Origin of the sequence: Prosthecochloris sp. (genome assembly GCA_015482705.2) — a bacterium.
Lineage (GTDB): Bacteria > Bacteroidota > Chlorobiia > Chlorobiales > Chlorobiaceae > Prosthecochloris.
Genome location: JADMLA020000021.1, coordinates 1 through 56,734, shown reverse-complemented (window position 1 = coordinate 56,734; position 56,734 = coordinate 1). Strand labels below are relative to the sequence as shown.

General features: G+C 46.4%; 57 protein-coding genes and 2 pseudogenes (1 of these 59 cut by a window edge). 40 read left to right on the top strand and 19 right to left on the bottom strand.

Features of this window, described 5'->3' with window-relative positions; translation table 11 throughout:
* The 5 genes from QZ209_RS04550 to zwf all read left to right on the top strand — a co-directional run.
* Positions 1-313 carry the 3' portion of a transporter substrate-binding domain-containing protein gene (locus QZ209_RS04550; protein ID WP_294345090.1) on the top strand. The gene continues 833 nt to the left of window position 1, outside the view, so only the last 313 of its 1,146 coding nucleotides appear in the window; the start codon falls outside the window, past its left edge; the stop codon is at positions 311-313.
* Between the two features lie 198 nt (positions 314-511).
* Positions 512-1,717, top strand: a complete 1,206-nt coding sequence (locus tag QZ209_RS04545) for an FIST N-terminal domain-containing protein (RefSeq protein WP_294345089.1) — start codon at positions 512-514, stop codon at positions 1,715-1,717.
* Positions 1,718-1,733: 16 nt separating this feature from the next.
* The gene (locus QZ209_RS04540) at positions 1,734-4,694 is read left to right on the top strand and encodes an ATP-binding protein (protein ID WP_294345088.1); all 2,961 of its coding nucleotides are present in this window, start codon (positions 1,734-1,736) and stop codon (positions 4,692-4,694) included.
* A gap of 3 nt (positions 4,695-4,697) precedes the next feature.
* Positions 4,698-5,600, top strand: coding sequence for a phosphogluconate dehydrogenase (NAD(+)-dependent, decarboxylating) (gene gnd, locus QZ209_RS04535; RefSeq protein ID WP_294345086.1), 903 nt, complete (start codon positions 4,698-4,700; stop codon positions 5,598-5,600).
* A gap of 11 nt (positions 5,601-5,611) precedes the next feature.
* Positions 5,612-7,036: a glucose-6-phosphate dehydrogenase gene (gene zwf / locus QZ209_RS04530; protein ID WP_294345084.1), complete on the top strand. Its 1,425-nt coding sequence runs from the start codon at positions 5,612-5,614 to the stop codon at positions 7,034-7,036.
* A gap of 77 nt (positions 7,037-7,113) precedes the next feature.
* Here the strand turns inward: zwf and QZ209_RS04525 are convergent, their stop codons facing one another.
* Positions 7,114-8,094, bottom strand: coding sequence for a KpsF/GutQ family sugar-phosphate isomerase (locus QZ209_RS04525; RefSeq protein ID WP_294345082.1), 981 nt, complete (start codon positions 8,092-8,094; stop codon positions 7,114-7,116).
* Between the two features lie 189 nt (positions 8,095-8,283).
* On the opposite strand from QZ209_RS04525, the gene QZ209_RS04520 reads away from it, so the two are divergent.
* Complete coding sequence (locus QZ209_RS04520) at positions 8,284-8,631, top strand: hypothetical protein (RefSeq protein ID WP_294345080.1); 348 nt, start codon at positions 8,284-8,286, stop codon at positions 8,629-8,631.
* Positions 8,632-8,664: 33 nt separating this feature from the next.
* A complete protein-coding gene (locus QZ209_RS04515; RefSeq protein WP_294345079.1) occupies positions 8,665-10,173 on the top strand; it encodes an oligosaccharide flippase family protein in 1,509 nt (502 codons plus the stop codon).
* Positions 10,174-10,325: 152 nt separating this feature from the next.
* Here QZ209_RS04515 and QZ209_RS04510 read toward each other — a convergent pair whose 3' ends face one another.
* The 7 genes from QZ209_RS04510 to QZ209_RS04480 all read right to left on the bottom strand — a co-directional run bounded on the left by QZ209_RS04510 (position 10,326) and on the right by QZ209_RS04480 (position 15,779).
* A complete protein-coding gene (locus tag QZ209_RS04510) occupies positions 10,326-10,994 on the bottom strand; it encodes a DUF4405 domain-containing protein (RefSeq protein WP_294345078.1) in 669 nt (222 codons plus the stop codon).
* On the bottom strand, positions 10,991-11,587 hold the full coding sequence (locus QZ209_RS04505; protein WP_294345077.1) for a periplasmic heavy metal sensor: 597 nt from the start codon (positions 11,585-11,587) through the stop codon (positions 10,991-10,993). The genes QZ209_RS04510 and QZ209_RS04505 overlap by 4 nt, the downstream gene beginning before the upstream one ends.
* Before the next feature lie 83 nt (positions 11,588-11,670).
* Positions 11,671-12,030 carry a hypothetical protein gene (locus tag QZ209_RS04500; RefSeq protein ID WP_294345074.1) on the bottom strand — a complete coding sequence of 120 codons (360 nt, stop codon included), beginning with the start codon at positions 12,028-12,030 and terminating at the stop codon, positions 11,671-11,673.
* A gap of 143 nt (positions 12,031-12,173) precedes the next feature.
* Positions 12,174-12,728, bottom strand: coding sequence for an RNA polymerase sigma factor (locus tag QZ209_RS04495; protein WP_294345072.1), 555 nt, complete (start codon positions 12,726-12,728; stop codon positions 12,174-12,176).
* A 255-nt stretch (positions 12,729-12,983) separates the two neighbouring features.
* A complete protein-coding gene (locus QZ209_RS04490) occupies positions 12,984-13,742 on the bottom strand; it encodes a class I SAM-dependent methyltransferase (RefSeq protein ID WP_294345070.1) in 759 nt (252 codons plus the stop codon).
* Between the two features lie 64 nt (positions 13,743-13,806).
* Entirely contained in the window at positions 13,807-14,295 is a 489-nt protein-coding gene (locus QZ209_RS04485) for a thiol-disulfide oxidoreductase DCC family protein (protein WP_366515744.1), read from the bottom strand.
* A 101-nt stretch (positions 14,296-14,396) separates the two neighbouring features.
* Positions 14,397-15,779, bottom strand: coding sequence for a phosphoglucomutase/phosphomannomutase family protein (locus QZ209_RS04480; RefSeq protein ID WP_294345069.1), 1,383 nt, complete (start codon positions 15,777-15,779; stop codon positions 14,397-14,399).
* 212 nt (positions 15,780-15,991) lie between these two features.
* Between QZ209_RS04480 and lpxB the strand changes: the two genes are divergently transcribed.
* The 6 genes from lpxB (at position 15,992) to QZ209_RS04450 (ending at position 20,342) form a co-directional block, all read left to right on the top strand.
* Positions 15,992-17,137, top strand: a complete 1,146-nt coding sequence (gene lpxB / locus QZ209_RS04475; protein WP_294345067.1) for a lipid-A-disaccharide synthase — start codon at positions 15,992-15,994, stop codon at positions 17,135-17,137.
* 13 nt (positions 17,138-17,150) lie between these two features.
* A complete protein-coding gene (locus QZ209_RS04470) occupies positions 17,151-17,417 on the top strand; it encodes a hypothetical protein (RefSeq protein WP_294345065.1) in 267 nt (88 codons plus the stop codon).
* A 159-nt stretch (positions 17,418-17,576) separates the two neighbouring features.
* Positions 17,577-18,359, top strand: a complete 783-nt coding sequence (gene modA / locus QZ209_RS04465) for a molybdate ABC transporter substrate-binding protein (RefSeq protein WP_294345063.1) — start codon at positions 17,577-17,579, stop codon at positions 18,357-18,359.
* Entirely contained in the window at positions 18,356-18,757 is a 402-nt protein-coding gene (locus tag QZ209_RS04460; RefSeq protein WP_294345061.1) for a TOBE domain-containing protein, read from the top strand. The genes modA and QZ209_RS04460 overlap by 4 nt, the downstream gene beginning before the upstream one ends.
* A complete protein-coding gene (modB, locus tag QZ209_RS04455; RefSeq protein ID WP_294345058.1) occupies positions 18,754-19,431 on the top strand; it encodes a molybdate ABC transporter permease subunit in 678 nt (225 codons plus the stop codon). The genes QZ209_RS04460 and modB overlap by 4 nt, the downstream gene beginning before the upstream one ends.
* 5 nt (positions 19,432-19,436) lie before the next feature.
* Positions 19,437-20,342 carry an ATP-binding cassette domain-containing protein gene (locus tag QZ209_RS04450; protein WP_294345201.1) on the top strand — a complete coding sequence of 302 codons (906 nt, stop codon included), beginning with the start codon at positions 19,437-19,439 and terminating at the stop codon, positions 20,340-20,342.
* Between the two features lie 73 nt (positions 20,343-20,415).
* Here QZ209_RS04450 and QZ209_RS04445 read toward each other — a convergent pair whose 3' ends face one another.
* The 7 genes from QZ209_RS04445 to QZ209_RS04415 form a co-directional block, all read right to left on the bottom strand.
* Positions 20,416-20,568 (bottom strand): hypothetical protein, encoded by a 153-nt coding sequence (locus QZ209_RS04445; protein ID WP_294345056.1) that lies wholly within the window; start codon positions 20,566-20,568, stop codon positions 20,416-20,418.
* A gap of 99 nt (positions 20,569-20,667) precedes the next feature.
* Positions 20,668-22,629: an FAD-dependent oxidoreductase gene (locus QZ209_RS04440; protein ID WP_294345054.1), complete on the bottom strand. Its 1,962-nt coding sequence runs from the start codon at positions 22,627-22,629 to the stop codon at positions 20,668-20,670.
* A gap of 26 nt (positions 22,630-22,655) precedes the next feature.
* Entirely contained in the window at positions 22,656-23,633 is a 978-nt protein-coding gene (locus QZ209_RS04435; protein WP_294345052.1) for a 4-hydroxy-3-methylbut-2-enyl diphosphate reductase, read from the bottom strand.
* A 118-nt stretch (positions 23,634-23,751) separates the two neighbouring features.
* Positions 23,752-24,156: a hypothetical protein gene (locus QZ209_RS04430; protein ID WP_294345051.1), complete on the bottom strand. Its 405-nt coding sequence runs from the start codon at positions 24,154-24,156 to the stop codon at positions 23,752-23,754.
* Positions 24,140-24,532, bottom strand: coding sequence for a phage holin family protein (locus QZ209_RS04425; protein WP_294345048.1), 393 nt, complete (start codon positions 24,530-24,532; stop codon positions 24,140-24,142). Before QZ209_RS04425 ends, QZ209_RS04430 begins: the two co-directional genes overlap by 17 nt.
* A gap of 24 nt (positions 24,533-24,556) precedes the next feature.
* Complete coding sequence (locus QZ209_RS04420; protein WP_294345047.1) at positions 24,557-24,826, bottom strand: hypothetical protein; 270 nt, start codon at positions 24,824-24,826, stop codon at positions 24,557-24,559.
* 109 nt (positions 24,827-24,935) lie between these two features.
* On the bottom strand, positions 24,936-25,673 hold the full coding sequence (locus QZ209_RS04415; RefSeq protein ID WP_294345045.1) for an SDR family oxidoreductase: 738 nt from the start codon (positions 25,671-25,673) through the stop codon (positions 24,936-24,938).
* Positions 25,674-26,049: 376 nt separating this feature from the next.
* On the opposite strand from QZ209_RS04415, the gene QZ209_RS04410 reads away from it, so the two are divergent.
* Genes QZ209_RS04410 through QZ209_RS04395 form a run of 4 tightly spaced genes read left to right on the top strand, consistent with a single transcriptional unit; the run spans position 26,050 to position 31,072 of the window.
* The gene (locus QZ209_RS04410; protein WP_294345199.1) at positions 26,050-26,754 is read left to right on the top strand and encodes an ABC transporter ATP-binding protein; all 705 of its coding nucleotides are present in this window, start codon (positions 26,050-26,052) and stop codon (positions 26,752-26,754) included.
* Between the two features lie 23 nt (positions 26,755-26,777).
* On the top strand, positions 26,778-28,319 hold the full coding sequence (locus QZ209_RS04405) for a hypothetical protein (protein ID WP_294345044.1): 1,542 nt from the start codon (positions 26,778-26,780) through the stop codon (positions 28,317-28,319).
* Positions 28,320-28,332: 13 nt separating this feature from the next.
* Positions 28,333-30,423 (top strand): NAD-dependent DNA ligase LigA, encoded by a 2,091-nt coding sequence (gene ligA, locus QZ209_RS04400; RefSeq protein WP_294345042.1) that lies wholly within the window; start codon positions 28,333-28,335, stop codon positions 30,421-30,423.
* Entirely contained in the window at positions 30,377-31,072 is a 696-nt protein-coding gene (locus QZ209_RS04395; RefSeq protein WP_366515743.1) for a TIGR00730 family Rossman fold protein, read from the top strand. Before ligA ends, QZ209_RS04395 begins: the two co-directional genes overlap by 47 nt.
* Positions 31,073-31,094: 22 nt before the next feature.
* Here the strand turns inward: QZ209_RS04395 and ubiE are convergent, their stop codons facing one another.
* Both ubiE and hisI read right to left on the bottom strand, forming a co-directional pair.
* Complete coding sequence (gene ubiE, locus QZ209_RS04390) at positions 31,095-31,847, bottom strand: bifunctional demethylmenaquinone methyltransferase/2-methoxy-6-polyprenyl-1,4-benzoquinol methylase UbiE (protein ID WP_294345039.1); 753 nt, start codon at positions 31,845-31,847, stop codon at positions 31,095-31,097.
* Positions 31,831-32,244 carry a phosphoribosyl-AMP cyclohydrolase gene (gene hisI / locus QZ209_RS04385; protein ID WP_294345038.1) on the bottom strand — a complete coding sequence of 138 codons (414 nt, stop codon included), beginning with the start codon at positions 32,242-32,244 and terminating at the stop codon, positions 31,831-31,833. Before hisI ends, ubiE begins: the two co-directional genes overlap by 17 nt.
* A 260-nt stretch (positions 32,245-32,504) precedes the next feature.
* Between hisI and QZ209_RS04380 the strand changes: the two genes are divergently transcribed.
* From QZ209_RS04380 to QZ209_RS04305, 16 genes are all read left to right on the top strand, one after another.
* Positions 32,505-33,587 (top strand): efflux RND transporter periplasmic adaptor subunit, encoded by a 1,083-nt coding sequence (locus tag QZ209_RS04380; RefSeq protein WP_294345037.1) that lies wholly within the window; start codon positions 32,505-32,507, stop codon positions 33,585-33,587.
* Positions 33,588-33,662: 75 nt separating this feature from the next.
* A complete protein-coding gene (locus QZ209_RS04375) occupies positions 33,663-34,673 on the top strand; it encodes a ferrochelatase (protein WP_294345034.1) in 1,011 nt (336 codons plus the stop codon).
* Positions 34,674-34,719: 46 nt separating this feature from the next.
* Positions 34,720-34,938 (top strand): hypothetical protein, encoded by a 219-nt coding sequence (locus tag QZ209_RS04370; protein WP_294345033.1) that lies wholly within the window; start codon positions 34,720-34,722, stop codon positions 34,936-34,938.
* A gap of 30 nt (positions 34,939-34,968) precedes the next feature.
* The gene (locus QZ209_RS04365; RefSeq protein WP_294345030.1) at positions 34,969-35,244 is read left to right on the top strand and encodes a hypothetical protein; all 276 of its coding nucleotides are present in this window, start codon (positions 34,969-34,971) and stop codon (positions 35,242-35,244) included.
* A 61-nt stretch (positions 35,245-35,305) separates the two neighbouring features.
* On the top strand, positions 35,306-36,202 hold the full coding sequence (locus QZ209_RS04360; protein ID WP_294345029.1) for an AEC family transporter: 897 nt from the start codon (positions 35,306-35,308) through the stop codon (positions 36,200-36,202).
* 137 nt (positions 36,203-36,339) lie between these two features.
* On the top strand, positions 36,340-36,783 hold the full coding sequence (locus tag QZ209_RS04355) for a DUF1499 domain-containing protein (protein ID WP_294345027.1): 444 nt from the start codon (positions 36,340-36,342) through the stop codon (positions 36,781-36,783).
* A 243-nt stretch (positions 36,784-37,026) separates the two neighbouring features.
* Positions 37,027-37,614 carry an NAD(P)H-dependent oxidoreductase subunit E gene (locus tag QZ209_RS04350; RefSeq protein WP_294345025.1) on the top strand — a complete coding sequence of 196 codons (588 nt, stop codon included), beginning with the start codon at positions 37,027-37,029 and terminating at the stop codon, positions 37,612-37,614.
* Positions 37,611-39,395, top strand: coding sequence for an NADH-quinone oxidoreductase subunit NuoF (nuoF, locus tag QZ209_RS04345; protein WP_294345023.1), 1,785 nt, complete (start codon positions 37,611-37,613; stop codon positions 39,393-39,395). The genes QZ209_RS04350 and nuoF overlap by 4 nt, the downstream gene beginning before the upstream one ends.
* 61 nt (positions 39,396-39,456) lie before the next feature.
* Positions 39,457-42,444 carry an NAD(P)-binding protein gene (locus QZ209_RS04340; protein WP_294345021.1) on the top strand — a complete coding sequence of 996 codons (2,988 nt, stop codon included), beginning with the start codon at positions 39,457-39,459 and terminating at the stop codon, positions 42,442-42,444.
* 81 nt (positions 42,445-42,525) lie between these two features.
* Entirely contained in the window at positions 42,526-43,131 is a 606-nt protein-coding gene (hisH, locus tag QZ209_RS04335) for an imidazole glycerol phosphate synthase subunit HisH (RefSeq protein ID WP_294345019.1), read from the top strand.
* Between the two features lie 99 nt (positions 43,132-43,230).
* Complete coding sequence (gene hisA, locus QZ209_RS04330; RefSeq protein WP_294345018.1) at positions 43,231-44,013, top strand: 1-(5-phosphoribosyl)-5-[(5-phosphoribosylamino)methylideneamino]imidazole-4-carboxamide isomerase; 783 nt, start codon at positions 43,231-43,233, stop codon at positions 44,011-44,013.
* A 50-nt stretch (positions 44,014-44,063) separates the two neighbouring features.
* Positions 44,064-44,663, top strand: coding sequence for an SMC-Scp complex subunit ScpB (gene scpB / locus QZ209_RS04325; RefSeq protein ID WP_294345016.1), 600 nt, complete (start codon positions 44,064-44,066; stop codon positions 44,661-44,663).
* Positions 44,650-45,414 (top strand): pseudouridine synthase, encoded by a 765-nt coding sequence (locus tag QZ209_RS04320; protein ID WP_294345014.1) that lies wholly within the window; start codon positions 44,650-44,652, stop codon positions 45,412-45,414. The genes scpB and QZ209_RS04320 overlap by 14 nt, the downstream gene beginning before the upstream one ends.
* A 32-nt stretch (positions 45,415-45,446) precedes the next feature.
* Positions 45,447-47,450, top strand: a complete 2,004-nt coding sequence (locus QZ209_RS04315; protein WP_294345012.1) for a helix-hairpin-helix domain-containing protein — start codon at positions 45,447-45,449, stop codon at positions 47,448-47,450.
* 210 nt (positions 47,451-47,660) lie between these two features.
* Complete coding sequence (locus QZ209_RS04310) at positions 47,661-47,885, top strand: addiction module protein (RefSeq protein ID WP_287373871.1); 225 nt, start codon at positions 47,661-47,663, stop codon at positions 47,883-47,885.
* On the top strand, positions 47,882-48,175 hold the full coding sequence (locus QZ209_RS04305) for a type II toxin-antitoxin system RelE/ParE family toxin (protein WP_294345007.1): 294 nt from the start codon (positions 47,882-47,884) through the stop codon (positions 48,173-48,175). The genes QZ209_RS04310 and QZ209_RS04305 overlap by 4 nt, the downstream gene beginning before the upstream one ends.
* A gap of 53 nt (positions 48,176-48,228) precedes the next feature.
* Here the strand turns inward: QZ209_RS04305 and QZ209_RS04300 are convergent.
* Together QZ209_RS04300 and QZ209_RS04295 are read right to left on the bottom strand one after the other, a co-directional pair.
* Positions 48,229-48,468: pseudogene (locus QZ209_RS04300) on the bottom strand (type II toxin-antitoxin system RelE/ParE family toxin); the annotation flags it as partial.
* 114 nt (positions 48,469-48,582) lie between these two features.
* Positions 48,583-48,837: a type II toxin-antitoxin system Phd/YefM family antitoxin gene (locus tag QZ209_RS04295; protein WP_294345005.1), complete on the bottom strand. Its 255-nt coding sequence runs from the start codon at positions 48,835-48,837 to the stop codon at positions 48,583-48,585.
* A gap of 448 nt (positions 48,838-49,285) precedes the next feature.
* On the opposite strand from QZ209_RS04295, the gene QZ209_RS04290 reads away from it, so the two are divergent.
* From QZ209_RS04290 to QZ209_RS04265, 7 genes and pseudogenes are all read left to right on the top strand, one after another.
* Positions 49,286-50,257, top strand: a complete 972-nt coding sequence (locus QZ209_RS04290; protein WP_294345003.1) for a transcriptional regulator — start codon at positions 49,286-49,288, stop codon at positions 50,255-50,257.
* Between the two features lie 63 nt (positions 50,258-50,320).
* A pseudogene (gene cas6 / locus QZ209_RS04285) lies at positions 50,321-50,878 on the top strand (CRISPR-associated endoribonuclease Cas6); the annotation flags it as partial.
* 167 nt (positions 50,879-51,045) lie between these two features.
* Positions 51,046-51,123, top strand: coding sequence for a CRISPR-associated endoribonuclease Cas6 (locus QZ209_RS12610; RefSeq protein WP_366515747.1), 78 nt, complete (start codon positions 51,046-51,048; stop codon positions 51,121-51,123).
* A gap of 182 nt (positions 51,124-51,305) precedes the next feature.
* Positions 51,306-51,902 (top strand): hypothetical protein, encoded by a 597-nt coding sequence (locus QZ209_RS04280; protein ID WP_265354161.1) that lies wholly within the window; start codon positions 51,306-51,308, stop codon positions 51,900-51,902.
* 1 nt (position 51,903) lies between these two features.
* Entirely contained in the window at positions 51,904-54,075 is a 2,172-nt protein-coding gene (cas3, locus tag QZ209_RS04275) for a CRISPR-associated helicase Cas3' (RefSeq protein WP_110024353.1), read from the top strand.
* 6 nt (positions 54,076-54,081) lie between these two features.
* On the top strand, positions 54,082-55,482 hold the full coding sequence (locus tag QZ209_RS04270) for a hypothetical protein (RefSeq protein WP_294344993.1): 1,401 nt from the start codon (positions 54,082-54,084) through the stop codon (positions 55,480-55,482).
* Positions 55,483-55,493: 11 nt separating this feature from the next.
* On the top strand, positions 55,494-56,564 hold the full coding sequence (locus tag QZ209_RS04265; RefSeq protein WP_110024351.1) for a CRISPR-associated protein Cas7: 1,071 nt from the start codon (positions 55,494-55,496) through the stop codon (positions 56,562-56,564).
* Positions 56,565-56,734: the final 170 nt, after the last annotated feature.

The following is a 56,734-nucleotide window of genomic DNA, read 5'->3' as shown; positions in this document are numbered from 1 at the left end:
AAGTATACAGTTTCTTACAGAAGAATACATCTCGTTTCAGGAATTCGGAACAATTGAGGAAGCGTTGCAGTCACTTCAAGGTGGCCGTATCGATGCCGTTGTATACGATGAACCGATTATGCGGTACATGACAGCTTCCGGTGGTTTCGAAGACATCAGAGTTCTGGAACACTCTTTCAAGCATGAATATTATGCAATTGCACTTCCGCCAGGTAGTCCTCTTGCCGAAAAAATCAATCGTTCTCTGTTGGACTATACGGCATCGAAACGATGGCGTTTGATTCTTTTCAAATATCTCAACTATGCATTTTGATTCTTATCTTCGACTTTTTTTGAACGTGACGACGGTAGGAATAATGCATAAAATAAGTATTTTATTGGAGCTAAAATTTCCCCCGGTGTCTCCAGGTATTGTAAGCAACCGTTATTCATGCGAGTTTTTTCGTTAATGAAGAGGGGGCAGGTTATCCCATGCGGGTAGCTTGAAATGCTCAACTGAAGTATCAAATACATGTCTGCTTTAACCGTTGGAGTTGGGACGAGTCATCTTGAAAACTCTCATGATGCGGGTGCAGAGGCGTGCAAGATCGCCTTTGATAAAACAGATGGAAAAGCGGATGTTTTACTTGTTTTCGCAGCGATGCGGTTCGAGCATAAAGCGTTGTTGTCAGGGATCAATGCCGTGGCTGGTGAAGTGCCGATGGTTGGTGGAACGACTGCCGGAGAAATTTCGCCAGAAGGTTTTTCCGAAGGATCGGTTGTGGTTATGGCGATAACCTCCTCCATGTTATCATTTGATTCGGGAATCGGATTACATATGAGCAATGACGAGGATGCCTGTGCCAGATCGTTGATTGCCGATATCTTCACCGATGCCGTAATTGAAGAAGCGTCTTCTCTCCTGGTGTTTCCAAACGGGATGGGTGGTGATGGTTTGAGAGTGCTTAAAGGTCTTCAGGACGTTCTTGGAAAAAACTTTGAAATTGTCGGAGGGTATCTCGGTGATGATATGCGTTTCAAGCATACATTTCAATATTTCAATGGTAAGGTTTATCGGGATGCAATTGTCGGTCTTCTTGTTTCTTTGAAAGGAGATGTTCGAACCAGTATTGGTGTGAGAAGTGGCTTTGAATCCATCGGCAATAGTTTCTATTGTACCTCTTCGGAAGGAAACGTTGTCAAAGAATTCGACAATGTCAGTGCTTTGGGGTTGTATCGTGAATTTCTCGGTGAAGAGCGTTTTAGAAGACTGCCGGGGATCTGTATGGAGTACCCGTTCGGGCTGATCGATGAAAATGCCGGTTCCTCCGGGGAAAGATATTTTCAGCTTCGTTGTGGTTTGAACGTGGATAAGAAGAAAGGGACCATTACTTTCGCTGCTTCCATACCTGAAGGCAGTGCCGTAACGCTTACCTCGGCATCGAGGGGAGATGTTATCAACGGTGCACGTGAGGCTGCTCAACAGGCAATGAAACGTCTTCGAGGTGTGAAGCCGGAACTGATCGTCATGTTCAGCTGTGTTGGACGAAAGCTTGTACTTGGCAGAAGAACTTCTGAAGAAGTCGAGGTTGTCCGGAAGTGTCTTGGGTACGACGTACCGATTATAGGTTTTTATACCTATGGAGAGATAGGGCCAATCGATAGTTCTGTTGAAAAGCTTGCAGAAGCTAAATTTCATAATGAAACCGTGGTTCTATGGTTGCTTGGATCGGCATAATCCTTTCTCAAACCCAATGGATAACAGGAAAACCACAAAGCCTTCATATGAAGAACTTGAGCTGCAGTTGAATATTTTGCAGTATCAGGCTCTCGAGAGTAAAAAGATAGAGCAGGAACTGCTTGAAAAACAGAATGCACTCAGGGACCAGAATATAAACTTGATTAGAAAGTCCATCGAGCTATCTGATTTGAGAAGGCAGCTCGAAGACAAGAACTATGAACTCGAGCTGTCGACTGAAAAGCTCGATGCGACCCTTATCTCGCTCCGCAAAAGTGAGAATACGTTAGGGTCGATACTTTCTAACAGTCCTGATACAATCGTCGCTGTCGATGCTTCCCACAAGATCATCTACCTTAACCGCGGCATGCCGGGTCATGGTGAGGGTATGGCGGTAGGAGAGCATTTCTGCGAGCATATTGTCGGGGGTCAGCATGAAATTTACCATACGACGATCGATAGAGTTTTCAGGACCGGTAAACAGGCGAAACTGGAAAGCAGAATCGAGCTGCAGGGCGGCAGGGCTGTTGATGTCGAGTCACGGTTCGGGCCTTGTGTTCAAGACGGGAACGTGACCTCTGTTGTGATGATATCGACTGATATTTCCGAACGGAAGAGGATTGAGAAAGAGCTTAAACGCTCGCTCGATGATCTCGAGCGTTTCAATCGGTTTATGGTTGGAAGAGAACAGAGGAATCTCGAGCTTAAAGAGGAGATCAACAGACTTTGTGCCAAGCTCGGTGAACCCCCACTTTACGCCGTGAGCAGACAAGCCGGGAATGATAAACGTGGTTATTCCGAAAAAAAGCAGTATGAAAAGACTGTGGATCCCGAGATTCTCAAGCGACAGCAGAGGGATGCGCTCATAAATCTTGTCGAGGATGCCAATAGGGCGAGGAACGAACTGATGACGGCGAACCGGAAGCTGGAGGAATCGATCTCTCGTGCAAACCGTATGGCGACAGAAGCAGATGCGGCAAATCGGGCTAAAAGCGAGTTTTTGGCGAATATGAGCCATGAAATTCGTACACCGATGAACGGTGTAATCGGTATGTCGGAGCTCCTACTCGAATCCGGGCTCAATGTTGAACAGAGAAAATTTGCCGAGACGATCAACGCCAGTGGGAAAAACCTGCTTTACCTGGTAAACGACATTCTTGATTTTTCAAAAATCGAGGCTGACAAGCTTGAAATCGAGCAGATAGATTTCGACCTTCTGGACCTGCTCGAGGAGATCATGGAGATGTTCGCATATAGAGCCAGGAAAAAAGGGCTCAATTATACCTTTCTGCCTGATTACAATATACCTTTTCGTTTAAAAGGCGACCCAAGCCGAGTCAAGCAGATTCTTGTCAACCTTATCAGCAATGCTGTCAAGTTTACTCATGAAGGTGAAATTCTGGTGAACGTAGAACTTGAAGAGGAAGCAGGAGATCATGTACGGATAAGGTTTACGGTGTCCGACACCGGTATAGGTATCGATGAAAGCCGTATAGAAGCAATTTTTGAACCTTTTGTGCAGGCCGATGGTTCAACTATCAGAAAGTATGGCGGGACAGGACTGGGTCTTTCCATTTCAAACAAGCTCGCCAAAAAGATGGGTGGAAGAATACATCTAAGAAGCACTCTTGGAAAGGGGTCGATGTTCTGGTTTTCAATCGATCTTGTCAAGCAATGTCGTTCTGAGATGTATAGGAACGAGAAAAACGCCCAGCTTACCGGCGTGAGGGTTTTTCTGATAGACCCCTGCATGGCTTCCAGAAAATTGATAAAAATATTTTTTTCGCTCTGGAACTGTTCTTTTGATGAGGCTGTGGATTGTGGTTCCGGCCTGAAAAAGATACGGCAGGCTGCAGAAAAAGCCGTCCCATGGGATATTGTTTTGATTGCAGTATCGAACTATGATCGTAAAATAAAGGAAACCGTTCAAACAATAGGAAGGTCGCTTAAAGAAAGCTCTCTTGTTGTCTTGACCTCCGCGGAATCGACTACAGACCTGCAATGGATCCCGTGGAAATATGTCAGTGCGCGCTTGCAGAAGCCTATACGGGGAAAGGAGCTCTATGCATCTGTTCTCGAGATTATGAAGTGCAGGGGTTCGGTTCCTGAGTTCTCGGAGCGAGTTGTCAGCGGAGTTTCCGGTATTCCAAGAAAGAAAAGGCAGAAGTTCAGGATACTGTTGGTTGAAGACAGCCAGGTAAACCAGCTGGTACTGCTTTCAATGCTTCAGAAAGAAGGATATAATGCAGACGTTGTACAAAATGGGGTCGAGGCTCTTGAGGCTATGGGTGAGGTTCGTTACGATCTTGTTTTGATGGATTGTCAGATGCCGGAAATGGATGGATATGAAACGGCGAAATTTACCAGGCAGGGAAAGTACAATGTAAAAAATCCTCAGGTGCCTATCATCGCGATAACAGCGAATGCAATGAAAGGTGATCGCGAAAAATGCCTTGAAGCCGGAATGGATGACTACATGGCAAAACCGGTAAGAAAATCCGAGTTTACGCTGCTGCTCGAGAAATATCTCGCAGAAAAGCCCTCATTAATGCGTTCTCTCACTGCAGCACGTGAGAATAACAACCCCAATGATAGTATGATTGACGACAGCGCTATCTTTCAGGAAAAAGAGATGCTTGGAAGACTAAAAGAGGACAAGGATGTTGCAAGCGTTATTATTGAAAGTTTTCTCGGAGATGTTCCCCGGCAGATAACGGTATTGAAAGCTGCCATAACAAAGAGTGATGCTGAAAAAGCCTATTTGACTGCCCACGCTATAAAAGGTGCGGCACTTCTTGTTGGTGGCCAGCTGTTTTCGAAAGCTGCGGCTGCAATAGAAAGCGCAGCGAGGTCGAGGGATCTTGCTGAAGCCGATCGGTTATTTCCGTGTCTTGAAGAGCAGTTTATTGTTTTAAAAGGGGAAATTGAATCTGCGGGATGGATGAAGAAGGGGAAAATCGAAAGAGGAGGAACGTAGCTGATGAAACTGGGATTTGTCGGTCTTGGGAAAATGGGTGAGAATATGGTAGAAAACATTCTTGCTCACCATCATGAGGTGGTTGTGTTCGATCTCTCCAGAGAAGCTGTTGAAAAACTTGCAGGAAAGGGGGCTTCTCCTGCTGTTTCACTGGAACAAATGGTTGCTCGACTTCCTGTTCCAAGGATTTGCTGGCTCATGGTGCCGTCAGGCGATCCAGTTGATAAAACGCTGGAATCTCTCTTACCGTTACTTGACGGCGGTGATATTGTCGTAGACGGTGGAAACTCCAATTATCACGACACGGTAAGAAGGAGTGAGATGCTTGCCGAAAAAGGGATCGGTTTTATGGATGTCGGTACAAGTGGCGGTCTTGAAGGAGCGAGAAACGGGGCTTGTATGATGGTTGGCGGTGACCGTAAGGTTTTTATGTCACTTGTTCCTCTTTTTGAAGATATGTGTGTGTCCGGCGGTTATGGATACATGGGGGAAAGTGGGGCAGGGCATTTTGCGAAAATGGTTCATAACGGTGTTGAATATGGTATGATGCAAGCTATTGGAGAGGGTTTCGATGTTCTCGAGAACAGCAGATTTGTATTCGACCATCAGGAAGTGGCACGAGTATGGGCAAACGGTTCGGTTATAAGAGGATGGCTTATGGACCTTGTTGCAAGAGCCTTCGAAAAAGACGAGGATCTCGGTTACCTTTCCGGAGAAATTGCCGATTCCGGAGAGGGAAAATGGATGGTTGAGACCGCTCTTGAGCAGGGGGTCGCCATTCCTGTTATTGCAGACGCTTTGTTCAGGAGGTACCGTTCGCGATCGAGAGACAATTTTTCCGACAAAGTTGTAGCGGCTCTTCGTCATGAATTCGGTGGGCATGGATTTATTCCAAAAGAAAAATAGTGCTGAAGCTCATGGACCAGCAGCTTGACAATTTCACCTTTGTTTTGTTTGGTGCCGAAAGCGATCTCTCATCGAGAAAGCTTTTGCCTTCACTGTATCAGCTTGCCCGTTGGAAGCAGCTTCCCGAAAGGTACAGGGTTATAGGGGTAGCCCGTTCCGCGATCGATCATTTAGGGTTCCGGGACTATGCGAGACAGAGCGTTCAGGCTCATGCCTCCGATTCACTTATAAATACCGACACTCTTGACTTGTTTTGCAACAACCTTTTCTATGTTCGTGCCGATTTGACTGAAAACGAAGGGTACATGCTCTTGCGGCATGAAATAGACAAGATGGTTACGAGCGACTCTTCATGCAGTAATTTGCTTTTTTATCTCGCTACTCCGCCCAGCCTGGCACCATACATTATCGATAATCTTGAAAAAGCGGATCTCGGAGGAAAAAGTGAGGCTTGCCGGGGATGGCGTAAAATAGTGGTTGAAAAACCATACGGGTTTGACCTCGAAAGCGCTCGTGAACTGAATGCCATAGTGGGAAGGGTTTTTCATGAGGAACAGGTATACCGTATCGACCACTATCTTGGTAAGGAGCCGGTACAGAACATTCTTGTGTTCCGTTTTTCCAACGGTATGTTCGAACCGTTGTGGAACAGACAATATATAGAGAATGTCAGTATTACAATTGCCGAGGATTTCGGTATCAGATCCAGAGGGGCGTATTATGAAAAATCGGGCCTGCTTCGAGACATCATACAAAATCACGGCCTTCAACTACTTGCGGCAATTGCAATGGAGCCCCCTGTCGATCTGAGTGCGGAAGCGGTTCGTGATGAAAAAGGAAAAGTCTTACGCTCGCTGAGGCCGTTGACAAAAGACAATGTCCGGGATAACGTTGTTCTTGGACAATATGACGGCTATAGGGATGAAAAGAACGTAGCGCCTGATTCGGCAGTTGAAACATTTGCAGCCATTCGATGGTATGTCGATAACTGGCGCTGGAAAGACGTCCCTTTCGTCATGAAGGCTGGCAAGAATCTTGAAAAACAGGTGACTGAAATAGTTATGACATTCAAGTGTCCTCCTCAAAACTTTTTCGGTCCTCCTCAAAGTTGCAGTTATACGGCAAACCAGATTATCATACAAATCCAGCCGGAAGAAACGATCGCAATTCGGTTTGGTTCCAAAAGACCCGGTAAAGAGCTGGTGACCGATCCGGTTTTTATGAAATTCGATTATAAAACATCGTTCGAGCTCGAGCAGATGACGCCTTATCAGCATCTTCTCCTCGATGCGATGGCCGGAGACCAGATGCACTTTATCCGCCAGGATGCAGTGGAAAGCAGTTGGGGAGTCATTGACAGTATTCGGGACTCATTCAAACATGTCGAGCCCGAATCCTATCCGGTTCATTCATGGGGGCCATATACCGAGTGGTGACAAACCAACGTATAGAATCATGGAGATCGGCTAATGCAACTTCCATGTTCAGCTGCTTTTTTTCTCGATCGTGACGGTTACAATCCTAACGTGATGAGGTCATGAATGTGAATGATCCCTACAGGGTGGTTGTTCTCGTCACAGACGAGCAGCTGTGTTATCCTGTGCGATTCGAGAATTCTCAAGCATTTTTCCGCAAGGGTGTCTGCAGTGACTGTCTTGGGAGCTTTAGTCATGACGTCTTTTGCCTGTAATGAAAGAATGTCCTTTTTGCTTTGAATGAGTCTTCGAAGGTCTCCGTCGGTAAAAACTCCCGTAAGTTTTCCTGCGTTGTCTGTTATTCCACTCATTCCGAAACGCTTCGATGTCATTTCAAGAATAATATCGGTAAGCAGGGCTGTTTCTTCGACAAGCGGTAACGCCTCGGCGGTGGCCATGATATCAGATACTTTCATGGTTAATCTTTTACCGAGAGATCCTTTTGGATGGGTCACGGCAAAATCATGATGTGTGAACTGTTTCATTTTCATCAGGCACATTGCAAGTGCGTCTCCCATGGCAAGCATGGCTGTTGTCGAAGTTGTCGGTGCCAGGTCGAATGGGCAGGCTTCCTGCTCTACGCTTACATCGAGAACGATATCTGCTTTTTCAGCAAGGTATGACCGTTTGTTGCCGGTAAATGCCAGGATGGAAACACCGATTTTTCTCAACGCAGGGAGAATGAAGTTCAATTCTTCGGTCATACCGCTTTTCGAAAGGCAGATGACGCAGTCATCTTTCGAAACGACACCAAGGTCACCATGCGCTGCTTCAGCAGGATGCATGAAGAGGGCGGTGGTTCCAGTCGAAGAAAGCGTTGCCGCGATTTTCTGACCTATGATGCCGGATTTTCCCATTCCGGAAATAATGATTTTCCCCTTGCATTGGCTCAGAAGCACTGTGGCATCATAAAAATTATGATCGAGCAGTTCAGCGATACGGGAAAGTGCGTTCGCTTCGTGACGGATGGTTTGTTTGCCTGTGTCGATAACTTCAATTTTCTCTTGAGAAAAGTCCATGATCGGTATCTGAATTTATAGGCCTCTCCATCAACCAGCTTGCTTGCCGTGAAGAGCTGGATACAGTAATGGTTGATAGCGGGCTTTGCATGTGAAATATTTATAAAAACTACTTAATATTGATATTTTATTGCAATCAGGCTGATTGTAACTGATTTTGCGTTTTTTTCAAAAAAAACATCAGGATTTATGAGTTGGCTCATCATCTTATCTTTCGCCTTACCGATTTTTTTCGGTCTTCTTTTTGTTATGTCCAAGTTTGTCAAGCATATGAAGGAAGAGCAGAATATGGAAATCGAATCGATCAGGGACACGCTGATCGATGAAGATAACCCGGTTGGTTTGTCCGGCGAGGAGCTTGAAAAATTGAAACAGCAGCAGACCGAGGCTCAAAAGCATTTAAGAGATGTTATTTCAAAGATTCCCGTTGAGGAAAAAGATGGCAGGTTACGGCCGGCCTTCGACAAGATGAAGAAACTTCAGGATGAACCTTCGGAGAAAGCCGCCGGCAACGGTAAAGGGACTGGTAAGCACTGAGCGAAAGGGGAGACAATAAAGCTGAAGTTCTCTATGCTTGACAAGCTGAAACTTCTGGCAAAAGATACCGTTATTTATGGTACAAGCACGATTCTGGCTCGGGGTCTGAACTATGTGCTCGTTCCTTTGTATGCGAATCTTCTCGATACCTTCGATAATGGGGTGCATGCACTGATATACGCGAACATCGCCCTTGCGAATGTTCTGTTCGCTTACGGCATGGAGACTTCCTATCTTAAAGTTGCATCAGACGATGCGCGGTCAGGAGGCGACAGCGCCCGGTGTTTTTCAACGGCAGTTATTTCACTTCTTCTGACTTCCACTGCATTTACCGCCTGTATTCAGTTTTTTGCTCCTGGAATTGCCGAGCTGATAGGCTTGTCGGCTAATCAGCAGGAGTTTATACGCTATGCAGCGATAATTCTCTGGCTCGATGCGATGCTGGTTATTCCTTTCGCTGAACTACGGCTGAAACGAAAGGCCGTTCAGTTTGCAATCGCGAGGGTTTTCGGAGTCGTGGCTGTGGTTGTCACGGCGTTTGTATTGATCGTGCATTTCAATAACGGTTTGAAAGGAGCTTTTATTGCCAATATTGTGGGGTCATCGATCAGCCTGCTGATTGTTGTACCGGTGTTCAGACAGTTCAGGCGTTTTTTTTCTTCCGACACGCTCCGTGAAATGCTGAGAATAGGGTTGCCCTATGTTCCTACAGGGATTGCCGGGTTGCTGGTTCATCTTATCGATCGGAACGTTCTTATACGAATGAGGCTTGAAGACATTGAAAGAATTTACGGATCAGGTTACGCCCAGTCCGATATTGTAGGGATTTACGGCCGTGTTGCAGCATTCGGTATTCTGCTTCAACTTTTCATTCAGGTATTCAGATTCGCATGGCAGCCTTTTTTCCTGCAACATGCAGAAGATCCCGAGGCCAAAACCCTTTTTCGTTACGTGCTGAGCATTTCAACCGTATTTGCCATGGTTATCGCTCTTGCCGGAACTTTTTATGTTCCGGACCTGATACGCTACCATTATTTTGATCAATTGTATATGTTGCCTCCTGAATACTGGATAGGTCTTTCAATTCTGCCCTGGATATTTTTCAGTTACGTTTTCGACATGATCTCGACAAATCTTACAGCCGGTATTCTGATCACCGGGAGTACCAGATATCTGCCGGCCGTTACTTTCGCTGGCGCAGGTGTTACAACGGTGGTTTGTCTTTGGCTTGTGCCGTTGATGGGAATGGAGGGGGCCGCGGTCGCTATACTTGCCGGAACGGTTGTGATGAGTGCTTGTATGGGGTATTTCTCGTTAAAAGTGTATCCCAACAGGTACGAGTGGAGGAAACTGCTGCTTTTATTCGTGACCGGTATTGCTTTGACTCGTCTTCCGGTTACTGCAGGAATCCAGAGTATATGGTTTGAAACCGTTCTGACGATCTGTTACCTCGGGATTATTCTTGTTGTGTTCAGCAATGAAGTGACGTTTGTTTTCAAGCTGCTCGGTTCGAAAACGAAAAGCGATGTCGACAGTGAATAACTTGTCGCAGAAGGTTGTGCACAACAGCAACTTTTTACACTACGGGCTACCGTTGTTTGTTTGTTATAGCTACAGGCTGTAATGGGCTTTCAGAATTCAAGCTCGAAGAGAACCGATAGAACGGAAGGTAGACATTTTCGGGAGTCGATACATCACCGTCTGTTTTTTCCCTTTCCTTTTCCCATGCCGGATTTCGGGACGGCGTCGATGCCTAACAGTTTGTATACTTCTTGTGCCGACGTATTGTTTTCACGTGCAATGCTTTCAAGCGTCTGATCCAGAGACGGGGCGGTAATACCAGCTTCCTCGAGTTGTTTTTGCAGTGATTCAGGGCTTTGGCCTCTGGTGAATCTTTCGGCGATTTCTCTCAAGGTCATCCTTTCCATGTGAGGTATCGGAGGACTTTGCTGCGGCTCTTCCCAAGATTCAGAAAGAGCGTCGCCGAAATCGATTACTGTCGAGAATGGCTGAATTTTCAAATGCGTCCCGATTCCGAAAAGCAGTGCAAGGAAAAGAATGCTGAAAATCTCGATAGGCCTGCCCGGTCCTGCATGGGCTTTAGCTACGATATAGGACCAGAAAGCTTTCCAGTTGATGGAAAAAAGATGAAAGATGGAGAGGATGGCAAAAGCAAGGCTGAATAATGTGTGCTGGTTTTGCCAATCCTGCTTGCTGAGCCCGAGGATTTGCCAGTTTGTCCAGTTTGCGACTCTTCCGGGAGGGGCCAAATAGAGGATAATTCCAGAAACGAACAACATGAGAAATGCAATAAAAAGACCAAGGCTGATGAAAGCTCTCCAGCTGAATCGTTTCTTTTTCATTGTGGTGTTGCCTCTGATTGTTTGTCCCGATTTTTATCATTGGTTGTGTCTTGCTCTGCGACGTTATTTTCCTTGATAGGGGTGAGCCGTATTCGTTTGAGAAACAACCTGCTCTTCAATTTATACGGCTTTGCCGTTACTTTTTCAAGGACGCTTTGCAGCGAATCCCGCTGTTCGGGCGAGCATACGTTTGAAAGGCCGTTGAAATGCCATGCGAGTCTGTATTCAATGACTGCCTGTAGCGAGCCGATTCGTTCGGCAAGGACTTTGATTTCGAGCGTATCCGGATCGGTTTTGATCGCTTCCTGAATCAGTTTGCGTTTGAGGCTCGAGATCGTTACGAGAGCCGGTAACGTTCCCTGAAAATGCTGCTGTCTCAGTGCGTTGAATTCTTTGCTTTGTTCATCGGTCAGGTTCAGTTCTTTTTCGAAAAACGATCGTTTTTTTGTGTCTTTGATGGTCTTGACCACTGTTTCGTTTTTCGTTGGAGTTTTGACGTTTTGCCACCAGAGCGTTCCGAGCAGAGCAAGATTTAAAACGATCAGTATAGCGAGCGTAATCGAGATGAAACGTTTGGATGAAAGAAAATCCATACGAAGATTGTTTGGTTCAAACAAGTATGTGCATGTGACGCCTGCTTCTCACTGCAGAGAGCGTATCGGTTGAAGTCATATGTTTATTCATCGGGATCTTCAACGCTGTTGTCGTTATCCAGATAATATGAAAGGGCGGGGCTGCTGTATTCGTTCGTCAGGCTTTCAAGGGGGTCTTGCTTACTGAAAGTTTGCTCTGTATCGTTCGAAAGCATGAGAACAAGTGCGGATCCGATATTGATAATCAGCAGAAAAGCCATCAACGCAAATTTTACACTTCGCATGGCGGGGTTGGCTTGCTGAGCATGTACCAGAGTTTCCTGTGTAATTCGTTCCATTACCTTTGCCCTGAAAAGGTAGTGTGCCTTCAACTCGGGAAGGTTGTCAAGCGCTTCCATGGTTTTCTGGACTTGGGTATCTATGTGAGCTTTTTGGTTCATCATAGTCATAGTTTGTTCCATTTACTTAGACGTTCCTGAGTTGCAATCCTTGCACTGCAGGATGAAAAAAGTAGTTATCCTTTTATCTGTAGTTACAGAACATGAACGATGTGCAGAGAAAATGTTAAAGATACCATGAATAGCCATTATTTCTTATAATGTTTTTGGAGCTTCTTCTGGAGATTTTTTTTTGCTCTGTGAACAAGAGATTCGACCGCAGACACCGTGGTATGCAGTACCTCTGCAATTTCCTGGTTGGAGTAACCGTCGTATTTACTGAGAAGAAAAGCGGTTTTCTGGTTTTCAGGAAGAGTGTCCAAGGCATATTCTAGAACCTGTGTTCTCTCACTCTCGGTAAGTACCTCTACAGGGCTTTCCTGAGAAGATATTGGAAGCTCTTCCACAGGATCGTTGACTCCAATGACTCGTTTCAAAGAGGAAAATCTTTTTTTACGTTTTTTTTTCCGGAGATGGTCGAGTGACTTTGTTACAGCGATGCGGTAAATCCAGGTGGAAAGCTTGGATTCCTGTCTGAAACTTCCGAGTGAACGATAGGCTTCAAGGAAAACCTCTTGTGCGATATCTTCGGCATCCTCTCTGTTCATTACGAAACGGTAACAGGTATTGAGCACCATATCTTGGTGCTCGGCGACGATAGTACTGAATTCATCTTCCTGTATTGAATGCCCGTTTTGCTCCAAGCTTTGCTCTCTTGTGTGTAAGGAATAAATGCCGTATCGTTTTTGTTACGTCACAAGCAAAAGTATAACGACCTTTTATCTATAGTCCTAACGTGATTGTACCCAAATGGTTGTTTCTGGTTTTCCTGAGACGAGGTGTCTTTTCGGTAATTACTTCGCAGGGTAACGATTTTCCGCACTGTAGCGTATAATGCTCCGGGGGTTGGACGCTTTTTTCGAGAAAATCTTGTGCATGCGGCTCTTTTTTTTGAATGATCATCGAGCATGAAGGTTTTTACCGATTGTAAGAATGATCGGCCAGGTCATCCTTTTTGATGATGAGGGGCGTCCCCATGTCGAAAGCAGTTTTGGTACAATACGTTCAACGGGATCGTTGCCATGTCGCTCCCTGTAAAGGTCCAATGCAGACCATGTTTGAAGGTAGCCGATCAACTGGTATAAAGACCAGCTCGTTATCATGCTGAAAGACGGAGAGGGTAGTATGGTGAAAGGAAACTGTAGTTCTCGGTATTCCGAAAGAATGTGCGAGATTTCTTTTTCCCAGAACCGGCCCAGGATGTCGAAATAGAGTGTCTGAACGATGGCATCTATTTCAGGCTCTATTGTCGGGAGATGATATGCCCATGCTGCAAGAATTCCATCTTTTTTGAGAACCCTGCGGATTTCGCGATAAAAACGGTCGGTGTCAAACCAGTGGATTGCCTGCGCTACGGTTACCAGGTCAACCGAGTTGTCAGGTAATGGTGCTGAGTGAGCCGGAGACACTGAGTACATAATGTTGGGCTTCTGAATTGCATGGGTGATTTGTTGACGGCTTGCGTCAGTCGCATAGATTTGTATGAAGAATTTGGAGAGATGTATTGCAGACTGGCCGTTTCCCGTTGCGCAGTCCCAAGCGCATTCCCGTGTCGGTGCCAGTGAAGCGAGGTGCTCGAAAAGCGCGGCAGGGTAGAGCGGGCGATAAAGACGGTATGCCGAGGCGTGGTTCGAAAACCTGTCTTTGAAACTGCTCATTGTCCGGCTGCTTTTTTTCATAGGTCCTGAAAAAGAGTGTAACTCCGTTACAAGGGGGCGTTGATCATGATTCCGGTGGCAGTTGTTCGAGAAATCTTGACTTTATTTCCCCTGTCGGTATCATACAGCTGTCCTTTTTACCGAACCATTTATATCTGTTTCTTGCAATGAAAGCATAGAGCCGGTCACGCATTGATGAAGGTATCAAAGAGAGTAACTGAAGGCTATTCCAGGGGGGATCGAGTTCGGATGCTATTTTCAGTGCAGCTGTGCTCCGTGAATACACCTTGTTGTTTGTAACCAAAACAACCGTATCGAGATTGTCAGGGTTTATCCGATGCTGCTGCAATAGCGTTTTGCCGAGAGGTGACTGCGAGGGTGTAAAGGTGAATTTTCCGGTTCGGTCTCTTTCGTAGATGAAGTTGACCGAGAACTCACAAAGATTGCATACACCATCAAAAATAACGATTCTTTCCGGTAAGGAGTGTTGTGTCATGATGTCATCTGCTTCGAATTGAACGTTACGATTCCCAATGGCGGGTTGATCGATCATGATGTTCACTGCTTTGTCACCTGTAGAACCTGACTATCCTGCTATTTTGTACAGTTAAAGCATCTGTTTTACAGGGCTGGTCAGAAACCGGCAGAAAAATATCAGGCGAGATTGGCGGCAACATGCAGAACGGTTGCCACTTTTTCCGGAGAATCGGCTTCACAATACAATCGCAGAACCGGTTCTGTACCGGACGGTCGTATCAAGACCCACCCGCCTTCAAAATGGTATTTATAGCCGTCGAGATTATTGAAACCGTCAACCTTGTAACCGGCAATGGTTTTTAGATCACCTTTCGAGGCTCGGGAGATGATTGATTTTTTTTGTTCCCCGCCGATATGAAGGTCGATTCGATTATAATAAAAGCTGCCATATTCATTAAAGAGTTCCTGAACCAGTTCGGAAAGGCTCTGGTTTTTCATGGCCATGATTTCCACGATGAAAAGGCCGATGAATATACCGTCTCTTTCCGGCAGATACGACGTGATTCCAATACCGCCCGATTCTTCACCTCCCATAAGGATATCATGGGTTGTCATGAGTTTGCTCACATGTTTGAACCCCACGGGAAGGAGGTGCAGTGGCAGGTTGTTTTTCCTGCAAATCCTGTCTATGATGTCGGTGAGGGCAAATGTCTTGGCTACCTCGCCGGTTTTCTTTTTTTCTTCAGCAAGGTATTTGAGGATGATGGAGAAGAGCTTGTGTGAATCTATGAACGAGCCGTATTCATCCAGCATTCCTATTCGGTCGGCATCACCATCGTTAATGATGGCGACATCGGCGCTGATTGTTTTGAAGAAGTTGATAAAATCACCGATGTAGCGAGGCATCGGTTCCGGATTGATCCCTTCGAAGCTCGGGTTGCGGCTGCAGTGGTAACAGTTGACAGCCGATTCATCGAAAAGCCGGGTAAGAATGTTTTGCCCTGCCCCGAACATTGGATTGTGAGCGATTGCACGCTTTGATTTGCTGATGGCGTCGAGGTTGATATGTTTTTGTATATGATTGAGATAGGTGCTTATGATATCAGCTTTTTCAATCAGCTTCTTTTCAGGCTTGGCCGGTTTTCGGGGATTCACCACAGTGAGATTGTTCTCGATGAGAGCGATGGTTTCCGGCAAGGCAGAACCTCCATAGGATGCTTTTACCTTGAAGCCATTATAAACAGGGGGGTTGTGAGATGCGGTAATCATAATGCCCCCGGCAAGCTGTTTTTCCCTGCAATAGAGTGAAACGGCAGGAGACGGTACGAAGCTGTCCGATAGAAAAACATGAAGTCCACAGGAAGAAAGAATCTCTGCCGTGTAGGTTGCAAACTCAGAAGACATGAAGCGGGTATCGTAGCCTACGCAAACACCATTTTTACAATTGGGATGATCGAGAAAATAGGCTGCGGTTGCCAGTGTTGCGAGCCTGAGGTTATCGAACGTGAAATCCTTTGCTATAATGGCTCTCCACCCGTCAGTGCCGAATTTGACTTGCATTCTCTCTGTAATTTGATATAATTTGAGCTGAACAGGATTGTTGTCTTGACATAGTGTTACAAGAACAAATGACCAGTGTAATTCACCATCAATCGAAATACTGCGAAACGCTTGTACAAGGTCAGGGGAACTGATTGTTACACATGAAATTACGGAGGTATCCCTCTTTCTAAGATACAGTTTGCCGTTTGATGTTCCAATCGAGTCGACTTATGCGAGGTAAGAAACTGTTTGTTCTTGCTGGAGAGGTTTCAGGCGATCTTCACGCTTCGGAAGTGGTGGAGGTTGTTTGTGAAGAGTGTTCAGCAGTGAAGGTTTTCGGCACAGGAGGTAAACGATTGCGTGCGCTCGGTGCCGATTTGCTTTATGACGTCGATGACCTCAGCGTTATGGGCTTTGTCGAGGTTCTCAAACAGGGTTTTTTTCTTCGAAAGGTAATGAGTGATTTGAAGCGGAAGATTTCGGTGGAAAAACCTGATGCGGCGCTGCTTGTGGATTATCCGGGAATGAACCTCGTCATGGCCGAGTATCTTCATCGTCTCGATATTCCCGTTATCTACTATATTTCTCCGAAGGTCTGGGCATGGAAAGAAAAGCGGGTCAGGAAAATCAAGAAGTATGTCGATCACCTGATGGTGATCTTCGGTTTTGAGATCGAGTTCTATCGGCGGCACGGTTTCGAAGCGGAGTTTGTCGGTAATCCTGTTGTCGAGGAAGTCGATAAGCATCATCTCCCACCGAAAGAAGATTTTCTTCGTAAGCGAGGTATACAAGAAGAACAAAGGCTCATCGGTCTTTTGCCCGGTAGCAGAAAACAGGAGATAGCGTTTGTTTTTCCAGAGATGCTCAGAACGGCGGAGATGCTGCAGAATAAATACAATGTGGTATTTATTCTCGGCAGGGCCTCCCATGTCAATGGAAGTCTCTATGATGATTATTGCAGGGATTCGCAGGTTCGGCTTGTCGATTGTTCGGCATATGAGGTAATGAAATACAGTGATCTATTGCTGGTTACATCCGGAACCGCAACACTCGAGGCTCTTTGTTTCGGAGTGCCGATGATCGTTCTCTATAAAACAGGCTGGTTGAATTATGCCATCGGAAAGCGTCTTGTCCGTTTACACAGCATTTCTCTTGCGAATCTTGTGACGAAAGGGTTGTATCTGAGGGAACAAGTTGTTCCCGAGTTGCTGCAAGATGATATGGCCGCTGAAAAAATTTTCGAAAAAGCGTCGTATCTCCTCGACAACGACAATGCAGCCAAGGAGATGCATCAGGAACTGCTTGCAGCAAAGGAGAGGCTGGGAGCGGCATCTCCTTCGAAAAAGGTTGCGGCTGCGATCTGCAAGTATTTATAACATCCTTTACTCGATGTCTATGGAACAGATTGTCTCGTTACTGGTTGAAAATCCACTGTATCTTGTCATCGCGGTTATCCTTTCTATCGTGGTATTGTTGCTGTTTTTGAGAAAAATTCTGAAACTGCTTGTCATCATCGCAGCTGTCGGTATTCTTTACATCGCATATTTGTACTGGTCGGGTGAAAATATTCCGGAAGTTGTTACAGGCATTGAACAGGTTCTTGATCGAGCGCTTCAGAAAGGCGTCGAGTTTTTAAAACAGTTTGTCGATCCGTAATGATTTTTTAGGTTTATAATTTATTTTTCCTGAATAAATGAGGTTATTTATTTTTCTTTTCTCTTTTTTTTTATTTATTCGTTATGTTCTTTTGGGAATAACGAATAAGCGGATTATAAATTTTTCACGGTCACCGTTATGGAGAAGAAAAACGGTTTCATGCTGTTCACATTTTTGCTTGCATTCGTGCTGACGCTTTCATGTACAGGCGAAGAGCGGAAAAAGGTGAAGCAGGATGTTCTGCATATCGCTGCAGCGGCAAATCTCAGCTATGTCATCCCCGAAATTGTCGAGGTATTCGAGAGAGAGTATGGGGAAGGTGCAGTTATGGATATCCGGGTGACGAAAGCATCGAGCGGTAGTCTGACGGCGCAGATTCGAAACAGTGCACCGTTCGATCTGTTTCTCGCGGCAGATACCGGTTACCCTCGGGCACTCTACAGAGATTCACTCACAGTTGGCGAGCCTGTAGTCTATGCGGCAGGGATTCCCGTAATGGTGTATCGGCCGGAGGTCGAGGGTGATGCCGGTGTCGCATGCCTGACAGATCCGTCGGTTGAAAAAATTGCAGTTGCACAACCCGATCTTGCTCCTTACGGGAAAGCGGCAATCGAGATTCTTTCAGGTTCAGGTGTTTTGCAACAGGTGGAAGGCAAGCTTGTATATGGAATATCGATAACCCAGACTTTTCAGCATGTCATTACAGCGGCCGATGCAGGTTTCATTGCCGCTTCCCTACTGCATGGAGAAGGTGGCCGGGAGTTGAAAAAAGCCGGTATGGAATGGATCGAATTTCCACTGGATGCATACGATCCGGAAGGATTGCAGCAGGCAATGGTTCTTCTGGATCCTTCCAATGCGACTGCAGTTGCTTTTTTCAAATTTATGCAGGGAGAGAAGGCGGAGGAGATACTGAAAAAAAACGGATACCGGATCGAATGAACAGTATACGGGCGAAAGTGGTCGGGATAGAGTCCAGTGAAAATCTGCACAGGGTGATGCTGTCGGCGGGAAACCAGATTTTTACCGTAATAACCCTTGAGCTGGCAGATGACTATACGGTCGGCGCAATGGTCGATATTCGTTTCAAGTCGGCACATGTTGCGCTCGCAAAAAACATTGCGGGTGAGGTGAGCATTGCAAACCGTCTGCAGGCAACGGTGCAGGATTTGCAGAAAGGAAAGATACTTGTCGATATGCAACTCGAGAGTGACGCGGGAAACATTTCCGCTCTTACGACAACTGAAGCGGTTGAGCGGATGCGCATTGTGCCTGGAGATGTTGTGACTGCTCTCATGAAAGCAAGCGATCTTTATCTTTCAAGGGTGGAGGGTGCATGAATTCGGGGTTTGACATACAACCTTTTCTGCTTTCGTTCAGGCTGGCAGCCATAACTACGGTAATGTTGTTCATCATTTCCGTTCCACTTGCCTGGAAACTCTCTCAAACCAGATCCAGGTCAAAGCCTTTTGTCGAGGCACTTGTCAGCATGCCCATTGTGCTGCCTCCCACTGTGCTTGGTTTTTATCTTCTTGTTTTTCTGTCCGATAGATCGCCTCTTGGTGGATTCATCAAAGAGGTACTCGGGCTCGATCTTGTTTTTACTTTCGAAGGAGTTCTTGTCGCTTCCTGCATTTACTCGTTTCCGTTTATGCTGCAGCCTCTCCAGTCGGGAATGGAGCAGGTGCCGGTGAAACTTCTGGAGGCATCATATACGCTGGGAAAGTCGAAGTTCAACACGTTGTTTCATGTGATATTACCGAATATCAAACCATCGCTGTTAACCGGACTTATTATAACGTTTGCTCATACCGTAGGGGAATTCGGGGTAGTACTTATGGTTGGCGGCAGTATACAGGGAGAGACAAGGGTTGCCTCGATAGCGATCTATGAACTCGTGGAACTGTTGGATTACCGGACGGCGCATATCTATTCTCTTATTCTGATCGCGTTCAGTTTCATTGTACTCGTGAGTGTCTATATCCTCAATCACCGAAAAAGGGGCACTGGTTGACGCGTATGATCGTCGCTTCATTGAAAAAACAACTCGAAGGTGCAGGCGGGACGTTTATGCTGGAAACCGATGTTACCATCGAACGGGGGGGAATAACCGCCATTGCAGGTCCTTCGGGAAGCGGAAAAACCACATTTTTAAGAATGCTTGCAGGGCTTACTTCTCCAGACGAGGGGCTGTTGGAAGTAGGCGGCGAGGTTTGGTTTCGAAAGGATACCGGGAAAAAAAAGCAGGTGAACCTGAAACCGCAACAGCGAAGAGTCGGGGTGGTTTTTCAAGGGTATGCCCTCTTTCCGCACATGACCGTTCTTGGAAATCTGCTCTATGCATCCAGGGACAGGGAAATGGCTGAAAAGCTTCTGAACTTGGTCGGTTTACTGCAACTCAAACATGCAAGGCCGGCCAATCTGTCGGGTGGTCAAAAACAACGGGTGGCCCTTGCCCGTGCGCTAATGCAGCGGCCTCGCATTCTTCTGCTCGACGAGCCGCTGTCCGCGCTCGATGAGTCCATGAAAACACTTTTGCAGGATGAACTGCTGAAGGTGAATAAGGAGCTTGGCGTGACGATACTTATCGTCACGCACGATTCAAGCGAAATGTACAAGCTTTGTGATCGTGTTCTTCTGTTCGAGATGGGGCGTATCGCTGCCGATACTTCCCCCCGCAAGCTCTTTGTCGAAAGACAGACAACCCAGAAATTTGCATTCAAGGGCGAGATTCTCGAAATAAGAGCGGTCGATGCCGTGTATATCGCTGTTGTAGCGATAGGTAACAACCTCGTCGAGGTCGTGATCGACTCGGATGAAAAAGAAGGGCTTCAGTCAGGAGACAGTGTCATTGTCGGTACGAAGGCGTTCAATCCGACTGTGAGAAAGTTTGCCCCAAAGGATTTTGACATTTCAAGACTTTGAGGTGAAAAATAAAAGGACGTCTCAACAGCCACTATGAGACGTCCTTTTTGTTACCATACTAAACAAAACCTTTTCAGCACCATATCAAATACAGAAAATATTTTACGTATTCAATGATATAGTAAAGCAAACCATAACCATTGGCTGATGGAGTCATCGCAAATGTTGCAGTAGCTGAAAGATTGCTGATAATAAAGGCTGCGAGAGTTGCAATTGCTGCTTTCATGATAATGTCTCCTTATGAGTTATTGTTTTGGGGATTGATGGGGGAATCCATAAGGAATAAAAAAAAGCAATATCAAAGAGCGTGGCAGAAGATTGTCGATCAGCTCAGCGCTCCGGTCGGGCAACGTTCGACAAGGAGCTGCATCGTTGTCGTTTTCTCCGCATCGGTTTCTTCAAGTGTTCGTACACAAATGCCGCAATCGACACATTTTTCCCGTTCAAACCTTACGTCTGCTCCCCGGTCGACCGAAAAGTCCTCATGCTCTTCTTCTCCGCATTCCTGCGAGATATCATAGGTCGAGGCAAGCATTCGCAAACGGCAATCGTTTTTGCTAATGCAACTGCAACGCAAGCATCGTTGAGCTTCTTCTCTTGCCTGTTCTTCCGAAAAACCGGTAGAAACTTCGTCGAATCCACTGATTCTGAGATGCATTGGGAGCTCAACTGCTTTCGCCCTCGGTGAAGGAGTTGCCCGCCGGTAGAATCCTTCCGGCGCCCGGTCTCTGGCGCCGTAACTTGAATGGAAGGTCATTGGCGGTGTTCCCAGCGTTTTTTTGTCGAGAAACGCATCGATCGTCTTTGCGGCCAGCTTGCCTTGCCTGACGGCGTTGACGGCTGTATCGGCACCGGTTACGCAATCCCCACCGGCAAAGACCCACGGTATCGATGTTCGCAACGTTGCCGGTTCTACAAGTACCGTTCCATTCATCGCTGAGGTTATTCCCTGCGTTTCATGGACTGATTTGTCGACATTCTGTCCGATGGCGGTAATGACCAGATCTGCCGAAAAGGTGCTCTCCGAATTTTCAAGTGGAACAGGACGGCGCCTTCCGGTTCCATCTGGTTCACCCAGAGTCATTTTTACTGTAGTGAGCAGAAGACCGTTCGCCACTTTTTTTATACCTGTCGGTGCGGTAAGAACGTCGATCGAAATACCTTCATGCAGTGCTTCCTCAATTTCTGTACGATTTGCCGGCATTTCCTCCATGGTTCGGCGGTAAAGAATACGTACCGATTTCGCACCTAACCGGAGGGCCGTTCTTGCAGCATCTATGGCGGTGTTACCGCCACCTATCACGAGCACTCTGTTACCTGGAGTGACAGTGCTGCCGGAAGCAAAACTGTTGAGAAAATCAATGCCGGACAATACTCCTTCGGTTTCTTCGCCTTCAATGCCAAGGCTGCCGGCCCTTTGTGCGCCAACAGCGAGAAACAATGCATCAACTCCATCTTGTTTCAGGCTATCAAGAGTGATGTCCGTTCCGAATACAGTGTTGCAGATAAAATCTGCGCCCATGGATCGGATGGGTTCGAGATCCGCCTCGATGATTGCAACAGGTAACCTGAAGGGTGGGATGCCATAACGCATCATTCCACCCGGGGCTTCATGAGAATCATATACGATAACGTCATGGCCGTCTCTCAACAGATAGTATGCTGCAGTGAGGCCAGCCGGCCCGGAACCTATTATCGCAACTTTTTTTCCGGTTTTCGGTTTACAGGAAGGGAGGTGGCGATTTCCGGATTCGATGTCCTTGTCGGCGGCGAAACGCTTCAAGCTACATATGGACAAGGGCTCGTCGATGCCGTGACGTCTGCATTCATCCTCGCAGGGGGCGTGGCATACCCTGCCGAGGATGCCAGGGAGAGGAATGTCGTTCTTGATGATTGCTATGGCTTCGCTGTCGTTGCCTTTTGCTATAGCCGATACGAAAGCCGGAATGTCACAGCCGGCCGGACACGAGATCTCACATGGACCGCTGCAATCGCCACAGTGATGCTCGAGAAGACGTTCGAGATTTTTCTTGCGGATCGCATAGAGTTCGGGGGTATCGGTTTCGATGGCGATGCCCGGAGTGATATCGGTGCTGCATGCAGGGACAAAACGATGTTTTCCCTTGATTTCAACAATGCACATCCAGCAGGATCCGAGAGCATGGAGTGATTCGTGATGACACAAGGTGGGAATGGTGGTGCCGTTTTGCCTTGCTGCTTCAAGAATGGAAACCCCGGCTTTTGCGGAAACTTCTTTGCCGTTCAGAGTGAAAGTGACAGTATTCATGATGATAGACAAATATCGTGAGGCATTCAGGAAGCGTAGTGTTTTTCAATGAACCGTGCAACTTTTTCCAAAAGCCACATCGGTGTTGATGTCGCTCCACAAACCCCTACATTTTCAACAGTGTTTCCGTTATCAAAAAACCATTCGTCCTGTAGGTCGGTTTCATTTTCTATGAAATAACTGCGGGGATTGGACTGTTTACAAATGTTGAAAAGGACCTGTCCGTTGGAGCTTTTTTTCCCGGCGACGAAAATAATCATGTCGTTTGCCGCTGCAAAATCATGGAGCTTGCTGTTTCTGCTCGAAACCTGGCGGCAGATGGTATCTTTAAAAACAAGGCGGGGCATTGGACGGACACCGGTCATTTCCGCCGTAAGATCGATATCCCTGATATCTTTCCATGAAGGAGGATCGCTTTTGCCGGATGAACCCATCTTTTCCGTGAACAGATGTTCAAGGTTTTTTTTGAGTGTGTAAAACCCTGGTACATCCATTGTTGTCTGTGAGATCAGCGCTGTTCGACGGGTGAAATCAATGGACGCTGTTTCTTCGGGAACAGAGAGGTCCGCATGCTTGATGATGATTGCCTGATTGTCACACTGGCCGTTGATGCCGATAACCTCCGGATGTGCTTTTTTTCCATAAATGATGATCTGAAACTCCAGTTCGTGCAGTAGCCTTGCCGTACGCTGTAATTTCGATACGACCGGGCAGGTAGAGTCCGTAATCGAGAGTTCGTTGATTTCCGCTGTTGTATAGGTGGACGGGGGCTCTCCATGTGCTCTTATAAGCACAGGAGCATTTCTGAGGCGGTTGTATTCATCGTTGTCTATGGTTATCAGGCCAAGATCTTCAAGACGTTTTACCTCGACTTCATTGTGGACAATGTCTCCGAGGCAGTAAAGTTTGCCATCGAGTTCCTGGAGTTTTTCTTCGGCAAGGTGTATGGTTCCCTGTACTCCTATGCAGAAGCCCGACGATGTTCTGTCCAGATTTACTTTCACAGTCAGCTTTGTATTAATGATGTGCTCTTGAGTGATTCGAATATAGCAAGAGCAACATCAACTGCCAACTGTTGGCAGACTGCCGTTTTCAGTTTGTTGCCGGGCTTGATAACTGAGTTCACGTATCTTTACCGGACTTCATCTTGTTGTCGAGGTAATGTTTCAGGTAGTTGAACGCCAGATCTTTACTTGAACGCAAAACATCGACACCGATCGATGCGACGGCGCTTTTCAGTTCCGATGGCTCGCTTTTGGGTTGGGCAGCCGGTTTGGTACTGGCAGGAGAAGGGTGGGATACAATGGAGCGAATAATTTTTCCGGAGAAAAAGCCAAGCAACAACGACGCTCCAGTTGTTTGCAGAGGATACTTTCTTACAAACTCGGTGGGGGAGAGTTCAGCCTGAAGCTCTTTTTTAAACTGTCCCGCTCTTTCTTTGAGTTGTCGTTCTCGTTCATGAATGCTGTCTTCAAGTTCGTGAATTCGTTTTTCTATGTTTTTCAGTGGTTCAGCTTTTTTTTCCATGAGAGGAGAGGAGAATGTTGTGAATTACATTTTTCAAGAGTTCAGGCCGTATTTTTGCAAACAGCAGAAATGTGAAAAGGAAAATGGAACTGACAATGAGATAACCGAGATAATAATGGCCGAGGAGTTCTCCGATAAACAACGCGAACGTTGCAATCAAATAAACAAGTCCGGCGATAAAAAGGACTGCAATGATGACAAGCGCAGCGACCATGGCGAGTTTCTCGGTGATTTCGATCTTGATGAGTTCCATCCTGGCTTCGATAATTGCCAGAAGATCTTCGTAGCTCGATGTTACAGTACTATCGATCAGTTTTGTGATGCCTTTTCCTGCCTGATCTGGCTGTTCGCCGGTTCTGTTTTGTTCTCTGGACATAGGGGTTCGGTGGTTGACCGGTTATTATCGTTTTCTGTGGAATAACAAACCGAGGATGATGCCGGTTCCAAGAGAGATCAATACAGAGGGTACCGGGTTTTCCTTAATGTATTCCTTGACCTTTGACGCTTTATCCTGAATCTCCTCGTATTGTTCACTTTCTTTGAACTGATTGTACATCTTGGAGATATTGTCACTGATAACTTCAACCTGTTCGGGGATATGTGATTTAACGGAGCTGTTTGGTTCGGATTCTCCGTTTATGTTTTGATTACCCGGTATTTCCTGCATCATGATACTCGCGTTGTAGAGCACCTCGCATCGATAGAACCGATACAGCGGTGTTCAAGTGTTAAGGTGATGTTATTGGTAAAATATATGCAAATCAGTTCTCATGGTTAAATCAGTTTAACAATCGGCCCCCTTCGACATTGATAACCTGTCCGGTTACATAGCTGCTTGCTGTCAGGAACAGTATTGCTTCCATGATGTCCGAGGGCTGTCCGATGCGCCGCAGCGGAATGTTTTTTGTCAGTTCTTCTTCAGGGCCGTTATTCCATTCAGGGTTGATTGTTACCGTTCCGGGAGCGATGGAATTGACCAGAATGTCCGGTGCAAAAGCTTTCGCGAAAACTTTTGTGAGATGCTGAACAGCTGTTTTCGATGCGGTATAGGGTGCGAAACCTTGCCAGACAAGGTCTGCAGAAATATCGGTCATGGTAATGATTCGTGAGACGAAAGATTGTTTTTTCATGATCCTCGCTCCAGTCTGCATCGTAAAGAACGTCCCTTTCAGATTTGTGTCGACGAGGCTTTCCCACTCTGATTCGGTGATATCGGGAAGTGTTGCGCTGTAAAAGTTCGATGCGCTCGCAATCAGAAGGTCGAGTCTTTTGAACTTACCGGTGAATGTTCTGAACGCCTTCTCGATATCGGCGACTTTTGAAACGTTGCATTGTGCCATTGCCGATTCAGGGGCGAATGCGCGTACGATGTCAAGAACTTCCTCCGCTTTTCCCCGTGACATGTTGTATGTGAAAAATATGGAGTAACCCTTTTGGGCCAGTGAAATCGCGATCTCACTACCAAGGCGTCCCGATCCGCCGGTTATGAAGCACACTTTTTTTTCTGAGGCAGCCATCAGTCGGATAAGAGGTTTTCTGGAATCACTGCAATATTGTACGAGTCTTCGTTTTTTCGTAGTTCTTGATAGAACAGGTAAGGTCTCATATTTTTTATGGTTGTGCAATTCAAAAAACAATATTCAAACGTTCTGTCAAGAGTGTTTTATTGAACGATGTCAAGACATAAAAAGTTGTTGTCGGCCTTAAAATGCATTTTTGAAGCAGATCCTTATAGAAATCGTTTTCGTGGTACGCATAAGTTTTTTTGCTTATTATAAGAGCTGGTCAGAGCTGGTCAATCGGCTTTTCCGAAAGCGACAATCCCTGATTTTTTACGGCCTGGCGGATTCAGGCTCTGTCAATGTCAATCAGCACTTTCGATACCCCTTGGTAATGAACAATACTGCCATTCTCAAACTTGTTTCTGTCCGAAGGGAACTCGAACTGTCACGTGATATCCGTCAAACCATCATTCCCGGACTTTCTCTTGAGATTGAAGAAGGAGAATTCATGTCGATTACCGGTCCGTCCGGTTCAGGAAAATCGACACTCCTTTATATTATGGGTGGACTGGACAAACCGACGTTCGGAGAGGTTTGGCTCGACGGTATGAACGTTACCGATAAAAGCGAGAATGAGATGTCGATAATCCGGAATAGAAAAATCGGTTTCATCTATCAGTTTCATTTTCTGCTTCCGGAATTCACCGCTCTCGAGAATGTCAGTATGCCGATGATGATCGACAACAGCAAGACACGGGCACAAATACGTGAGAGAGCTGGAATGCTGCTTGAAAAAGTGGGTTTGAAAGATCGCCGCGATTACAAGCCAAGCCAGCTTTCAGGCGGTCAACAGCAGCGGGTTGCCGTTGCCCGCTCTCTTGCCAACAACCCGAAAATCGTTCTTGGCGACGAGCCGACCGGTAACCTCGACTCAAAAGCGGGGAACCAGGTGTATGAGCTGTTTGAGCAGTTGAACCGGGAGTTCGATCAGACGGTTATTTTTGTTACCCACGATGAAGAGTTCGCCCGCAGGGCCAGACGGCGCATTCATCTCGTTGATGGAAAGATAGAAAGTGATACCCGAAAAGAAGGGTAGTATGTAATCGAGGAGCAGCGACAATGTTTGACAGAATAAGAACTTCTCATCCTTTGGTGTACAGGTATTTCTCCGAACTCGAGGACGGTGATAGACACTTGAAGCGAGTTATCGAGCTCGATCGCTACTGGGAGAATATTCAGGAAAAGTCCCCAAACGAGGTTGTTTTTCCCGGTAGCGAGCTTCCGGACGGAATGACCGTGAATGGTGAGTGCGACATTTTTTACGTTGGCGGTACGCTTGGCTTGCTGCATGCCGCGGTCATGGCGGAACGCTATGGATACAGGATCATGCTGATAGATCGGCACGTTTCTGGAAAATCAACCAGAGACTGGAACATATCACGCAGTGAGCTGGACAAACTCGAAGAGACCGGGGTATTTTCTGCAAAAGAAATTGAAGCGTTTATCGTCCGCAAATACAGAACCGGCTGGGTTGAATTTAATGTCGAAGAAAGACGCCGGAAAAAGCTCTATATGGATGACGTGCTGGACTGTGCTGTCGATACCGACCGGCTTCTGGGGGCAGCCAAACAAAAAATACTCGCTAAGGATGGTTGCACTGTTGCAGACCGGTCAACCTTCAGACGCTGTTACCAGTTTCCCGACCATATCGTCATAGAATTCAAAGGAGCGGACGGAGAAACCCTTTTTTTCAAGGCTAACGTGCTGGTGGATGTGATGGGGATTCTTTCCCCGATAGCCATGCAGCTTAATAACGGACGTCCTCAAACCCATGTCTGTCCGACCGTGGGTACCGTTGCGAGCGGTTTTCGGGATGCCGATTACGATGTGGGTGAAATACTTGCAAGTACCGAAAATGCCGAAACTTCTGCCGGGAGTAGCAGGCAGCTTATCTGGGAAGGTTTCCCTGGTTCCGGAAAGGAGTATATTACATACCTTTTCTTCTATGATGCAATTGATTCTGACAATGACAAGAGCCTTCTCGGCCTTTTTGAAACCTATTTTCAAAAACTCCCCCACTATAAGGCCCTTTCGAATGATTTTCACATTCATCGGCCTGTTTTCGGAATCATTCCGGCCTATTCACACAGAGGATTCACGCGAGAGCGGGAGATCGCCGATGACCATATTCTTCTTTTCGGTGATGCGGCGAGTCTCGGTTCACCGCTTACCTTTTGCGGCTTCGGCTCGATGGTGCGTAATCTGCCGCATCTTACAGAGGCGCTGGACAAGGCACTGGCTTCGGGTTCACTGTTACGAGCCGATCTCGAAAAGATCAGCGCTTACGAGCCAAATGTGGCATCGATGGCAAACCTCATGAAGTATATGTGTTACGATGCACGAACCGATGCTCCCGATTTCGTCAATGAGCTGATGAACGAGGTGATGATCGTGCTTGACGGTTTACCGCAGCGTTATAGACAGACAATGTTTCGCGACGAGATGCGCCTGGATGATTTCGTGACCGTTCTTCTCAAAGTTGCATGGCGATACCCGAAGGTATTGAAAGCGACTTACGATAAACTTGGAGTTGGCGGTTCTGTTTCATTTATCAGCAATCTTGCTGGTTGGGCTTTGTCTGCAGCCAAAAGCAGGGGGTAGGAGGAAAAAATATATGTACAAAGAAAATGCGGTTGCAGAAGCGGAACGTTTGCGTAAAGAACTCGACCGTCATAACTATCTTTACTATGTGCTTGCAAAACCGGAGATTTCGGATTTCGAGTTTGACAAGATGCTTGAAAAGCTTATTGCGCTTGAAAAAGAGTTTCCGGATCTGAAAACTTCCGATAGCCCCACCCTGAGGGTAGGAGGGTGGATTACCAAAGTATTTCCCACTGTCAGGCACCGTGAGCGTATGCTCAGTCTTTCCAATACCTATTCGGTAGAGGAAGTTGGTGATTTTTACAAAAGAGTACTCAAGCTTTTACCCGACAGTTCAGCGTATCAAAATGGACCTGCATATGTCGCTGAACTGAAGTTCGATGGTGTTGCCGTCAGTCTGATATATCGTGATGGCAAACTGGTACAGGCTGCAACGAGAGGGGATGGGGTTCAAGGTGACGATATCACTCCGAACATCAGGACGCTTCGCTCCGTACCTCTTCACCTCGGTTCGTTTACCGGAGGAGCGCTGACTTCCGCCGAAAGCGATGCAGAGATAGAGGTTCGAGGGGAAGTGTTTATGCGTAAGGATGATTTTAAGGCTCTCAACGAGACTCGCCAGGAGGACGAACAGTTTGCCAACCCGAGAAATGCCACAGCCGGAACACTCAAGCTGCAGGATTCGGCTGAAGTTTCTCGTAGAAAGTTATTTTTTGTAGGCTACTATCTGCAAGGGGTTCCTTTTGACGATCTGATGCATCATGAACGATTGGAAAAGCTGGAGACACTGGGTTTTTATACCGGCAAGCACTATCGGTTATGTTACAATCTCGAAGATATCTACAAGTTCATCGACAATTGGCACGAACAACGCTGGAACCTTCCTTACGAGATAGACGGTGTCGTGCTCAAACTCGACGATGTCTCTCTTTGGGAAGAACTCGGGACGACATCGAAGAGCCCGAGATGGGCTATAGCCTATAAATATCCGGCTCAGAGAGCCAGAACGGTTCTTAAAGATGTCGTATTCCAGGTCGGAAGGCTTGGAACCGTTACTCCAGTTGCTCATCTCGAGCCGGTGAGACTGGCTGGAACAACTGTTTCCCGCTCCACGCTGCACAACCTCGATGAAATAGAACGGCTTGATGTACGGCTGAACGACACGGTGGAGATTGAAAAGGCAGGTGAAATAATACCTAAGGTGATTAGTGTCGTCAAGGAGGAGCGCCCGGAAAACACCCGGATTATAACCGTTCCGGAGGTTTGTCCTTCCTGTGGTACAGTCCTTGAAAGACCGGCTGACGAAGTGAACTTCTATTGCCCGAACGAGGAAGCATGTCCGGCACAGGTAAAAGCACGACTGGAGCATTTCGCTTCGCGCAACGCAATGGATATCAACGGGCTGGGTAAGGCAATCGTTGATCAGCTCGTCGACAGCGAACAAGTTTATGATCCAGGGGATCTTTACGGTTTGACGCTCGAAAATGTACAGAAACTCGAGCGTCAGGGTGAAAAATCAGCGGCAAAACTCTTGAATGCGATTGAAAAAAGTAAAAAACAGGGATACGACCGCTTATTGTTTGCACTGGGAGTCCGTCACGTTGGTCTTGCGACAGCTCGTGAACTGTCGACATCATATCCTTCTCTGGAAAAACTGCAGGCGGCTACGGTCGAAGAGTTGGCGAATGTTCCCGATATCGGACCGGTGATTGCCGAAAGTGTCCATGCATTTTTCAAAAGGCCATCTGCACAGGCAATGATCGAAAAGTTAAGGGTTGCAGGTGTGAAATTGACTGCACAGGCCTCAACGGTATTGATAAACCGGAACTTTGATGGAATGAAGGTGATTTTTACCGGCGGGTTGGAACGCTATACCCGAAACGAGGCGTCGGATCTGGTGCTGGAAAGGGGAGGCAAAATAGTTTCATCGGTCAGCAAAAACACCGATCTGGTCGTTGCGGGAAAAGAGCCCGGCAGCAAACTGGAGAAGGCCAGGAAACTTGGAGTGAACGTGGTCTCCGAGGAGGAGTTCGAGGAATTGCTGAAGCGGAATGAATATGAAACCCGGGAGGGCCACATTGATGCAGCGACGAAATCAGTATGACGACATGAAGGGTAAAACAATGGATCCGCATTATCGTGTGGCGATTTTCGGCTCTGCCCGCATCAAGAAAGGCGATCAGGAATACAAAGATGTCTTCACCATCGCAAAAGCCCTTGCTGAATCGGGTTTCGATGTTGTTACAGGCGGTGGACCGGGGCTGATGAATGCGGCGAATTCAGGCCACAAAAGTGCCAATTCTGCCACCCATTCCATCGGTTTGAACATCAAGCTGCCGCATGAACAGGTCGCTAATCAGTATCTCGATATCAAGCATGAATTCGATCGTTTCAGCAATCGGCTCGATACATTCATGTCGTTGTCGGATGCGGTTATTGTCGCTCCCGGTGGAATCGGAACACTGCTTGAACTGTTTTATGCATGGCAGCTGGTCCAGGTAGAGCATATTTGTGAAACTCCGATTATTTTGTTTGGCCCTATGTGGGGGCCTCTGCTTGAATGGCTCAGGACGGAAGTACTTTCCAGGAAATTGATCAATGAAAGTGATATGAGGATGATTTTTCATATCAACGAGGTGGAAAAAGTCGTTGCACTTATCAGGAAAATGCACCTCGACCGTTCGGCTGACGGTCATGTTTGTGACAATTTCGAAAAATACAAAGTTGATTTTGACCTGCGGACTAAGCAGTAAAATGGAGGAGGGAAAACCGGATCTACTTCTTTGCTATGTATAGTATCGATGTTTCAAAAGTCATCGGACGGTATTCGGCTTTACGGAATCCTGCATCTTTTACAATCGAAAGGAACGCCTCTGTTTGTGGAAACTCCTCGACCGAGTGTGGTAAATAGTCGTAGGCGAAGCTTGATTTACTGAAAAGCCCCGCTATTTTCGGAAGAACCTTCTTGAAATAAATCAAATAGAGTTTTTTCAACAGAGGGTTTCTGGGAATCATGGGCTCTATGATCAGAGCATGACCACCAGGTTTGAGAATCCTATGAAACTCCTTGAGTCCTTGCAGCAGGTTTTCGAAATTTCTTGCGCCAAATCCTGCACTGACAATATCGAACGATTCGTCTTCGAAGGCAAGATTTTCTGCATATCCTTCTCTGAACGTGATGGATTGATATTTTTTCCTTGCAATCGCCAGCATATTCGCTGAAATGTCCACACCTGTAACCACCGATCCAGGAATCCCTGACATGGCATGTGCAAGATCGCCGGTGCCTGTTGCGACATCGAGGATTTTCGGGTTTTGGTTTTCTTTTCCTATAAGCAGTTTTGCTTGCTTGGCCGTATAAGAACGCCAGTAATTGTCGATCCCAAGACTCAGGAGATGATTGAGAAAGTCATACGTGGGCGCAACATCATCGAACATGTGCTGTATCGAAGCGCGCGACTTCGATCTGAAAAGGGACTGCGCGGCTTCTTCCTGCCGGTGAATCGGCTTTTCAGCTTTTTTTACCATAAACGTCATCGGGATTGAACATCAATGTATCGCAGATTTCCAGAGAAAGATCTTTTTTCGCCTTTCGATAGAAGCAAGAGTGATACCCTACGTGGCAGGCTCCACCTTTCTGGGAAACCTTGAGTAGCAACGTATCGCCATCACAGTCGATAAGTATATCGTGGACCTCCTGCATGTTGCCCGATGATTCCCCTTTGAGCCAAAGTTTTTGACGGCTTCGGCTCCAGTAGCAGGCCTTTCCTTCTTTCAAAGTCATTTCAAGACTTTCACGGTTCATCCAGGCCATCATCAGAACCTTGCCGGTTTCATGGTCCTGAACAATAGCCGGAACCAGACCGTTGGCATCAAACTTGACTGTTTCCAGAAAGCCCTTTTGAAGATCTTGAGGAGTGCTCATAAACTCGGAAAGTTAGTTACGATTGCCGGTGTTTTCAGGCACCGATACCCTTTACATATGTATTTTTTTCTAAGACCGAGCGTTTCGATAGATACGTAATCTTCTGTCTTTGCAACCGATCCGTGCATTCGATAATCGTTCGGTGTAAGTTGTTTAGACCCTAAAGATTGATAAAAATCTGGAAAAACCAAGGTTGGTAAGGAGAAAAATTTTGAAACCCTTAACTTCCACATCAGCATTCTAAAGCTTTTCCGGCATCTATGCAGACATTACAGAAGATACTGCCCAAGTATACCGTTGTATTGGGAATTGTTTTCCTTGTAACGGTTATCTATCTCGTTACAAGGGGAAACACCGTTGCTGTAGAGGTTTCTACCGTAAAAAAGATGGAGCTTACAGAAGCAATTTACGCAACCGGCTATGTCGATGCCGATGCGATGGCCGATCTCCGTAGCGAAATCTCCGCAACGGTGGGTCTTATCGGGGCATATGAGGGGGAGTGGCTGGAAAAAGGCAGTACTGTCCTTGCGTTCGATGACCGTCGGCTGCATCTTGCTGTCGAAGAGGCGGAGGCAGCGTATGCGGAGCAGAAGGCGAAATCGGATGATTTACAGGTAAAACTGAAGAGAAGCCGTAACCTTTTCAAAGCCGGGGCTGTTTCGGTACAGGAGTTGGATGATGCGGAAAGAGAATACACACTGGCGAAAAGAAAGCTGCAACAGCGAGATGTTCAGCTGAAAAGCCGTAGGGATGATCTGAAAAAACAGCAGGTCAATGCTCCTCTTGCAGGTGTGCTGGCCCTGCTCGACGCGAAAGTCGGGGATTACATTGTCGCGAATACGCTTGTTGCGAGAATTATCGATACGAATAGCTATGTCATCAATGTTGAAGTTGATGAACTCGATGTTCCGCGCTTGAAAAAAAGTCAGGTTGCAACTGTGGCGTTGGACGCATTGCCGGAAGAGCGTTTTTCTGCCGTTGTTTCCCGGATAGTTCCCGAGACGGACAGGATCACCAAGACGTCGAAGGTGTACCTGGAGCTCGATGAACCTGTCGAGGGATTACAGGTCGGGATGACGGCGACGGCAAACATAGTCTACAATGTCCGCAAAGGAGCGTTACTTGTCCCGAAAAGTTCCGTACTCGAACAAATGCGGCAGGACTATGTATGGAAGGTAGAAAAAGGAAAGCTGCAGAAGCAGGCTATCACAAGTGGTGCAGAAGATAGCCGTTTCGTCGAGGTGCTCGATGGTTTGGTTCAAGGGGACAGCGTTGTTGTCAAACCCGAAGAGAAGTTCAGGCAGGGAATGGAGGCGAAGGTTTTTAAAAATGCCGATGGCTGAGGCAGATTGGACGTGTTGTCGGATTCGATTCGAAGACCTGTCATTTGTCCCGTAATAGTGAGATATTCAGCACCGATGGTGAAAAAAGTCGCCGTTATCATTGTCGCTCACGGAGAGGCGGAAACCGACGGTTTTTTGGATAACTTTTCCATGACTCGTCATACCTTGGCTCATGCATCAGAAGTCATGATGCTTCCCAAACCCTTTCAGTTGTTGATATCCATCATGTCGGGCCTGAAAAACAAGGTGAGGTTTACCAAGTTACGCTATGCATCTCCTCACAACAGGGTCACCCGTGAACAGGTTGCAGGAATTGCAGCTAAGCTTGCCCGCTACCAGGATGCATCGGAACCGTTATCTTTCGAAGTTTTTCCGGCTTTTTCGGTAACCGCACCATTTATGGAGGATGTTGTCAAGGATACCCGGCATTACGATGCTCAGATCATGCTCTACATGTCACCTGTGGATAATCGGCTCACCTGTGGATCGATCTGCTGGTTTCTTAACGATAGGAGTAAGGAATATGATCTTTCAGGTGTAAAAATTATCAGTCGCCTATGGAGAGACAAGAGACTTTCGGAGGTGTATCTCGATCATATCTTTCAGCATACAGGGCAGACCCGGAAAAAAGAAAAAGATGAACCGGTTCTTGTGCTTTGTTTTCATGGTACACTTATCGCAGACACTCAGGGGAATTCTCCGCTCTTTCATACCGGGCAACAGGAAACAACGATGTTTGGCGAAACATTGCGGATGTCGATTATGAATGATGCAAGAAATCCTTTTCGGGATGTTTACTGTTCCTATCTCAACCACGATGTCGGAGGAAAGTGGACATCTCCGTCACTCGAAGAGACGCTCGAGGCGATGAAAAAAGACCCGTCAAGACCTGTCGTTCTGTTCAATGCCGGTTATTTTGCCGAAGGAAATGAAACTATCCTGAATGCGATGCATGTGCTTGAAGGATGCGGGCTCTCAGCAACGACGTATATTCCTTGTATCAACGATGCCGAGATTTTTACAGAATTTCTTGCCGATAGAATTGTCTCTGCAGCTGAACAGGTGATAGGCCTGAAATTTTCATAGCGAAAAAGATTTTGCCGATAACCACAAACAGTAAAAGGAGGTTCCCATGCAAGGTAAGCATGACGATAACGTAGTCTTCACGTTTGATTCCATCGTCGTTTCAGGTAGAAATCCCGAGGCGCTTGCCGTGAATCTGGCGCGACAGTTTTATCAGCAGATGAGAAAACAGGAGTTTGACCAGAAACAGATATTGCGCGTTGCAACGGAACTTGTCAGTTGTCTTACGGCAAGTCTGGAAGAATACAGGAAAAAAGTTATGCGTTAGGCCTTGATAAAAAGTGGAAAAGAGAAAAAATTGTCTGGATTTTCCGAAGAAACAGATGTTGATGCATGGGTAGATCTGGCTGATGAGCATGAAGATTTGTTCGGGCCAATGGTTGGAAAATGTTTTCGTTCCGAGAGAATCCGTTTGTGTATCGATGAGAAAAGAGCGGTTTACATCGAGAATGCAACGAGTGAAGCTGTCGGACTTGCTGTCTTTTCGAGTGAAATGAGCACAATCGAATGGCTTGGAGTCGAGAGCGATCGAAGAAAGGTTACGGTAAAAAACCTGCAGGGATTGCTACCGTGATCATGGTGAGAAAGTCGATGGAAAAAAACGTAACAGGGGAAACCCTCATTTATTCAAGTACATGCACAATCTTTTACTCCTTATTGTCTGCTTCGTTGCAGGGGGACTGCTTCGGGCCTTCGGAAAACTGCCTCAAACGACGCCGTCTGTACTCAACGGTTTCATCATTCATGTATCACTTCCGGCGGTGGTGTTACTCTACATTCATGATCTCAGCATTTCGGCCGATGTCTTGTACATGGCAGCCATGCCGTGGTTGCATTTCGGATTCGGGGCATTGTTTTTCCTGCTTCTCGGGAAATTTTTCAATCTGCCGAGAACAACTGTCGGAGCTCTGATGTTGACCGGTGGGCTCGGGAATACTTCGTTTCTCGGTCTACCGATGATCGAAGCGTTTTACGGTGAAGCAGGAATCGGGAGTGGCATTATTGTCGATCAGCTCGGTTCTTTCATGGTGTTGTCGACTCTGGGGATAACCGTCGCCGGAATTTACTCCGACGACAAACCTTCGGCAGGAGACATTCTGAAGAGGATAGCTTTTTTCCCTCCCTTCATCGCCCTGCTTGCCGCCCTTGTGCTGATCCCGGTTGATTACCCGTTATGGTTCAGTGCGGTCCTTGGTCGCCTGGGAGATACCCTGGCGCCGCTTGCTTTGTTTTCAGTGGGTTATCAGCTTAACCCTGTTCATTTCAGGGGAAACGTTTTCAACCTTTTTCTCGGCTTGGGGTTCAAACTTTTGCTTGCACCGTTCTTTTTCTATGTTCTCTATATTCACTTGTTTGGACTGGACGGGCTACCGATAAAGGTGACCGTGTTCGAGGCGGCAATGCCACCAATGATCACGGCGGGAATCATCGCGACGGAGCACGGTATCGACCCTCCTTTGGCTAACATGATGGTGGCGGTAGGAGTCGTGCTTTCTTTTCTGACATTACCGCTGTGGTGGATGATACTGTGATGTTTTATTCGGGAAAAGGAGAGTATATTTTATCAAAAGGCGGGGCACTTTTTAGGGAGAGGTGTACTGATAGTAAGTGTTCAAGTGAAGTGTGCTGTGCAAATGATGATTCCAAATAAACCCAACCAGACAACGCCATGGACATATTGAACGATGCTTTGAAAGCCGTCACGAATACCGTTTCCGGGTTCTGGCCGCAGCTATCCGAAAAGCCACGAATGGTTGACGGAAAGCTGAGACCCTGTCCTGGAACACCAAACTGTGTATGCAGTGAAAATCCTGAAAGCCAGGAATGGGTAGAACCCATAACCTATGAATCGATGAATGATGACAAGGCGTGGGCGCTTCTGAAAAAAATCATTGACGATATGGGTGGCGCTGTGCAGAGTGAGGAAAATGAGTATCTCTGGTCGACGTTCACAGTGCCCCTGTTCGGGTTTGTCGATGATGTTGAATTTCGTCTGGACAAAACCGGTAAAGTGATCCATGTACGTTCGTCTTCGAGGCTCGGCTTTTCCGATCTTGGCGTTAACAGCAGCCGTGTGGATGATATTCGCCGAAGGTTTGCCGGAAAACAATAGTGGTTCTTCACCCTTCTGAAGTTATTTTTTTGAATCACCGTTATTTTCTCTTATTATAAGAGTTTTGACCTTCTGCGACTGTGACGGGGTGATTTTCCCGAAACACGGTCATCGATGATTGAACAAAACATTTGCCTGTTTCATTTCTACCGGTCTTTTTTTGCTTGAGCGATGGAGATGAGTGGGCATTTATTGTTCTGAGTCAAGAGAGTTATTGCGAACCACTAACAAGGAGGATATTTCGTGGAACAAAACTCCCTGGTAGCTACCGTCGATAAAGCATTGGTAATGAAGTGGATTGCTGAAAACGGAAGTGATGCTTCTGCGGCGGTTCCTTTGCTCCAGGCTGTTCAAAACGAGTACGGTTATTTGCCCAGAGAAGCAATGGATATCATTGTATCCGAAACCGACATCAGTGCCAGTCAGCTTTTTGGCGTTGCAACATTCTATTCCCAGTTTCGTTTGGACCCTGTCGGACGACATGTGATTAAAGTCTGCCATGGTACTGCCTGTCATGTCAGCGGTGCTGATCGTTTGAATACCGCACTTCGTCAAAGCCTTGGAATTACCGAAGAAGAAGAGGATACGGCTTCCAATGGAAGTTATACCATAGAGGATGTAGCGTGCATTGGGTGCTGCAGTCTTGCTCCGGTCATGGTTATCGGAGAGGAGACGTTCGGGAACCTCAAAGGAGCCGATGCGCAGAGAAGTCTGAAAAAACATGCGCGCAAGCATGGCGAGTTTCTTCCGGGTCATGGAGAAGAAAAGGGTGAAGCCGATGCTCCTCAAAAGAAGTCGTCCGATGTAAAGAAAAAGGAGGTTCAGCAATGAGTTCTCAGCAAGGAAAACCTTTGACGATCATTGTCGGTGAAGGGACCTGTGGTATAGCGGCAGGGGCCAAAGAGGTGTACAATACATTCAGGAGTATGGCACCCGATGCCGAGATGAAAACCGTTGGATGTGTCGGGATGTGTCATCAGGAAGTGATGGTTGAAATCATCGATGACAAAGGGGATGCATTTCTTTACGGAAAAGTCGATAAAAAAAATATTCCTTCGATTCTCGGCTTTCATCAGGGAGAGGGTGACCTTCAGACCGATCATCTGCTTCGTTCGAGTTTGTCGATGAATGGGGCTGATTATCTTACGCGTCAAACCAGAATCGTATTGCGCAACGTAGGGCAGATTGATCCGAAATCTTTCGAGGAGTATCGAAAGCGGGGTGGATACAAAGCTGTTGAAAAAATGCTCGAGGAAGGAATGACTCCGGAACAGGTCATCGAAGAAGTGAAAACCGCGGGTATACGCGGCAGAGGCGGGGCAGGATTTCCTACAGCCGTGAAATGGAACTTTGCACGTTCTGCGGAAGGAGAAGAAAAATACCTTATTTGCAACGGTGACGAGGGAGATCCGGGGGCATTCATGGACCGCTCGTTGCTTGAGGGAGATCCTCATAGCGTTCTTGAAGGAATGCTTGTCGCGGCGTATGCTATCGGGGCTACCAAAGGGTATGCATATATCCGTGCGGAATATCCTCTCGCCGTCGAACATTTCGGTAAAGCGATCGAGGATGCCCGCGAGGCAGGATTTCTCGGGAAAAACATCCTGGGGTACGGTTTTGATTTCGATGTCAGAATCAAACAGGGTGCAGGAGCTTTTGTTTGCGGTGAAGAAACCGCTCTGATCGCTTCTATCGAGGGTAAGCGTGGAATGCCCCGTATTCGTCCGCCTTTTCCGGCGGTTAAAGGTTTGTTTGGGAAACCGACGATTATAAACAATGTCGAAACTCTTGCCAACCTTCCATGGATTATAGAAAACAGCGGCTCGGCATATGCTGATATCGGTACCGAACAATCCAGAGGAACCAAAGTGTTTGCCCTTGCCGGAGCTATTAAAAGGGGAGGACTCGTCGAGGTTCCCATGGGCATGACCATTCGGCAGGTGCTCTATGATATCGGCGGCGGTTCATCCACCGGGTATCCGATAAAAGCGGTTCAGCTTGGCGGTCCCAGCGGGGGTTGTATTCCGGAATCGCTGTTCGATACACCCATCGAGTATGAAGCTTTGAATGCAACAGGTGCGATCATGGGATCGGGTGGCATGATCGTCATGGATACCAAATCCTGCATGGTCGATATAGCCCGGTATTTCCTTGAGTTTACCCAGATTGAATCGTGTGGTAAATGTACATTCTGCAGAATCGGAACTCTTCGCATGAAAGAGCTGCTCAGTAGAATCTGTGATGGAGAAGGAACGATGGAGGACATCGATACGTTGGAAGAAGTTGCCCACCAGGTAAAATCGTCCAGCCTTTGTGGCCTTGGACAGACCGCACCGAATCCGGTCCTGACGACGCTGAAGTATTTCCGGGAAGAATACATCGCTCATGTAGAAGAAAAACGTTGTCCTGCCGGCGTCTGTAAGGGTCTTATAACCCATACCATCATGCCGGAATCCTGTACGGGGTGTTCGATTTGTCAACGGTACTGCCCGGTGGATGCGATAACCGGTGTTGTTAAAAAGCCCGAGACCTGGGTGATTGACATGGAACTTTGTATTAACTGCGGTATGTGTGTCGAGGTCTGTAACTCCGACGCTATTCAGGTTCAATAATACCTGAAACCTGAATGCATATACAAACGCTATCTGAAACGACCAATTAAGGTGATTAATCATGAGTGAGATCGTTACCGTTACCCTTAATGATAAAGAAGTTCAAGCTTCTGCCGGAGATACTATTCTTACCGTTGCAAAGGCCAACGGCATTCACATTCCGACATTCTGTCACGATGACCGGTTGAAGCCATACGCTTCCTGTTTCCTCTGTGTGGTGGAAGTTGAAAAAGCGCGGGGGCTGTTGCCTGCCTGCAGTACGCAGATCACACCGGGAATGGTAATCCGGACAGACAGTGAAAAAGTCACAAAAGCGAGAAAGATGGCTCTGGAGCTGATGCTTTCCGACCATGTAGGCGATTGTGTCGCTCCTTGTGAAGCTACCTGCCCGGCACATGTCGATATTCAGGGATATATTGCCCACATAGCCAACGGCAACCCCGAAGCGGCGGTAAGGCTTATTAAAAAGTCGAATCCACTGCCGGTTGTTTGCGGCAGGATCTGCCCTCACCCCTGTGAATCGCAATGCCGCAGGGGGCTGGTTGACGAGCCGGTATCGATCAATCCGCTGAAGCGTTTTGCAGCGGAATACGAGCTGCAGAACGGGGCGTTTTTGCCTGAAACAGCTCCGGACACGGGAAAGCGCATCGCAATTGTCGGTGGCGGACCTGCCGGGTTGAGTGCGGCATATTATCTGCGCCAGATGGGACATGCTGTTGTGCTTTTCGAGGCCCTTCCGGAACTGGGCGGGATGGTACGGTATGGAATACCCAGATTCCGGTTACCGTGGGATCTGCTCGATAATGAGATTCAGGCGATTCTTGATCTTGGCGTCGATGTGCAAACCGGGAAAAAGCTCGGTGAAGATTTTACCATCGCCAGTTTGAAAGAAGATGGTTTCGATGCCGTTTTGCTGGCTATCGGTGCTCATCTGGCAAAACCGATGAGAGTGCCCAATGATGATGCCGAAGGAGTAATCGGGGGGATTGATTTTCTACGGAAGGTTGTGCTGAAAGAGCCTGTCGAAGTCGGTAAGAACGTAGCGGTCATCGGAGGTGGTGATACAGCGATGGACTGTGCCCGTGTAGCACGCCGTCTCGGTGCGGAGGTGACACTGCTGTACAGGCGGACTCAGGCTGAAATGCCGGCATTACCGATGGAGCAGGAAGAGACCATGGAAGAAGGCGTCGAATTCCGTTTTCTGACAGCGCCGACCGAAGTTGTTCTCGATGGCGATGGCCGGGCGTCTCATCTTCGGGTAATTTCGATGAAACTGGGAGATCCCGACGAATCTGGGCGGCGACGTCCTGTTCCGATCGAAGGATCTGAAGAAGATCTGCCATTCGATCTGATCATCAGTGCGATCGGTCAGGATCCTGATGTATCGTGTATACAGGAAGACGCTGAAAAACCGGAAACGACACGCTGGAACACCTTCGTTTACGATGAAAACACAAACGTAACCACTCGGGAAGGAGTCTTTGCAGCAGGTGACTGTGCATTTGGTCCCAATACGGTTATACGGTCGGTTGGAGAAGGGCAGCGCGCCGCAAAAGCGATCAACCTCTATTTGGCAGGTGCGGATGTAGAGCTGAAAAACGAGTACGCCATTTCTCTCGGCCGAATTGAAGAACTGGAGATGGAGGATTTCGCACCCCGCTACACCCACAAGAAAAGGGTCGAGGATACGGTCTTTCCATCCGAAGAACGGTTGAAAGACGGGGGATGGGACGCTATCAACAAAGGTCTGGATGAGATACAGGCAATGGCCGAGGCATCACGTTGTATAGAATGCGGTTGTAATGCCCGTTTTGATTGTGATCTGAGAAAGTATGCAACCGAGTATGGTGCCGATGAGAAGCGTTTTACAGGTGAAAAAAGAAAATACAACGACGACACCCGCCACCCACTCATAAAAATCGAGGGTGATAAATGCATTACCTGTGGAAGCTGTGTGAGGGTCTGCCTCGAGGTCAGGGGGATAGGTGCATTGAGTTTTATCGATCGTGGTTTTGGAACGAGGGTTGGTCCTAATTTCGATGATCCCCTGCAGTTGACCGGCTGTGATGCATGCGGTATGTGCATCGATGTCTGTCCTACGGGAGCGCTTGCACCGAATACCGGAAAAGAAGCTGGGCCGTGGGTGGCAGTGGAGACCATGACTACCTGTACCTCGTGCAGTAGAGGGTGCGGCCTGAACGTGGCTACGGCAGAAGAGCGGGTGGTCAGGGTGACAAGTGTTGATGGAGATCCGGTCAACAATGCGGTCATCTGTGCAGAAGGACGATTCGGCTATCAACTTCTCGACGGTAAGGAGAGCCAGGTAGATCAGTCGTCGGTGGAGGATGCAAAGGAGATTCTTGCAGCAGCAGGAGAACTCGCTGTTGTGATATCACCAAGGCTTACCATAGAGCAAACCTATGCAGCCGCATGTCTTGCGAGAAGCTTCAACGGAAAGCTTTTTTATCTTCTCGATGAACATACGGACTCCGAGGTGAAGCGTCGGGGAGAATACGGCAAAAAAACGGGAGAGGCCAATGTCGCACTTCTGGAGCGACTGCAGGCAACGGACTTGAAAAAAGGAGAATCGCTGAGCGCAGATACTGTGCTTCTTGTCGGGACGGAGATCGAAACAACGGATGGCCAGAGAGTGATCGAGGTCAACCCTTCAAAAGGAAATGCCGATGCATATTTTGTGCTTCCTCATCCTTTACGGACCGAAGGCATGATGATCAATCGTGACGGTGATCTTGGTATCGTTCGAGCAGTCCTTCCCAAGTCAGATCACGAGCTTGATTGCCATGTCCTGCTTGCCGAGCTGGCTGGAGAGAAGTCGTTGGCTGCGCTCGATACTTTGCGCAATCAGCTTGCAGATAAGATCGAGGAGTTGTCAATGATCAGAAGCCCTGAACATGCAGAGCGATTGCGCAGGTCGGGTCTCGAGCCTGTACTCAAAAGCGTTGTGACGGATAGCAGGGAAAGGGCCTTTGCCGAACACTTGAAGGCTATCGGGATGTATGAGCACAAATGTCAGTGCAGTTGCAGCTGAGCATTTGTGAAAGCGCATATTTTTCTTGTTGGATAGATGCGAAAGTTTTTTTACAGTCCAGTTGTAACGTTATGATGATTTATGATTTTTATTGCTGACTACGGCGCCGGGAACCTGCGTTCAGTACAGAAAGCATTCGAGTATCTTGGAGTGAAAACAATAGTGAGCAGTGATGCATCACTGTTGGTGAACTATGAAAAAGTGCTGGTTCCCGGTGTTGGTGCATTTGGCCACGCGATACGTTCATTCAACGCTTCGGGTTTCAGCGAAGCACTGTCAGAGCATATCGATAAAGGCCGTAAGGTGCTTGGTATATGTCTCGGTATGCAGTTGTTTTTGTCACAGAGTGAAGAGAGAGGGATGCACAAAGGCCTTGATTTTGTGCCGGGAAAAGTTGTTCGTTTCAAGAGCGATACCGAAAAGGTTCCGCAGATAGGGTGGAATTCGGTGGCTTTCAGCAAAGAAAGTGTTTTGTTCGAGGGCATACCGGACAACTCTTTTTTCTATTTTGTGCATTCCTATTACTGTGAGCCCGAACATGAAGAAGACATAGCGGCAACGACCTTGTTCGCAGGAAAGAATTTTTGTTCAGCCATAGAAAAAAATGGTATTTTCGCTCTACAGTTTCATCCTGAAAAAAGTTCAGATGTAGGGTTGAAAGTGCTTGAAAACTTCGCAAAATGCTAAATTGAGCGGATTGTCAGGCGTCGATGATAAAGACTAAAGGGGGCGTAAAAGCGCCCGGTTTAGATAGTACTAATTGGTAAATGTCCAGAGAGAAGTAATATGTTGATTATTCCGGCTATAGATATAAAGGAAGGAAAATGTGTCAGACTTACCCGCGGGGAGTTCGACAAAAAGAAGATTTATCTTGACAATCCTTGCGACATGGCGATTATATGGCGAAAGCAGAACGCTAAAATGATCCATGTCGTCGATCTTGATGCAGCATTGACCGGCAAGCCGGTAAATTTCGAGAAGATTAAGGAGATTGTCACGACACTCGATATACCCGTGCAGGTTGGCGGTGGGATCCGTTCTTTTGAAACAGTTGCACAATACCTTGAAATCGGTGTCAGCAGGGTCGTAATCGGATCAGCGGCTGTAACGAATCCTGAGCTTGTCGAAGAGCTGCTCAAAAGGTACTCGTCATCGCAGATTGTGGTGGGTATCGATGCTCAAAACGGTGTTCCCAGAATCAAAGGGTGGACCGAGAGCAGCGGAATGAAAGATTACGAGCTCGCTCTTGAAATGAAAAAACGAGGTGTTAAGAGAATTATTTACACCGACATATCCTGTGACGGCATGATGCAGGGAGTTGGCTTCGATAGCACCAAGCGTTTTGCAATGAAAGCGGGAATGAAGGTTACTGCATCGGGTGGGGTAACAAATTCCGAAGACTTGAAAAAGCTGCGTGAGCTCGAGCAATACGGGGTGGACTCGGTCATAATCGGCAAGGCCCTTTACGAAACCAATTTTCCATGTCAGAAGCTCTGGTACAATTATGAGAAGGGTATGGACATCGACCGTAACTTTTCATCAGCTTTGAAAAAAGAGTGTTGTTCCTGATCTGTAGTTAATCAACAGGCCTTCGGGAACGCAATCATACCGGGAGCGACATGCCGCAAAAAGATCCTTCCACTGAACAAAAGATAGAGGCGGTGATCTTTGCCTCCGAGGAGTCGATATCCCCACAGGACATCAGGCAGGTACTCGAAGAAAAACTTTCTGCTGCTGAAATTGAAGCATGTGTCGAGAGGCTGAATGAAAGCTATGCCTCTGCAGGAAGGTGTTTCAGGATTGTCGGTATAGGAGGTGGGTTCCGTTTTTTGACGCTCCCTGAACTCGAGCCCACTCTGAAGAAAATGTTAGCTCCTAAGATCCAGAGAAAACTTTCACAGTCCGCCCTTGAGGTTCTTGCCGTTATTGCCTACCGGCAACCGGTTACCAGAGGAGAAATTCAGCAGGTTCGAGGCGTCAGCCCCGACTATGCCGTAAACAAGCTACTCGAGCGTGGCTTTATCGATGTTCGGGGTAGAGCGGATACTCCCGGAAAACCTCTTTTATACGGAACAACAAAGGAGTTCCTGGATTTTTTCAGTCTTCACTCACTCGAGGATCTTCCCAAACTCAGGGAGATCAAGGAGCTTGTTCAGGATAAGGAGATACAGGACTACCTCGCGTCATCAGAAGAAACAACGTTTAATGAAGAAACATAATACGCTCACTTCCGAAACGAATTCCAACACAGCGATACGAATCAATAAATACCTCGCACTGTGCGGGGTAGCGTCGAGGCGTGCAGCCGACAGGCTTGTCGAAAGCGGGCAGGTAATGGTGAACGGTAGCATCGAGAGGACTCCGGGAATCACTGTACGTCCTGGGACGGATGAAGTTGTTGTCGGGGGTAAGATTCTTGCTTTGCCTGAAGAAAAAAAAGTGTATATTTTGCTGAATAAGCCCAGAAATTATATCACGACAAACCGGGACGAGAAGAACCGTGAAAAGGTTCTCGACCTGGTGGATGTCAGGGAGCGAGTCTTTCCGGTCGGTCGACTGGACAGAAAAACTACAGGATTGCTCCTCCTCACCAACGACGGTGAATTGGCGCATCGCCTGATGCATCCTTCATCGGGTGTGGACAAGGAATACCTGGCGGAACTGGATGTACCCTTTCAGGTAAAGCAACTACCTGTACTTACCGGGGGGATGCGTTTGAAAGATACCGGAGAAAAAACGAATCCGTGCAAAGCGAAAATCCTTCAGGGAGGCTTGCAAGTCTTGGTAACCTTGCATGAAGGCAAGAATCATCAGGTCAGAAGGATGTTCCGGTCACTGGGCTATGAGGTGAAAAAGCTTGACAGAACAGCCTATGCAGGATTGCGGGCGGGAAAACTTCGCAGAGGGGAGTGGCGTTACCTGACTTCCGGCGAAGTCGAACAGCTCAAGCAGGGAGGCGCTTCACCTTGAACGGTTATTAATGTACAAGTATTTCTTTGGTTATGAGTTTATCTTCTTTTCTTTCGCGGCATCATGTAGTTGCCGCGCTTTTTTTTATTGTTTTTTGCAGTATACCCCACTTTTTACCTGCTTCTGTGTTTGCCGAAGACGATATTCAGGCCCTTTTTGATCAAAGTGATATGCCCGGCGATATCGAGCAGCTTCTTTACGAGCTCGAGAAACTGAAAAAACAGAAGATTCCTGTCAATACGGCAACTGCTGAAGATCTTCTCCTGATACCTTTTCTTACGCCAGATGATGCCCGAAGCATTATACTTTTTCGTGAAGAGAACGGGCAATTGACAGCGGCGGAACAGCTTGACGAAGTTCTAGGGACAGATATGGCAAGACGGATTGCACCATACCTTTCGTTCACACCGGTAACGATGAAAGCACGGGAAGAAAAAGCCGGGATAAGCGGTGTCTGGTACAGCAGGTATTTCAGTGAAATCCCGGAAAGGCAGGGAATAGCTGCTGGAAAATACAGGGGTGATAATTATAAACTCTATAACCGGCTGTCTGTCACCTATGACGAGATAACCCTCAACGGGGTTATGGAGAAAGATGTCGGAGAACCGGAGATCGATGATTTTACCTCTCTCAGCATGGTTTATAACGGTTCAGGAGCGGTAGAGCAGTTTATCGTTGGAAACTACACCGTTGCGATAGGTCAGGGATTGCTGTTCGGCCAGAGTAGGTATTTTTCAAAAGGAGTCGATCCTCTCGGGGTAAAACTGTCAGGACGCCGACTGAAGGCCTATGCTTCAAGTGCAGAGAACGGGTTTATGCAGGGAACAGCGGTATCGTTCGATCTCAAGCCGTTCAGACTTACGACCTTTTATTCCAGCAATGAAGTCGATGCTACGATAAAGGACGGAGTGGTGACGACAATTCGAACATCGGGGTATCACCGAACGGACAGCGAAATCGACCACTGGGATAATGTGACGGAGAAAGTCCTGGGTATGAACCTGCTCTATACCTTTCGTTCAGGGGAAACCTTCGGCAAAGTCGGCGGGACATGGGCTCGGTACGACTATTCCGTTCCGCTTGAAGCAACAGGTGGTAACACGGGATGGGAGGATATGGGAAGCATCGAAGCGGATGTACTGATAGGAAAGGTCAACGTTTTTGCTGAAGCGGCGATGACGGGAAAGGATGGAAATGTTTCCTGGATCGGTGGTGTAGACTACCCTATAACATCAGGTATTCGGACCGTACTGGCGGTGAGAGACTATCACGATGCTTTTTTCTCACCTTTTGCCGGTGCGTTTGCCGAACGTGCCGACGATGCAGCGAACGAAGAAGGGTATTATATCGGACTCGAAGCTGATATACTGAAAAACCTGCATGTAGGGGCTTACTACGATATCTTCAGGTTTCCCGAACTCAGCAGTCGCTACAGGTTGCCATCGACAGGTGATGAATCGAAGCTGTTTCTGACCTGGAAGCAGTCGCCGGTTTTCACGACGGAATTGCTCCTCCAGAACCAGTACAAAGAAGAGGCCAAAAAACTTTTTGACGGGACGGGACTCGAGTATTATCAGCCGGTTCCGTTCACATCGAACAAAGCCCGTCTTGACCTGATCGGAAAAGTATCTCGTAACCTGACGCTCAGGACAAGGGGAGAGATCAAGTTTGTCGAAGGAGAGTATCCTGCCGGTGATGAAAACTCTGATGGCTGGTTACTCTACCAGCAAGCAGTCCTGAAAAAAGGACCTCTTGCTTTCAAAGCGAGGTATACCCGTTTTGAAACAGATGATTACGACTCTGCGATCTATGTCTACGAAGATGACCTGCCGCTCGTCTTTACCCTGAAATCGTACTATGGTAAAGGAGAGGCATTCTTCGCGCTGCTATCCTATGATCTCTGGAAGAATTTCGAGCTGACCGCCCGATATGCGAAAACATGGTACGACGATCGTGATGCTTACGGCAGCGGTAACGATAGGCGGGACACCAGCGCCCCTGCATCGTATCACCTGGGCTGTGCTTTGAGGTTTTAAACACTGCCAAACAGCTTTCTTCATCGACCAGGAGGTTTGACTGAGACCGATGTTTTTTTGCGCTAAAAAAATGCAAATTATTTACAACGTCCCCTGGTATGTCCCTAGTATGTGTTTTTTGAGGAGTACACGAAAACAAATTATATTTTTTTTTAGGCTTATGGGTAAACCGGTATTAAAGAGCCGATGATGTTAAACAGGAGGAGGTTTATGAATCTTGATAAAATAGCAAGTGAAGCATTGCGGTTGAATCCAAGAGAGAGAGCAGTCCTTGCAGAAGCTATATGGGAAAGTCTCGAGGACCCCTATTTTATTCCGAATGAAATGTCGGAAAAAGAAGCCCTGGCCTTGGCGAAGCAGCGTGAAAAAGAAATCGCACAAGGGAAAGCTGTACCGCTGTCACATAAAGAACTGATGGATCGGCTGCGGAAATGAGAGTAGAGTATCATCCGGCAATCGAGATTGAGTTACGTGAGATAGTCAAGTATTATAATGCCTGCTCCAAAGAGTTGGGAAGTGCTTTCCTCGATGAATTCGAAAAGCAGGTACTGAGAATTGCTGCCATGCCTACCCGTTGGATGATTGTCGAAGGTGATATAAGACGATCATTGATGAGGCGCTTTCCCTACATTATATATTTCTGCGTGTTGGAATCCGATACGATTCGAGTCACGGTGATCAAACATCAGCGAAGACGCCCTGAATATGGTCGAAGCAGGAGTTAATACTATACAATAGTGGTTCAAAAGACTCTCTCCATCGGCCAGATGATCAAATTCTAACTACTTTTTATAAGGCGCTCGAGAAGAATATCCTCCACATTCTGTCGGCTGTCGTGAACAGAAAGAACGTTGAACTGTGTATCTTTGATCCGATAGATTATTCTCCAGGGGGAGATAAGGAGCTCTCTGTAAAGAAAAATGCCTTGGGACTGTAATTCAGGAACAATTCTTCCCCTTTCCGGGTAGTTTTTCAATTCAGAGGCTTTTTTGCAGATTTCCGTCACTATCTTCGAAGCATTTTCCGGATTTTCTCATGCTATGAAGTCTATGACTTCCTTCAGGTCATATTCAGCAGAGGCAGCCCGGAAAATATCATACGACGAATTCATGATTGCTTTTTCAGCAGGTTTTCAAGATCGTTGGAAGACCGTCTCTTGTGACCTTAAGTTTCCTTTGCGGATGTTGTCTTCACCGATCGCAAGTATTTTCAATAGTCCCAAAGCATTCTGCATCTCTTCATAGCTTTTCGGATCTTGCAGTACTGCTCTCGGTTCACCGTTCTGTGTGATGATTATCGGCCTGTGCGTGTCGTTGATCTGGTCCAGCAAATCAGCCACCTTTGCCTTGAGATAGGTGACGGGTTTTATGTCATTAGTTATATGCATAGGTGTTCTTCCTGATCGGATATCGTATGAAATTCGGTCTGAAAAAAGATTGGTTAGTCATTCCCCTGTGAATAATTCTTTTGTCGCAAAGCGTTCATGAATGGATGGCAAGCGCTTTTAGGGCTATGGTCAATAGTGCTGATTTGTATGGATTGTTATGAACGTCTCTGATTATAAAGTGCAAATTATTTACAACGTCCCCTAGTGTTTTTTTGAAAAGGGTTGATGTATTTTTATTGAAAAATACGGATAGTATTGCTAATGTGTAATTGTCAGGAATATTGATGGTTATGAAGTGTGGGAGCGAACTTTTGTGAGTTCTTGGTGGGGTTGTAAAGGTTGAGATGGAAAGATATTTGGGCGGTTAGTGTAGAAAAAACGTTCATGGGGCGGCGGATGTCCCATACTCCCTCGTATACTGGTGCTGTAACCAAAAAACAGTAAAGGGATGAAGCAGTCTCGACCTCCACTTGTGCGCATGTATTTTCTCGACGAGCAGTTGAGAAACAATAAATACCCGAACTGTACGTCGCTGGCTTCGTATTTCGAAGTTCACCGGAAAACAATCCAGCGGGATGTCGAGTACATGCGCGATATGCTCCGGGCGCCCATTGAATACGATAAAAAGAAGAAAGGGTACTTTTATCGTGAAAAATGGCTCTTTCTTCCATCCGCGTTTCTCGAACAGGATGAAGCCGAAGCGCTCAAAGCAACGAAAAAGGTTCTCTCTCAATACCGGGGGACACCCTACTACAATGAGGTCAGCCGGGCTCTCGACAAGGTGTTGCAGTATCTTCCCGGGACGCTTGGCGAGAGTGAATTCTTCAGCATTTACTCCTTCGAGCAGCCAGCAGGTACTCACGATGTTTCGCGTCATTTCATTACTCTCGAAGACGCAATCCGCCAGAGATTGAAGGTCCATGTCGCCTATGACGCTCATTCAAGCGGAGCGGTGACGGAGCGGACGATACACCCTTTTCGATTGCACTACTCACACGGAGCTCAGACATGGTATCTCGTGGCTCACTGCGAGCTTCGCAAGGATATCCGCACATTCGTGGTCAGCAGAATCAAAAAGCTGCAGTTGCTGAAAACACATTTCAACATACCGGCTGACTTTTCAGTTGACGAGTTCCTGTCGAAAACATTCGATCAGGTTGTCGGCGAAACGGAACAGACGGTATCCGTTCGCTTTTCAGCCTATCAGGCCCCCTGGATCAAAGAAAGGCAGTGGCACCCTTCTCAGCAGATAACAGAGCATGACGATGGAAGCATCACCGTTCATTTCCGGGTCAGCGGTCTCGATGCAATCAAACGCTGGGTCATGCGCTACGGCAAAGAAGCCGAAGTGCTAGAACCGCAGGAACTGCGGGATATGGTTAGGAGCGAGGTTCGGGAGATGGGGGTGGTGTATGGTTAGGAATCACCTGTCCGATATAATATCAATGTGTTATTGCAAAATATAATCATCAATAATACAGCAATGAGACTTAAGTTAACACTACGACAGCAAAGGCCGGTAGAGCGAATCCCCCTTAATTACAGCTACCACATGGCCGCTACGATATACAGTACCCTTACCCGGTCATCAGATGAGTATGCAACTAAATTGCATGATCGTGGGTATGCTCCGGAAGGTAGCCGGCAAAAATTCAAATATTTCACCTTTTCAAACCTTCAGATTCCAGTTCGCAAAATTGAGAACGATGAGATTGTTTCCCGTTCACGGCAAGTAACGTTCTATCTCTCGTCGCCGAAGGAAGAGTTTCTCCAGCATCTGATTCTCGGCCTGTTTGCCGAAGGGTCATTGCGGATTCACAATGCATTGTTCGGCAAAGAGTGTATCGAGAAACTTTCCGAACCGGAGTGGTCGGAAAGTATGACTTTTTCCATGCTTTCGCCTCTTGCAGTTTCAGCGTATCGTGATCCATCAACGGGCATGAACACAAAGGAATATCTACGTTATGACGATGAACGTCTGTCGAACGTTCTTTTGCACAACCTTCAGGCTAAGTATCTCGGTCTATTTGGTTGTGAACCTCCTGAGAATGGTGCTCCCTTTTCTGTTAGGTTTGAAGCAGAGTATCTGAACCGGGTCCGGGAGAAAGGCAGGAGCGTGGAAAAGCTGATTACATCAAAGACTCTAACGGCAGAGAGACCAGGGTCAAGGCGATCCAATGTCCCTTTACGGTTACCGGTCATCCCGAATTGGTCAAGGTCGGCTATGAATGCGGATTCGGGGAGAACAATTCAATGGGGTTCGGAATGGTGAAGGTTAGCTCATGAACAATACGATTTGTTCGAAAAAACATCTTGTTCGATAAAAAATAAACATAGGGTTTTCCTATGAACAAAATCAAGTGGGTATGGTTGGACTTTCAAACAAGGAAGAACAACTAAAGCGTTTGAAATACTTTGTGTGCTATTTCAAGTGAAACAGTTTTGATGATTGTTATAAAACTAATTCTATGTACTACATCGTTAGATATTCCGGTCCTTTTGGATTTATAAAGCCGTGGACTGCTGTTAGAGATAGCGAGACGTTTAGTCAACAGTTTTTAACTCCCTCAATAGTTACAGGGATTGAGCGAAAGCTTTTTCCTGAATTGCTCGAAGATGATGATGGTGAAATAAAAAAGATTGTCGGTCATCGTCTGAGCTATAAGCAGATATCTCAACAACAAGAACAAATTCAACCGCGAGGTTGGAACGAGAAAGGCACAAGAAACAACAAATCTTATGAACGCCCTTATGCAATATTGGTTCGAGGCGTTATGCTGGAGCCTGTTTTGTTTCTTGCTTTTCAAAATTCGAATGATGCCAAGATAGCAACAAAACAGCATATTTGTCTTTCGAGAAATGAAGATCTTCTTTATCCGAGTGATGAAATATTAGAGGTGAGTAAAGAAGAATTTGATTCTGATGAAAGTTTGTTTTCTGGATTTGAGCTGATCTTTGAAAAGAATGAACAATCATTTCTCGTAGGATATAACAGATATAAGCAAAATGAAAAAATGTTCGGGTATATAAAGATTGTAGGAACGCCTGTGAAAAACAATTATTGATATGGAATGGGTTTGTTCTCACATAAAAGCTAAAGGATATCCTGAAGAAACCACGTTACACGAACATTTGCTTTTGGTTGGCAATGTTGCAGAAAAGATTGCGATCTATTCAAACATGAGTCCACAAATCGCAAGACTTGGCGCAATTCTGCACGATATTGGGAAGGCAAGCACGGTGTTTCAGCAACGTTTAACCGAAAAGAAAAAACCTGATACCCCGTTTCGTCATGAAATTGCCTCTTGTTTTTTCATTTCTTTATTTGATAAAGAATTCCATCCTGTATTGATTGAGATGGTTATTGCACATCATAAATCTATTGCAGAAGATGCCAGAAGAAAAGGTATTCTTGATTTGATTGAGGATCGTGATAACACTTTCGAACTGCATTGTAAAGATTGGGAATTATGGAAAAATGATGCGCTTAAACTTCTTTCTGCTTTTGGAATCGCTGTTTGCAACATCAGCTTAGAAGACGCACAAGCGTCTTACGATGAGGTGGCTGCGTACTGCGAAGACGTTGTTCTTGAGCGAGGTTATTCTGAATGGCGCGGCCTTTTAATGGCTGCTGACCACTTTGCTTCCGCACTTTCCGATAAGACGGATGACTATCTTGAAAGAATTTTTAAACACCCAAAGCTTGATTTCTATAATCGCAGACACCAGCTTTATCCGCTCTCATTAAAAAGCGCTTCTTCTGGAGAAAAGCATACGATGGTTGTGGCCTCCACCGGCGCAGGGAAGACGGACTTTTTGTTCAGAAGATGTAAAGGGCGGATATTTTATACCTTGCCATTTCAAGCCTCCATCAATGCCATGTATAAGCGTGTGAAAAATGATCTTTCAACGGATAACCCCGATATGGATATTCGCTTACTCCATGCGGCTTCAAAAATTGTATTGGAAGGCAAATCCAGAGAAGAAAAAATTATTCAAGGCCATGTCGGTGCTGCCGTAAAAGTTCTCACGCCTCACCAAATCGCAGCAATTGCATTCGGCACAAACGGTTACGAAGCCATGATTATGGACATCAAAGGCTGCGATGTCATTTTGGATGAAATTCACACCTACACCGAGGTGACGCGAGCAATTGTGCTGAAGATCATTCAGGTGCTTAAACATCTCGGCTGCAATATTCATATCGGGACGGCGACCATGCCGAAGCTGCTTTACAACCGCATTATTGATTTGCTCGGAAAAGAAAATGTACTGGAAGTGCAGCTGGAGGAGAATGAGCAGGAACAATTCAATCGGCACATCATTCATAAAATCGACAGTTGGGAGATCGCTGCTGAGGTCGTCGCACAATCGGTAAATGAACAGAAAAAAGTTCTGGTTGTTTGCAATCGGGTCAAAGCAGCGCAAGAAAAGTATACCAGGCTTAAGAGACTATTCCCCGAAACACCGATTCTCCTGATTCACAGCCGATTTACCAAAGGCGATAGAGATGAAAAGGAACGCCTGTTGCTCGGGCTTGCCGAAGACGGCAAGCCCAACGGCCATTTTAACTCTTCTACTGAGGCATGCATTGTGGTTGCAACACAAGTCGTCGAGGTTAGCCTGGATCTCAGTTTTGACGTTATGGTTACGGAAGGAGCGCCCTTGGATGCGCTTATTCAACGGTTTGGCCGGGTAAATCGCAGGAGAACGAAAGAGACTATCGGCACATATAAACCCGTTTATGTTTTGCCGCCACCCGAAAACGATAAAGAAGCAAAACCCTATGACATTGAACTTATCAATCGTAGTTATGATGTTTTGCCAAATGGTGAGGTGTTGGAAGAAAAATCATTGCAGGGGAAAATAGATGACGTTTTTACCGAGATCGATTTTTTAACAATCGAAGAACATTCCGTTTTCAAAGAGACGGGCAAATGGAGCATTGATAAGCTCACGCATAATAGCAAAGCAATTCTTCTTGAGTTATTGGATATTGATAGTGTGAGCTGTATTCTTGAGGCCGATAGGGAGGTTTATGTGCAGGCAAATTATGAGGATCGTTATAAAATGGAGATTCATACAAGATATTATGTCGTTAAAGATCTTCAGCAATTCAAGGATGAATACAGCTCGTCTCCTTTTATTATTCCAGATAAAGCATATAGCAGAGATTTAGGCCTTATTGAAGACTTAGCTAAACCGGAAAATTATAATGTTGAATACTCATTTTTATAAGGTGTTATGATAGCGATAACAGTCGGTCGAACATTTTTGAATGCATATAATGAGAGATTTGAGGAAAATCTTTCAGCAAAAGAATTTTTTGATAAAGTTTATTTCGAATACTTTTTCAATCATCCTAAATACATGCAGTGGATTACAAACTCACCGTTTGTACAAATGAAATCTGGTCAAAAACCCCATTTACTACAACCTGAGGAACGATTCGAAAAATTAGCAAATTTACATCAAAAAATTTCCGGTGGTGAAAAGGATGCAAGCATTGCTATTGGATTTCCTGCGGCTGAGGAAAAGGAATTCGCTACAACCTCCGGGTTGGTTACCGATATTGAGTTCCAGATTGAAGAAGAAGATCTCTATTTGTCCTGGATTGGCGGTGGCTTGGGTATCGGGGTTGCAGGAGGTTATTCTGTTTTTTTTAACGAGCCGGAAATTTTGATAAAACTTTACGAAGGCTGGAAAATTTACAGGAAATACCTGAACGATCCAACGTTACAAAACCTTAAAGGCAATCAAATCAATACATGGAATGGGCAATGGTTGAATTTTGCTTACAGAAAACGATTTCGTGAAGATTTTGATTTTGCACGACTTCATGCACAAAATGTGTTTTCCGTTAATGATAAAGTGATTGAAGTCAATACAATAAACTGGAGTGAACTCTTTTTTAATATTTCAAATAAATTTCCCGCACACACTTTTAGCGGATATGTTTATAGCTTGGGTCAAACAAATAAAACGCTTGGGTTTTATCCTTTTTATTTTTCTCAAGCGAGGAAAATAACCGATTACTATAAAGTATTGTTCGGAGAACAAGTTGCATTAAATGATAGGCAAGCGTATGAGTCGCTTTTTGGGCTTCATATAAAGCGTGCTTGCGAATTAGGGTCAATCGGCTTGCAGGCTTTAGAGCCGAAATACTTGAGAAAATATTATGGCAAAGATTCTAACCTGAAAATGACTAAGCCTCGAGTGGCTCAAAAAAAAGGAGAGTCGGAAGAGGATTATGAAGTTAGGAAAAGCAGCGTTGAGCAAAAAGATTATGAAAACCTTATTACTTTCAGAACCTATAAAACATGGTTATTAGCGATGATAACAAAAAACAAGGAAGAATCCCTTAACTATACTGCCGAAGTTGCTAAAGCGCTTCATGAGTATAGAGAAGGCTCAACAAAGACTGATAGAAAAAATCTTATTCAGTCCGAACTTTTAGCTGCTAAAAATAAGAAGCCATTTTTAGACGCCCTAACAACGTTGATTAAAGATGTTCATGAAAGCAATCTTGAGATGTTCAAAAACCTGCGTGATAAAGTACATCTGATGTCAGCTGAGGATTTCGGCTACTTTGTCGTGCTACTCAAATTTGACTACGCCTATGCAGAGCGAGAAAGAAATTTATAAACCCTAAAAAAATGAATATGAGCACCATTTATGTTAGAACGCTCAAAAGAGCGGAGCATACCGTGTTTTGTGTTGCAGACGGGCAAAAATCATATTACGACCCTCAATTCAACCGCCGTATCCCCTATTCCAGCGGGCAACAGGTCAAACGCTCAATTCTTGAGGCACTCTCAAAAGAGTTGAATCAAGTTCCTTCTCCGACCACATTTTTATTTGATGTGGATAATAAGGGCGTGATGAAAGAAGGTGAAGTCTATGCATCTTGCGATCCGACATATTCAGACCAGCTATTCGGGGGCTGGATGAAAGCTGCAAAAGGCGGAAAAGATAGAACCTTAAAAAGAAGAAGCCCGCTTTCCATCTCGGCAATGAGAGGGCTGCATCCGTTGCTTTCAGGCGTTGATTCGGAAAATATTTCCTTTGACCGAAGTGACAGGCCAAACAATGAAGTTATTGTAAGGAATGATAAAGGAGAGACGTTAAGCGTAGAAGAAATTACAGAGCTTTTGCTTGGAAAAGACAGAAGCCTGAACAGAAAGTGGATTCCTGATAACAGAAGAGCGACGGGGCTTTTTGTTCAGGACATCGCGATTGATTTGCGCCGGTTGTTTTGCGTTTCTCTGAGCAAATTGGAACCAGAAATTACGGAAGAAACGGAAGCGCATTTGCGCCAAGCCGGATGGACGGAAGCTGAAACCGTTTTCGGTGCGTGTTTGCTTGCCCCGAGGGAAGAGCGTGAACGCTTGATTAAAGGGCTTGCTAACGCGATTATTAACTGGTCAATTACTTCAAACCAGGCGCGTACGTTCAGTTTGATGGAAACTTTGGCTATTTCTATTTCAGACAATGCGAATAAAATTGCCGGAAGCATTAGGGCAAAACTGAAGGAAGATGAAGAAAATAAAGCAGAGCCAATAATAGAAGAGGATATGGTGGGTGTTGAAACGTATGTCACTTTAGCTGCAGGTGGTTATATCAGAACGAAAAAAGAATCTGTTTATGCACTCGATGAAGCGGAGAAATCTTTGATTAAAAAAATGAGTGAGTTCGATTATGAGTATCAAATTGCCACAGCGTCATAAAATAACGCGGGATAACATAAATCATCTCCGATACATTTTGCCTTATGCCTTTCACGATCCCGACAAAACAGCCGTTTTATATCTTTTCGAACGGTGTTCTCCAGCGGAAGGAGAACACCATCTGTTTTGTGCCGTATGCAACGCAGGAAGAAGTGACGGTTGAATCAGAT

Bases quoted from the DNA above. Each gene is read 5' to 3' on its own strand.
- QZ209_RS04545 (WP_294345089.1), top strand. From the start codon at position 512: ATGTCTGCTTTAACCGTTGGAGTTGGGACGAGTCATCTTGAAAACTCT.
- QZ209_RS04450 (WP_294345201.1), top strand. From the start codon at position 19,437: ATGATCGTCGCTTCATTGAAAAAACAACTCGAAGGTGCAGGCGGGACG.
- QZ209_RS04470 (WP_294345065.1), top strand. From the start codon at position 17,151: ATGTCTATGGAACAGATTGTCTCGTTACTGGTTGAAAATCCACTGTAT.
- QZ209_RS04515 (WP_294345079.1), top strand. From the start codon at position 8,665: ATGCTTGACAAGCTGAAACTTCTGGCAAAAGATACCGTTATTTATGGT.
- QZ209_RS04485 (WP_366515744.1), bottom strand. From the start codon at position 14,295: ATGATCGATCAACCCGCCATTGGGAATCGTAACGTTCAATTCGAAGCA.
- QZ209_RS04445 (WP_294345056.1), bottom strand. From the start codon at position 20,568: ATGAAAGCAGCAATTGCAACTCTCGCAGCCTTTATTATCAGCAATCTT.
- QZ209_RS04520 (WP_294345080.1), top strand. From the start codon at position 8,284: ATGAGTTGGCTCATCATCTTATCTTTCGCCTTACCGATTTTTTTCGGT.
- ubiE (WP_294345039.1), bottom strand. From the start codon at position 31,847: ATGGTAAAAAAAGCTGAAAAGCCGATTCACCGGCAGGAAGAAGCCGCG.
- QZ209_RS04295 (WP_294345005.1), bottom strand. From the start codon at position 48,837: ATGCATATAACTAATGACATAAAACCCGTCACCTATCTCAAGGCAAAG.
- QZ209_RS04510 (WP_294345078.1), bottom strand. From the start codon at position 10,994: ATGAAAAAGAAACGATTCAGCTGGAGAGCTTTCATCAGCCTTGGTCTT.
- hisI (WP_294345038.1), bottom strand. From the start codon at position 32,244: ATGAGCACTCCTCAAGATCTTCAAAAGGGCTTTCTGGAAACAGTCAAG.
- QZ209_RS04505 (WP_294345077.1), bottom strand. From the start codon at position 11,587: ATGGATTTTCTTTCATCCAAACGTTTCATCTCGATTACGCTCGCTATA.
- hisA (WP_294345018.1), top strand. From the start codon at position 43,231: ATGTTGATTATTCCGGCTATAGATATAAAGGAAGGAAAATGTGTCAGA.
- QZ209_RS04270 (WP_294344993.1), top strand. From the start codon at position 54,082: ATGATAGCGATAACAGTCGGTCGAACATTTTTGAATGCATATAATGAG.
- QZ209_RS04440 (WP_294345054.1), bottom strand. From the start codon at position 22,629: ATGAATACTGTCACTTTCACTCTGAACGGCAAAGAAGTTTCCGCAAAA.
- QZ209_RS04500 (WP_294345074.1), bottom strand. From the start codon at position 12,030: ATGATGAACCAAAAAGCTCACATAGATACCCAAGTCCAGAAAACCATG.
- QZ209_RS04490 (WP_294345070.1), bottom strand. From the start codon at position 13,742: ATGAGCAGTTTCAAAGACAGGTTTTCGAACCACGCCTCGGCATACCGT.
- QZ209_RS04430 (WP_294345051.1), bottom strand. From the start codon at position 24,156: ATGGAAAAAAAAGCTGAACCACTGAAAAACATAGAAAAACGAATTCAC.
- QZ209_RS04540 (WP_294345088.1), top strand. From the start codon at position 1,734: ATGGATAACAGGAAAACCACAAAGCCTTCATATGAAGAACTTGAGCTG.
- QZ209_RS04310 (WP_287373871.1), top strand. From the start codon at position 47,661: ATGAATCTTGATAAAATAGCAAGTGAAGCATTGCGGTTGAATCCAAGA.
- cas3 (WP_110024353.1), top strand. From the start codon at position 51,904: ATGGAATGGGTTTGTTCTCACATAAAAGCTAAAGGATATCCTGAAGAA.
- QZ209_RS04425 (WP_294345048.1), bottom strand. From the start codon at position 24,532: ATGTCCAGAGAACAAAACAGAACCGGCGAACAGCCAGATCAGGCAGGA.
- QZ209_RS04340 (WP_294345021.1), top strand. From the start codon at position 39,457: ATGAGTGAGATCGTTACCGTTACCCTTAATGATAAAGAAGTTCAAGCT.
- modA (WP_294345063.1), top strand. From the start codon at position 17,577: ATGCTGTTCACATTTTTGCTTGCATTCGTGCTGACGCTTTCATGTACA.
- QZ209_RS04265 (WP_110024351.1), top strand. From the start codon at position 55,494: ATGAATATGAGCACCATTTATGTTAGAACGCTCAAAAGAGCGGAGCAT.
- QZ209_RS04405 (WP_294345044.1), top strand. From the start codon at position 26,778: ATGTTTGACAGAATAAGAACTTCTCATCCTTTGGTGTACAGGTATTTC.
- zwf (WP_294345084.1), top strand. From the start codon at position 5,612: ATGGACCAGCAGCTTGACAATTTCACCTTTGTTTTGTTTGGTGCCGAA.
- QZ209_RS04420 (WP_294345047.1), bottom strand. From the start codon at position 24,826: ATGATGCAGGAAATACCGGGTAATCAAAACATAAACGGAGAATCCGAA.
- QZ209_RS04375 (WP_294345034.1), top strand. From the start codon at position 33,663: ATGGTGAAAAAAGTCGCCGTTATCATTGTCGCTCACGGAGAGGCGGAA.
- nuoF (WP_294345023.1), top strand. From the start codon at position 37,611: ATGAGTTCTCAGCAAGGAAAACCTTTGACGATCATTGTCGGTGAAGGG.
- QZ209_RS04460 (WP_294345061.1), top strand. From the start codon at position 18,356: ATGAACAGTATACGGGCGAAAGTGGTCGGGATAGAGTCCAGTGAAAAT.
- QZ209_RS04290 (WP_294345003.1), top strand. From the start codon at position 49,286: ATGAAGCAGTCTCGACCTCCACTTGTGCGCATGTATTTTCTCGACGAG.
- lpxB (WP_294345067.1), top strand. From the start codon at position 15,992: ATGCGAGGTAAGAAACTGTTTGTTCTTGCTGGAGAGGTTTCAGGCGAT.
- QZ209_RS04395 (WP_366515743.1), top strand. From the start codon at position 30,377: ATGAAACCCGGGAGGGCCACATTGATGCAGCGACGAAATCAGTATGAC.
- modB (WP_294345058.1), top strand. From the start codon at position 18,754: ATGAATTCGGGGTTTGACATACAACCTTTTCTGCTTTCGTTCAGGCTG.
- hisH (WP_294345019.1), top strand. From the start codon at position 42,526: ATGATTTTTATTGCTGACTACGGCGCCGGGAACCTGCGTTCAGTACAG.
- QZ209_RS04480 (WP_294345069.1), bottom strand. From the start codon at position 15,779: ATGCAAGTCAAATTCGGCACTGACGGGTGGAGAGCCATTATAGCAAAG.
- QZ209_RS04360 (WP_294345029.1), top strand. From the start codon at position 35,306: ATGCACAATCTTTTACTCCTTATTGTCTGCTTCGTTGCAGGGGGACTG.
- gnd (WP_294345086.1), top strand. From the start codon at position 4,698: ATGAAACTGGGATTTGTCGGTCTTGGGAAAATGGGTGAGAATATGGTA.
- ligA (WP_294345042.1), top strand. From the start codon at position 28,333: ATGTACAAAGAAAATGCGGTTGCAGAAGCGGAACGTTTGCGTAAAGAA.
- QZ209_RS04415 (WP_294345045.1), bottom strand. From the start codon at position 25,673: ATGGCTGCCTCAGAAAAAAAAGTGTGCTTCATAACCGGCGGATCGGGA.
- QZ209_RS04355 (WP_294345027.1), top strand. From the start codon at position 36,340: ATGGACATATTGAACGATGCTTTGAAAGCCGTCACGAATACCGTTTCC.
- QZ209_RS04315 (WP_294345012.1), top strand. From the start codon at position 45,447: ATGAGTTTATCTTCTTTTCTTTCGCGGCATCATGTAGTTGCCGCGCTT.
- QZ209_RS04305 (WP_294345007.1), top strand. From the start codon at position 47,882: ATGAGAGTAGAGTATCATCCGGCAATCGAGATTGAGTTACGTGAGATA.
- QZ209_RS04410 (WP_294345199.1), top strand. From the start codon at position 26,050: ATGAACAATACTGCCATTCTCAAACTTGTTTCTGTCCGAAGGGAACTC.
- QZ209_RS04380 (WP_294345037.1), top strand. From the start codon at position 32,505: ATGCAGACATTACAGAAGATACTGCCCAAGTATACCGTTGTATTGGGA.
- QZ209_RS04280 (WP_265354161.1), top strand. From the start codon at position 51,306: ATGTACTACATCGTTAGATATTCCGGTCCTTTTGGATTTATAAAGCCG.
- QZ209_RS04525 (WP_294345082.1), bottom strand. From the start codon at position 8,094: ATGGACTTTTCTCAAGAGAAAATTGAAGTTATCGACACAGGCAAACAA.
- QZ209_RS04320 (WP_294345014.1), top strand. From the start codon at position 44,650: ATGAAGAAACATAATACGCTCACTTCCGAAACGAATTCCAACACAGCG.
- QZ209_RS04370 (WP_294345033.1), top strand. From the start codon at position 34,720: ATGCAAGGTAAGCATGACGATAACGTAGTCTTCACGTTTGATTCCATC.
- scpB (WP_294345016.1), top strand. From the start codon at position 44,064: ATGCCGCAAAAAGATCCTTCCACTGAACAAAAGATAGAGGCGGTGATC.